The 57,671-nt window shown below is 32.9% G+C and carries 56 protein-coding genes and 1 pseudogene (2 of these 57 running past the window's edge); 43 read left to right on the top strand and 14 right to left on the bottom strand.

All coding sequences use genetic code 11. From position 1 onward, the window contains the following. From E0I61_RS13270 to E0I61_RS13085, 38 genes are all read left to right on the top strand, one after another. Nucleotides 1-129, top strand: partial view of a hypothetical protein gene (locus tag E0I61_RS13270; protein ID WP_205728759.1) — the end only. Its footprint begins 291 nt before the window's first position; the window shows 129 of its 420 coding nt (coding positions 292-420); its start codon lies off the left edge, out of view; it ends in the stop codon at nucleotides 127-129. Then, nucleotides 122-541 carry a hypothetical protein gene (locus E0I61_RS13265; RefSeq protein ID WP_132071982.1) on the top strand — a complete coding sequence of 140 codons (420 nt, stop codon included), beginning with the start codon at nucleotides 122-124 and terminating at the stop codon, nucleotides 539-541. The genes E0I61_RS13270 and E0I61_RS13265 overlap by 8 nt, the downstream gene beginning before the upstream one ends. A 584-nt stretch (nucleotides 542-1,125) precedes the next feature. Next, complete coding sequence (locus E0I61_RS13260) at nucleotides 1,126-1,788, top strand: DUF2461 domain-containing protein (RefSeq protein WP_132071980.1); 663 nt, start codon at nucleotides 1,126-1,128, stop codon at nucleotides 1,786-1,788. Between the two features lie 456 nt (nucleotides 1,789-2,244). Continuing rightward, nucleotides 2,245-2,400 carry a YqaE/Pmp3 family membrane protein gene (locus E0I61_RS16600; RefSeq protein WP_165930231.1) on the top strand — a complete coding sequence of 52 codons (156 nt, stop codon included), beginning with the start codon at nucleotides 2,245-2,247 and terminating at the stop codon, nucleotides 2,398-2,400. A gap of 331 nt (nucleotides 2,401-2,731) precedes the next feature. Beyond that, complete coding sequence (locus E0I61_RS13250) at nucleotides 2,732-3,241, top strand: hypothetical protein (RefSeq protein ID WP_131993544.1); 510 nt, start codon at nucleotides 2,732-2,734, stop codon at nucleotides 3,239-3,241. A 399-nt stretch (nucleotides 3,242-3,640) separates the two neighbouring features. Continuing rightward, on the top strand, nucleotides 3,641-4,033 hold the full coding sequence (locus E0I61_RS13245; protein WP_131993541.1) for a hypothetical protein: 393 nt from the start codon (nucleotides 3,641-3,643) through the stop codon (nucleotides 4,031-4,033). A gap of 1,059 nt (nucleotides 4,034-5,092) precedes the next feature. Then, nucleotides 5,093-5,962 (top strand): ABC transporter permease, encoded by an 870-nt coding sequence (locus E0I61_RS13240; protein ID WP_132071978.1) that lies wholly within the window; start codon nucleotides 5,093-5,095, stop codon nucleotides 5,960-5,962. Between the two features lie 84 nt (nucleotides 5,963-6,046). Continuing rightward, complete coding sequence (locus E0I61_RS13235) at nucleotides 6,047-7,321, top strand: ABC transporter ATP-binding protein (RefSeq protein ID WP_132071976.1); 1,275 nt, start codon at nucleotides 6,047-6,049, stop codon at nucleotides 7,319-7,321. A gap of 7 nt (nucleotides 7,322-7,328) precedes the next feature. Then, the gene (locus tag E0I61_RS13230) at nucleotides 7,329-8,294 is read left to right on the top strand and encodes an FkbM family methyltransferase (RefSeq protein ID WP_132071974.1); all 966 of its coding nucleotides are present in this window, start codon (nucleotides 7,329-7,331) and stop codon (nucleotides 8,292-8,294) included. 22 nt (nucleotides 8,295-8,316) lie between these two features. After that, the gene (locus E0I61_RS13225; RefSeq protein WP_132071972.1) at nucleotides 8,317-9,552 is read left to right on the top strand and encodes a glycosyltransferase family 4 protein; all 1,236 of its coding nucleotides are present in this window, start codon (nucleotides 8,317-8,319) and stop codon (nucleotides 9,550-9,552) included. Nucleotide 9,553: 1 nt separating this feature from the next. Continuing rightward, nucleotides 9,554-10,645, top strand: a complete 1,092-nt coding sequence (locus E0I61_RS13220; RefSeq protein WP_132071970.1) for a glycosyltransferase WbsX family protein — start codon at nucleotides 9,554-9,556, stop codon at nucleotides 10,643-10,645. Between the two features lie 109 nt (nucleotides 10,646-10,754). Then, a complete protein-coding gene (locus E0I61_RS13215; protein ID WP_132071968.1) occupies nucleotides 10,755-11,606 on the top strand; it encodes a glycosyltransferase in 852 nt (283 codons plus the stop codon). Next, nucleotides 11,600-12,505, top strand: coding sequence for a glycosyltransferase family A protein (locus E0I61_RS13210; RefSeq protein WP_132071966.1), 906 nt, complete (start codon nucleotides 11,600-11,602; stop codon nucleotides 12,503-12,505). The genes E0I61_RS13215 and E0I61_RS13210 overlap by 7 nt, the downstream gene beginning before the upstream one ends. After that, complete coding sequence (locus E0I61_RS13205) at nucleotides 12,498-13,448, top strand: glycosyltransferase family 2 protein (protein ID WP_132071964.1); 951 nt, start codon at nucleotides 12,498-12,500, stop codon at nucleotides 13,446-13,448. Before E0I61_RS13210 ends, E0I61_RS13205 begins: the two co-directional genes overlap by 8 nt. 33 nt (nucleotides 13,449-13,481) lie before the next feature. Then, nucleotides 13,482-14,504, top strand: a complete 1,023-nt coding sequence (locus E0I61_RS13200) for a glycosyltransferase family 2 protein (protein WP_132071962.1) — start codon at nucleotides 13,482-13,484, stop codon at nucleotides 14,502-14,504. A 70-nt stretch (nucleotides 14,505-14,574) separates the two neighbouring features. Beyond that, complete coding sequence (locus E0I61_RS13195) at nucleotides 14,575-15,324, top strand: class I SAM-dependent methyltransferase (RefSeq protein ID WP_165930230.1); 750 nt, start codon at nucleotides 14,575-14,577, stop codon at nucleotides 15,322-15,324. Beyond that, nucleotides 15,324-16,271 (top strand): glycosyltransferase family 2 protein, encoded by a 948-nt coding sequence (locus tag E0I61_RS13190; RefSeq protein WP_235832125.1) that lies wholly within the window; start codon nucleotides 15,324-15,326, stop codon nucleotides 16,269-16,271. Before E0I61_RS13195 ends, E0I61_RS13190 begins: the two co-directional genes overlap by 1 nt. Then, nucleotides 16,268-17,374 carry a non-hydrolyzing UDP-N-acetylglucosamine 2-epimerase gene (wecB, locus tag E0I61_RS13185; RefSeq protein ID WP_132071958.1) on the top strand — a complete coding sequence of 369 codons (1,107 nt, stop codon included), beginning with the start codon at nucleotides 16,268-16,270 and terminating at the stop codon, nucleotides 17,372-17,374. Before E0I61_RS13190 ends, wecB begins: the two co-directional genes overlap by 4 nt. Further along, nucleotides 17,375-18,619, top strand: a complete 1,245-nt coding sequence (locus E0I61_RS13180) for a glycosyltransferase family 1 protein (RefSeq protein ID WP_132071956.1) — start codon at nucleotides 17,375-17,377, stop codon at nucleotides 18,617-18,619. 188 nt (nucleotides 18,620-18,807) lie between these two features. Continuing rightward, entirely contained in the window at nucleotides 18,808-19,446 is a 639-nt protein-coding gene (locus tag E0I61_RS13175) for a methyltransferase domain-containing protein (protein WP_132071955.1), read from the top strand. A 106-nt stretch (nucleotides 19,447-19,552) separates the two neighbouring features. Next, the gene (locus E0I61_RS13170; RefSeq protein ID WP_132071953.1) at nucleotides 19,553-20,737 is read left to right on the top strand and encodes a glycosyltransferase family 4 protein; all 1,185 of its coding nucleotides are present in this window, start codon (nucleotides 19,553-19,555) and stop codon (nucleotides 20,735-20,737) included. A gap of 75 nt (nucleotides 20,738-20,812) precedes the next feature. Beyond that, on the top strand, nucleotides 20,813-21,967 hold the full coding sequence (locus E0I61_RS13165) for a glycosyltransferase (protein WP_132071951.1): 1,155 nt from the start codon (nucleotides 20,813-20,815) through the stop codon (nucleotides 21,965-21,967). A gap of 64 nt (nucleotides 21,968-22,031) precedes the next feature. Further along, the gene (locus E0I61_RS13160) at nucleotides 22,032-22,916 is read left to right on the top strand and encodes a glycosyltransferase family 2 protein (protein ID WP_132071949.1); all 885 of its coding nucleotides are present in this window, start codon (nucleotides 22,032-22,034) and stop codon (nucleotides 22,914-22,916) included. Nucleotides 22,917-22,944: 28 nt separating this feature from the next. Next, nucleotides 22,945-24,105, top strand: coding sequence for an acylneuraminate cytidylyltransferase (locus tag E0I61_RS13155; RefSeq protein ID WP_132071947.1), 1,161 nt, complete (start codon nucleotides 22,945-22,947; stop codon nucleotides 24,103-24,105). Continuing rightward, nucleotides 24,098-24,973, top strand: a complete 876-nt coding sequence (locus E0I61_RS13150) for an N-acetylneuraminate synthase family protein (RefSeq protein WP_132071945.1) — start codon at nucleotides 24,098-24,100, stop codon at nucleotides 24,971-24,973. The genes E0I61_RS13155 and E0I61_RS13150 overlap by 8 nt, the downstream gene beginning before the upstream one ends. Nucleotides 24,974-25,233: 260 nt before the next feature. Then, entirely contained in the window at nucleotides 25,234-26,631 is a 1,398-nt protein-coding gene (locus E0I61_RS13145; RefSeq protein WP_132071943.1) for a glycosyltransferase family protein, read from the top strand. 1 nt (nucleotide 26,632) lies between these two features. Beyond that, nucleotides 26,633-28,066 carry an MBOAT family O-acyltransferase gene (locus E0I61_RS13140; protein WP_132071941.1) on the top strand — a complete coding sequence of 478 codons (1,434 nt, stop codon included), beginning with the start codon at nucleotides 26,633-26,635 and terminating at the stop codon, nucleotides 28,064-28,066. Beyond that, complete coding sequence (locus E0I61_RS13135) at nucleotides 28,066-28,953, top strand: hypothetical protein (protein ID WP_132071939.1); 888 nt, start codon at nucleotides 28,066-28,068, stop codon at nucleotides 28,951-28,953. The genes E0I61_RS13140 and E0I61_RS13135 overlap by 1 nt, the downstream gene beginning before the upstream one ends. A 50-nt stretch (nucleotides 28,954-29,003) precedes the next feature. Then, entirely contained in the window at nucleotides 29,004-29,834 is an 831-nt protein-coding gene (locus E0I61_RS13130) for a hypothetical protein (RefSeq protein ID WP_317126178.1), read from the top strand. A 2-nt stretch (nucleotides 29,835-29,836) separates the two neighbouring features. Then, nucleotides 29,837-30,979, top strand: a complete 1,143-nt coding sequence (locus E0I61_RS13125) for a glycosyltransferase family 4 protein (protein ID WP_132071935.1) — start codon at nucleotides 29,837-29,839, stop codon at nucleotides 30,977-30,979. A 3-nt stretch (nucleotides 30,980-30,982) separates the two neighbouring features. Further along, a complete protein-coding gene (locus E0I61_RS13120) occupies nucleotides 30,983-32,524 on the top strand; it encodes a glycosyltransferase family 2 protein (RefSeq protein WP_132071933.1) in 1,542 nt (513 codons plus the stop codon). Beyond that, nucleotides 32,521-33,522, top strand: coding sequence for a glycosyltransferase family 2 protein (locus E0I61_RS13115; RefSeq protein WP_132071931.1), 1,002 nt, complete (start codon nucleotides 32,521-32,523; stop codon nucleotides 33,520-33,522). The genes E0I61_RS13120 and E0I61_RS13115 overlap by 4 nt, the downstream gene beginning before the upstream one ends. After that, the gene (locus E0I61_RS13110; protein WP_132071929.1) at nucleotides 33,519-34,325 is read left to right on the top strand and encodes a class I SAM-dependent methyltransferase; all 807 of its coding nucleotides are present in this window, start codon (nucleotides 33,519-33,521) and stop codon (nucleotides 34,323-34,325) included. The genes E0I61_RS13115 and E0I61_RS13110 overlap by 4 nt, the downstream gene beginning before the upstream one ends. Before the next feature lie 22 nt (nucleotides 34,326-34,347). Next, a complete protein-coding gene (locus tag E0I61_RS13105) occupies nucleotides 34,348-35,484 on the top strand; it encodes a glycosyltransferase family 4 protein (RefSeq protein WP_132071927.1) in 1,137 nt (378 codons plus the stop codon). Next, entirely contained in the window at nucleotides 35,485-36,480 is a 996-nt protein-coding gene (locus E0I61_RS13100; RefSeq protein WP_132071925.1) for a glucosamine inositolphosphorylceramide transferase family protein, read from the top strand. It abuts the gene before it with no gap. Then, on the top strand, nucleotides 36,477-37,556 hold the full coding sequence (locus E0I61_RS13095; RefSeq protein ID WP_132071923.1) for a glycosyltransferase: 1,080 nt from the start codon (nucleotides 36,477-36,479) through the stop codon (nucleotides 37,554-37,556). Before E0I61_RS13100 ends, E0I61_RS13095 begins: the two co-directional genes overlap by 4 nt. Further along, a complete protein-coding gene (locus E0I61_RS13090) occupies nucleotides 37,553-38,896 on the top strand; it encodes an O-antigen ligase family protein (protein WP_132071921.1) in 1,344 nt (447 codons plus the stop codon). Before E0I61_RS13095 ends, E0I61_RS13090 begins: the two co-directional genes overlap by 4 nt. Before the next feature lie 317 nt (nucleotides 38,897-39,213). Beyond that, nucleotides 39,214-40,608 (top strand): exopolysaccharide biosynthesis polyprenyl glycosylphosphotransferase, encoded by a 1,395-nt coding sequence (locus E0I61_RS13085; protein ID WP_132071919.1) that lies wholly within the window; start codon nucleotides 39,214-39,216, stop codon nucleotides 40,606-40,608. Nucleotides 40,609-40,673: 65 nt separating this feature from the next. On the opposite strand, the gene E0I61_RS13080 is transcribed toward E0I61_RS13085, so the two are convergent. Together E0I61_RS13080 and E0I61_RS13075 are read right to left on the bottom strand one after the other, a co-directional pair. Then, on the bottom strand, nucleotides 40,674-41,810 hold the full coding sequence (locus E0I61_RS13080) for a lipoprotein N-acyltransferase Lnb domain-containing protein (RefSeq protein ID WP_132071998.1): 1,137 nt from the start codon (nucleotides 41,808-41,810) through the stop codon (nucleotides 40,674-40,676). Between the two features lie 25 nt (nucleotides 41,811-41,835). Next, nucleotides 41,836-42,915 carry a putative type IX sorting system protein PorV2 gene (locus E0I61_RS13075; RefSeq protein WP_235832124.1) on the bottom strand — a complete coding sequence of 360 codons (1,080 nt, stop codon included), beginning with the start codon at nucleotides 42,913-42,915 and terminating at the stop codon, nucleotides 41,836-41,838. Nucleotides 42,916-43,098: 183 nt separating this feature from the next. Between E0I61_RS13075 and E0I61_RS13070 the strand changes: the two genes are divergently transcribed. Beyond that, nucleotides 43,099-43,815: a CDP-alcohol phosphatidyltransferase family protein gene (locus E0I61_RS13070; RefSeq protein WP_131993439.1), complete on the top strand. Its 717-nt coding sequence runs from the start codon at nucleotides 43,099-43,101 to the stop codon at nucleotides 43,813-43,815. 9 nt (nucleotides 43,816-43,824) lie between these two features. Next, the gene (locus E0I61_RS13065; RefSeq protein ID WP_132071917.1) at nucleotides 43,825-44,688 is read left to right on the top strand and encodes a glycoside hydrolase family 25 protein; all 864 of its coding nucleotides are present in this window, start codon (nucleotides 43,825-43,827) and stop codon (nucleotides 44,686-44,688) included. A gap of 81 nt (nucleotides 44,689-44,769) precedes the next feature. On the opposite strand, the pseudogene E0I61_RS13060 reads toward E0I61_RS13065, so the two are convergent. From E0I61_RS13060 to E0I61_RS13040, 5 genes and pseudogenes are all read right to left on the bottom strand, one after another. Beyond that, a pseudogene (locus E0I61_RS13060) lies at nucleotides 44,770-45,138 on the bottom strand (four helix bundle protein). 51 nt (nucleotides 45,139-45,189) lie between these two features. Further along, nucleotides 45,190-45,930, bottom strand: coding sequence for an LPS export ABC transporter ATP-binding protein (lptB, locus tag E0I61_RS13055; RefSeq protein ID WP_131993433.1), 741 nt, complete (start codon nucleotides 45,928-45,930; stop codon nucleotides 45,190-45,192). Between the two features lie 69 nt (nucleotides 45,931-45,999). Continuing rightward, the gene (locus E0I61_RS13050; RefSeq protein WP_131993430.1) at nucleotides 46,000-46,353 is read right to left on the bottom strand and encodes a carboxymuconolactone decarboxylase family protein; all 354 of its coding nucleotides are present in this window, start codon (nucleotides 46,351-46,353) and stop codon (nucleotides 46,000-46,002) included. Then, complete coding sequence (tatC, locus tag E0I61_RS13045) at nucleotides 46,346-47,161, bottom strand: twin-arginine translocase subunit TatC (protein WP_131993427.1); 816 nt, start codon at nucleotides 47,159-47,161, stop codon at nucleotides 46,346-46,348. The genes E0I61_RS13050 and tatC overlap by 8 nt, the downstream gene beginning before the upstream one ends. Beyond that, nucleotides 47,161-48,126, bottom strand: a complete 966-nt coding sequence (locus E0I61_RS13040; RefSeq protein ID WP_165930229.1) for a KpsF/GutQ family sugar-phosphate isomerase — start codon at nucleotides 48,124-48,126, stop codon at nucleotides 47,161-47,163. Before E0I61_RS13040 ends, tatC begins: the two co-directional genes overlap by 1 nt. An 85-nt stretch (nucleotides 48,127-48,211) precedes the next feature. Here E0I61_RS13040 and recQ point away from each other — a divergent pair, with 85 nt between their 5' ends. Continuing rightward, nucleotides 48,212-50,407, top strand: coding sequence for a DNA helicase RecQ (gene recQ / locus E0I61_RS13035; protein WP_131993424.1), 2,196 nt, complete (start codon nucleotides 48,212-48,214; stop codon nucleotides 50,405-50,407). A 75-nt stretch (nucleotides 50,408-50,482) separates the two neighbouring features. Here the strand turns inward: recQ and E0I61_RS13030 are convergent, their stop codons facing one another. Beyond that, nucleotides 50,483-50,722, bottom strand: a complete 240-nt coding sequence (locus E0I61_RS13030) for a hypothetical protein (protein WP_132071915.1) — start codon at nucleotides 50,720-50,722, stop codon at nucleotides 50,483-50,485. Between the two features lie 198 nt (nucleotides 50,723-50,920). Here E0I61_RS13030 and E0I61_RS13025 point away from each other — a divergent pair, with 198 nt between their 5' ends. After that, the gene (locus E0I61_RS13025) at nucleotides 50,921-52,483 is read left to right on the top strand and encodes an NAD(P)/FAD-dependent oxidoreductase (protein WP_132071913.1); all 1,563 of its coding nucleotides are present in this window, start codon (nucleotides 50,921-50,923) and stop codon (nucleotides 52,481-52,483) included. An 83-nt stretch (nucleotides 52,484-52,566) separates the two neighbouring features. On the opposite strand, the gene E0I61_RS13020 is transcribed toward E0I61_RS13025, so the two are convergent. From E0I61_RS13020 to E0I61_RS12995, 6 genes are all read right to left on the bottom strand, one after another. Beyond that, nucleotides 52,567-52,920, bottom strand: a complete 354-nt coding sequence (locus tag E0I61_RS13020; protein WP_165930228.1) for a cupin domain-containing protein — start codon at nucleotides 52,918-52,920, stop codon at nucleotides 52,567-52,569. A 687-nt stretch (nucleotides 52,921-53,607) separates the two neighbouring features. Further along, a complete protein-coding gene (locus E0I61_RS13015) occupies nucleotides 53,608-54,093 on the bottom strand; it encodes a nuclear transport factor 2 family protein (protein ID WP_165930227.1) in 486 nt (161 codons plus the stop codon). Between the two features lie 79 nt (nucleotides 54,094-54,172). Then, nucleotides 54,173-54,958, bottom strand: a complete 786-nt coding sequence (locus tag E0I61_RS13010) for a CHAD domain-containing protein (RefSeq protein ID WP_132071911.1) — start codon at nucleotides 54,956-54,958, stop codon at nucleotides 54,173-54,175. Between the two features lie 232 nt (nucleotides 54,959-55,190). Further along, complete coding sequence (gene msrA, locus E0I61_RS13005; protein ID WP_132071909.1) at nucleotides 55,191-55,817, bottom strand: peptide-methionine (S)-S-oxide reductase MsrA; 627 nt, start codon at nucleotides 55,815-55,817, stop codon at nucleotides 55,191-55,193. Between the two features lies 1 nt (nucleotide 55,818). Then, a complete protein-coding gene (msrB, locus tag E0I61_RS13000; RefSeq protein WP_131993403.1) occupies nucleotides 55,819-56,379 on the bottom strand; it encodes a peptide-methionine (R)-S-oxide reductase MsrB in 561 nt (186 codons plus the stop codon). A 358-nt stretch (nucleotides 56,380-56,737) separates the two neighbouring features. Continuing rightward, nucleotides 56,738-57,199 carry a GNAT family N-acetyltransferase gene (locus tag E0I61_RS12995; protein WP_132071907.1) on the bottom strand — a complete coding sequence of 154 codons (462 nt, stop codon included), beginning with the start codon at nucleotides 57,197-57,199 and terminating at the stop codon, nucleotides 56,738-56,740. A gap of 167 nt (nucleotides 57,200-57,366) precedes the next feature. Here E0I61_RS12995 and idi point away from each other — a divergent pair, with 167 nt between their 5' ends. Further along, a protein-coding gene (idi, locus tag E0I61_RS12990; protein WP_131993397.1) for an isopentenyl-diphosphate Delta-isomerase crosses the window boundary here: on the top strand, nucleotides 57,367-57,671 show its 5' portion. Its footprint extends 223 nt past the window's final position; 305 of the gene's 528 nt are visible here — the first part of the coding sequence; the start codon lies at nucleotides 57,367-57,369; its stop codon lies beyond the right edge, outside the window.

The following is a 57,671-nucleotide window of genomic DNA, read 5'->3' as shown; positions in this document are numbered from 1 at the left end:
ATTGTTTGGTTACTCTTAATTTTAATTTCAAATTCTTTTCCGGACAATTTCCTAAAACTAGGACAATGGATGTTGTTATTAACCATTAGCGGCCTTATTTATTATGGAACAAAAAAACAAAATGCTTAGACTTGCAGGATACATAAGCTTAATCATTGGATTTGGACATATAGTTAAACTTTTATGGGCTGACCAAATGTTTCAGGTAACTGGAATTAGTCCCGAAATGAAAGCGCTTTCTCTAATCCATTTTTCTTTGCCTTACGTATTGACAATTTTTGTTGCAGTATGCTTTTTCATATTCGGATTATATGGTCTTTCGGCAGATAATAAATGCAGAAAGCTACCTTTTCAGAAAATTGTAATTTATATGATTGCAGGTGTTTATATTTTTCATGGACTGGGCGAACTCTCTTTTAATTTTAACAAACTCAACACAAACTGGTTTCTTGAAACAAGTTATTCACTCATCGCAGTACTAATTGGATTATTATTTTTAATTGGCGGTCTGAACAAATGGAAATTTGCGACTGAAAAATAACAACCTCATAACAAGTGTTTTGCAAAATTGGGATAGATGTGCTAAATTTGAGTATTAGACTTCTAATTAACATTTGTGCATTCAAAGCCCAAAAACGTTGGTGGTCATTGTAACGAACAACATCACAAGAAATGAAACGAATAATTACATTTTTGACTTTGACATTTTTAACCTTGACTTCATGTAACGAATCTGGTGCTTGATTGCATCGAGTGCCTACTTAAATTTTCCCGCTGGAGCTCGTTTGTCAACGTTCTTTGGTGTTTGATTGCATCGAGTGCCTACTTAAATTGCTTGGTAAATCGTAGCATTTGTAACGCGGTTAATGACAAGAAATTGTATTTTGCACTTGGGCAGCTATTGGTGCTTTGCACTTGCCGCCCGCAGCTAATCGAAGGTTGCAGGAAAGAGTTTGAATTATAGTTTAAATCGCACATATTTACTTTCTAATTAATAAAATAAAGTTCGTTTGAAGGTTTTTAAACGAACTGATGTTATACGTAAGCTTAAAAAACAACCCGAAAAGACAATTAACATTTGAAACAAATGAGAAAAATATTAAAACTTTTGACCTGTATAGTATTATGAAAAGGGGATTGGAATTTCTTAAACAGATAAAAGAAAATAACAATCGGGAATGGTTTGCTATGCATAAGCCAGAATACGATACGATTGTGAAAGAAAACAAAATTTTTTTCGATCAGATTTATTCCGAACTTCAAAAACACGATAGTTTAAAAGGAATCCACGTTTTTAGAATTTACAAAGATGTTCGTTTTTCCAAAGATAAATCTCCTTATAAAACTAATTTAGGAGCTGGATATTCTCGTAGAAAACCAATGTTAAGAGGAGGTTATTATATTCATTTAGAGCAAAATAATAGTTTTGTTGGAGGAGGTTTTTGGGCTCCAAATAGTGAAGATTTACTTCGTATCCGTAAAGAATTCGAAATGGATACAACAGAAATCGAAAGGATTACTTCCGACAATACTTTCGTAAAATATTTCGGAGAACTAAAAGGAGAAGATGGAGTGAAAACTGCTCCGAAAGGCTTCGATAAAAATCATCCTGCAATTAATTTGATTAAGAAAAAGCAATTTGTAGTGATGAGAAAATTTACAGACAAGGAAGTTTTATCTGATGATTTTCAGAAAGAAACGATTGCAACATTTTTAGCAATGAGACCTTTTTTCGATTATATGAGTGAATTACTTACTACGGATTTAAATGGAAAACCTTTATTCTGAAAGGATGCAAATAAACCAAATGTAACAGTCCCCCAGCAGGCAGCATTAAGTAACACGGGCGCTAGCGCGATGCGTCCCACTCGTGTCACAAGCTGAGTATTTACAGTACTAAAAACAAAAAAGCAACCTCTTAACTGGGTTGCTTTTGTTGTTACGGGATATCTTTTAGGGTTTTTAGTTCTCAAAAATGGTATTTAAAACTGGTTTAACCTCTTAAAAACCTAAAGATTTAAACACAGCTATTGTAAGCCTAACGGATGACATTGAAATTGTTTTTTAAAACGATACATCACTTTCAGAAATAATAAAAATAGTACCGATATTGTACTCTTGAAAAAAGACATTAAAAACTTTATGGACCTACAGAGAAAGGACCTCCCAAATTATTAATAAGGATGGGTGAGGGTTCAAATCCTCCTACTTTTAGGAATAAATTAATAAATTAATAAATAAAATATGAGATACGTTTTAGCTTTTTTTCTGCCCTGGTTGTCCTTGTTGTTACAAGGTAAAATTGTATCGGGCATTTGTTGTTTAATTTTACAAATCACAATAATAGGCTGGATTCCTGCTTTGGGCTTTTACGGCTTTGAACAGAATGTATGCCGATAGAAGAACAACAAAAATTATCATGGAAATGAGAAGAGTGAATTGAACCGTAGCTCTTAGGGGTTCGACTCCCCACTGGAGCTCGTTTGTCAGTTCTTTGGTGCTTGATTGCATCGAGCGCCTACTTAAATTGCTTGGTAAATTGTAGCGTTTGTAACGCGGTTAACAACCGCTCATTGCTAATCAAACGTTCCCGGCAGAGTTTGAATTGTAGTTTAAATCCTGTATGTTTACTTTCTAATGCACTAAATTTAGATGCGTTTGAAGGTTTATCCCGAGGCTTCGGGAGAATTGACGTTAGTAATAAACTGCGACCGAAACTTAAAAAAAAATTATGGAAAAATACGTACGACAATTAATTACAATAGAATTTGATGACAAAAAAGAAATCTTCAGCGGTTTTCTGATTGATTGGACTGAAGATTGGATTTTGCTGAAAAATAATCCGGTCGATTTTATAATTGATGGCTACACTATCTTAAAAAACAAAAATGTGAAGGCCATTATTCAAGATAAGGATCATGAATTCACGGAAAGGGTAATTAAATTGAAAGGGTTAAAAACAAGCGCCGAAGAAATAATCCCTCTTAAGGATTTGTCTTCCATTATACATTTTTTAGCAAGTAAATACGAGATTTTTCAAATTGCAACAAAGTCAGATAAAGCAGTTTATCTTGGTAAACTCATAGAACTGAATGAGGAAGAATTACTAATAGATTTTTTGGGTACCGAAGGGGAGTTTGAGGGCGAAATGAGTTTTAAGCAAAACAAAATAAGAGTGATAGAATTTGATACTGATTATATCAATTCTTTGAAACTAATTGTTAACGAAGAAAAGTCATGAAGAGAGAAAACATTAATCCTAAAAAAAAGGAGGCCTTTTTAAAGGGCCTCCGATTGTAGATTCTGATTTACCATTTATCAACTCATACCGTTCAGTATGAAATGACTATTTGAATAAGCTTCTCTTTTCAGATGGTTTTACTCAAGTGATTAATCAAAACCACACTCAAAGATACAACTATATAAATAGTAAATAATTAGAAATAAACTCTTTAACTATTAATTAACCTGTTTTTTATTAGCTACAGTAAATTTCACTTCTTTAATTCAACCTTTGAATTGTAAATCATATTAAAATCTGTTTAATTTACTGATACAAAATATCTAACCCCAAATCAAACTCATTTACAATCAGAGAACTTGTAGAAAAGATGGAAGAATTATAATAAAAAATTTAACTATGAAAAGAATTTTATTACTTTTAATTTGTTTTACCGCTTTATCTTTTTCCCATAAAAATATTGAAGAATATAATTTCATTGGAAAATGGGAAGGTATCGACAAAGGTAAAACTGGATGTATTATTTTTGAAAAAGATGGAACTGCATCGATAAAAATTGGTGATGACATTTTAGGAGGTAAAGATTATTATATAAACGGAAAAAAAGCAACTATTACTTATGTTATCGATACTACAAGAAAACCGATCAATATTGATTTTATCATGCATTCAGAAGGTTATGAAGTACCTGGAAAATTATCATTTATTGCAGAAATAATTGATAATAATTCTTTTAAGATAGTAAGTGTTAAAGGAAATAATTCAATGCTATTAACAAGGATTCAAGAATAACTGCGCACAATAGCTAAATCGCAGCACGAACAATGAACTTGTGTTGAACGGAACTGGAGGTAGTTTTAAAAAGACTATTTTTTAGCTGTGGGATTTGAAAACTAGAATTATACTATGTAGGGATAGATGCTGAGAGGCATCTTTTTTTGTTTTTATAGCGATACGGAATACTTGTCAATACGGGATTAATAGTTGTCAAAAACGGAGGAATTGATTTCATGCTAAAGAATGACTTTCTGCACGTTCTCTATTTGACGTATGGAATGGTATATGATAATAGGAATAGTTGTGGCTTGGTTTTTAGGTCTTTACCTGAAAGGGAAGGTTTATGACCATTTGAGGAATAGGCATTATAATGATAGCTGGAAGAGTAGGAGGAAGGAGTAGGAAGTGATCAGTAATCAGTGGTCAGTGAAAAAGTGAGTAGTAATTAGAGAGTCGTGAAAAGTGAAAATGTCCTTCGGCAAGCTCAGGATGACAGTTAGAAGTGAGAAGTGAAAAGTGAGAAGAAAAAATCAAGTATCAGATTTCAATATCAAACGTTTAAAAGTTCAGGATTCGATTTTCGGGTTTTGGGTTGTGAGGAGTCGGTATAATTTTCGTTCTACCCCGACCCTAAAGGAGCTGAAATTTAGAGCTTATATTCTGTATGAGAGATTGATGGATTAAACCAAAAGTATATGGATAAGCTTTCATCTATTAATATTGTCGATAGATTGTTAATTATTGTTGTTGTTATTTATAAATGAATAGTATATTCGCTGAAAACTACTCTTATTAGCAAATAGGCTTTGCCTTCATACTGTTAGTTAGAGCAGCGAAGCGTGCCCGGAAGTTGTGTTTTTTTAGAGGTTATCATTCTATTCATTAATTGAAAAAAACATAATACCTCAAAATAAATACGATCCATTTTTTAAGAAAAACTAAGTACAAATTATTTATATTTGCTTCGTAATGATACTTTTAATTAATAAAATAGGACATCTCTCGTCTCTCGACTGCGCTCGAGATGACACGCTCGAGATAATAAAATTAACGTTACGATTTTAGCATAAACCAATGAACCAACCCGAACATACCAATACCACGTGGCTGTTTGAAATAACACCTAAAAATAAATTCTTCTCACTGAATCTTAAAGAAGTTTGGCAGTACCGTGATTTGCTGATGCTTTTTGTGAAAAGGGATGTGGTTACCGTATATAAGCAAACGGTTTTAGGGCCGCTGTGGTACTTAATTCAGCCTTTATTTACTTCAATTACCTTTACCATTATTTTTAATAATTTAGCAGGAATTGATACCGGAACGGTGCCTCCATTTTTGTTCAATTTGGCTGGAATTACCGTTTGGAATTATTTCACGTCATGTCTTACAGGGACCTCAAATACCTTTGGTGCCAATGCGGGAATTTTTGGGAAAGTCTATTTTCCCAGACTGATTGTGCCTATCTCCATAGTAATTTCTAATTTGATTAAATTTGGAATTCAATTTGTAATATTTATAGCATTTTATATTTTCTATTACCTAAAAGGAACTACAGTTGGACTAAATGGTTCTGTGGTATTCTTTCCTTTGTTAATTGTACTGATGGGCGTTTTAGGATTGGGATTGGGCATGTTGATCTCTTCCTTGGTTACTAAATACCGAGATTTCAGTAACCTAATTGGCTTTGGCGTGCAATTGCTGATGTATTTGTCTGCCGTGATGTATCCCATGGCATTAATCAAAGAAAAATTGCCTACTTACGGATGGTTGGTTCAATATAATCCTTTAGCCTATATAATAGAAACTGCGCGGTATATGTTGCTGAATGTAGGACACATTTCTATTTGGGGATTAGGCTATACGTTTTTGGTTACCGTAGGGGTCTTTTTTGTAGGTGTATTGATCTTTAATAAGACCGAGAAGAGTTTTATTGATACTGTTTAGATTTATTATTATTATTATTATTATTGAAATTGTCTATTACACGATTAGCCAAATAAACAATTACACGATTAACCTATTTCAACTTTGAAAAAAGACATTATATTAAAAGCCGAGAATATTTCCAAACAATACCGCTTGGGACAGGTAGGCACGGGCACGTTGAGTCACGACTTGAACCGATGGTGGCATCAGGTGCGAGGGAAGGAAGATCCGTATTTGAAAATTGGCGATACCAATGATAGAAGTACTAAAGGTGAGAGTGATTACGTTTGGGCATTACAAGATATTAATTTTGAAGTGGAACGTGGAGAAATTTTGGGGATTATAGGCAAAAACGGAGCTGGGAAATCTACATTACTTAAGATATTATCACGAGTTACGGCACCCACTACAGGAAGTATTAAGTTTGGTGGTCGTGTGGCTTCATTGCTTGAGGTAGGTACTGGATTTCATGGTGAAATGACAGGTCGTGAAAACATATTTCTTAATGGAGCTATTTTAGGAATGACCAAAAAAGAAATCGCCTCTAAGATTGACGAAATTATTGATTTCTCAGGCTGTGAACGGTATATTGATACGCCCGTAAAACGCTACTCCAGCGGGATGTATGTGCGTTTAGCTTTTGCAGTAGCCGCATTTCTCGAGCCTGATATTTTGATTGTAGATGAGGTATTGGCCGTGGGTGATGCAGAGTTCCAGAAGAAAGCGATTGGTAAAATGCAGGATATTTCTAGAACAGGAGGAAGAACCGTTTTGTTTGTGAGTCATAATATGGCGGCGGTAAAGAGTTTGTGTACTAGAGGGATTTTGCTAGAAAACGGTAAGATTAAAGATGTAAATAATATTAGTAGTATAATTTCCAACTATTTATTATTGAATTCGGATTCAAGTGCTGAATGGAAAAGAGAAATTAAAACTGAAAGTGATTTATTTTTTGATAGAATTTATGTTTCAAATTCACATTCACAAATTACAAATCAAATTGCATCAGGAGAAGATTTTACAATAAATATTTTTTTGAATGCCCTCACCAGTATTAGTAATTCTACAGTTTCAGTTAAGTTTGTAAATGCTGAGGGCATTGCAGTTTTCACAACTTCTGTACACGATTATGATAATGATTTTGAAGTCATTAAAAAAGGTAAATATGAATTAATTGCCAATATATCAAAAAATATTCTTTTGCCAGGAAGTTATAATTTAGTTATTGCTTGTTTCGTTTCAAGAACCAAACTTTTTGATATTTTAGAAGAAAAAATATCAATTAAAATTGAGGATTTGGGTGTTAAAAAAAGAGATTTAGACAGAGAAGGGTTTGTTGTGCCAAACTATAAATGGGATTTTTTAAAATTAGAATAACTTCCAAATGAAAATTAATATCTATCATAGCATAATTTATAATTTTTTATTAAAGACTTATAAGTTAAGAGATAAGCAAGGTTTTTTGGGGAAATGTTGGTTTTTGCTTTGGAATTATTCATCTAAATTTTTTTCTGGTGCTGTATCAACTACAATTCATGGGTATAGTGTTAAAGTTAATAATGGTAATTCATATGCTCTTTATGCAAGATTGTTTCCAAATTATAACAATCCATTATTACAACTTGTCGATTCGGTTTACGAGTTATATAATCGAGAACTCTCTATAATTGATATTGGTTCAGCTGTTGGTGATACTAATTTATTCTTGATAAAGAATTTACCTGGTAAAATTGAAAAATTTTACTGTGTAGAAGGTGATTTTGAGTTTTTTAAATATTTAAAAGAAAATAAAAAATACTTCCCTGAAAGTTACTTGTTTAATGTGATGCTAAGTGAATCTGACAATAACAAAATCGGTAGTTTGGTAAAAACTCATTTAGGAACAGCAAGTGCTATTGGAGAAGAAAAAGTTAAAGCAATAAGTTTAGATACACTTTTGTTTGATAAATTAAAAGGAGGAGTTGATATAATAAAAATAGATGTTGATGGTTTGGATGGAAGAATTTTGAAAGGTTCTGAAAAAATATTGCAATTTCATAAACCTTTTATTATTTTCGAATGGCATCCAATTATGATAAAAAAAACTCAAAATGATTTTCATGAACATTTTGAAATACTTACTAAATTAGGGTATGATAGATTCTTATGGTTTAATAAGTATGGAGATTTTAGTCATTTTAGTTCAAATGAGAGTTATTCAAATCGTGAAGAGTTGATTGAATTATGTTTAAGAAATTTACATGATTATGATTGGCATTATGATATAATTGCCATACACTCTGGATCAGAGATCGATATTTTGAAAATTGCAGAGTTAAAAAAAGCAAAATCAAAATTATCAAGTTTTTAGTTTATAATTTATAATATTTGATATGAACGTATTGTTTGATGCTACTTGGATTGGAACTCATTTGAAGCAAAATGCTATGCATGGAGGTTTGAGAGTAATTTATGAACTAATTAAAGGACTTGAAAACTCTAGTGAAGTTGATTTATTTTACTCATCAAACAAACATGATCTAGCCATAATTAATAACTTGATTTCATTTATTGAAGAAAATAATTATTCTAATTCCCTAAATAAAATTGCAAATAATCAGAATGAAATATTTAAGTTAATCCATTCTTTAAATGCAAAAATTGATTCTTATTTAGTAAGAAATTGGGATATCCATTGTTCATTATCACTAAATCATTTTGATAAGCATAAGCTGAAAATGATGGATATTTATCATTCTCCAATAGAAGCTATACCAAATGAGATTAAAAAATATAAAAATATTAAAAGAGTTTTTACGTCTCATGATATAATGCCATTTGTTAGACCAGATTTGGCACCTAAAAGTTTCGCAGAGATTTTAAAACCGGCTTATGATTCAATCGATAGAGAAACTAATATTATATGTGTGTCTGAATTTACTAAATCTGAATTATTAAATTATAGAAAAGACTTAAATGAAAATCAAATAGAAGTTGTTTATTTAGGTGCTAATAAAAATGTATTTTTTCCAAATCTTTCCAAATTAGATTTCTTATTAATATCTCAGAAATATGATTTTAAGTTCGAAAAATATTTATTATGCTTAAATAGGAACCAAAAGTATAAAAATACAGAGCATATTATTGAAGCATATATTAAAGTAGTAAATTATAATAAAACTTCAGATTTAGGATTAGTTTTAATTGGGACATTTGAAAATATTGAGGCAAAAAAGATATTTATAGATAAATATAGCGTATATAAAAACATTCATTTTATAGAGTATGTTCCTGATGTTGAGTTGTCAGTTTTTTATTCAAATGCTTTAAGTTTTGTGTATATGTCACTTTATGAAGGTTTTGGGTTGCCTATAATTGAAGCAATGCAATGTGGGACTCCAGTAATTTCATCAAATCAAGCCTCTTTACCAGAAGTTGTTCAAAATTATGGTATTTGTATAGATCCATTTGATGTAGAATTATTAAGCGATCAAATGTATACAGTTATGAATGACTCCGAATTATCAAAAAAATTAGCGGTTAAATCCCTTGAAAGAGCTACCTTTTTTTCTTGGGAGAAGAATTTGGAAGAAACTGTTCAGGTTTACAAAAAAATAATAAATAATTAAAATGTCTAATAAAATAAAGCCCATAGCTATTTATCTCCCTCAATTTCATCCCATTCCAGAAAATGATTCTTGGTGGGGAAAGGGTTTTACAGAATGGACCAATGTTACAAAAGCCCAACCAAGATTTGAAGGGCATTATCAACCTCATTTACCAGCTGATTTAGGGTTTTACGATTTGAGATTAGAGGAAGCAAGACTTGCTCAGGAAGCAATGGCCAAAGAATATGGTATTTATGGTTTTTGTTATTATCATTATTGGTTTAATGGGAAAAGAATTTTGCACGAACCTTTGGATAGAAAGCTTCAAAATCCTAAGGAAGATTTTCCATTCATGATGTGTTGGGCTAATGAGAACTGGACTAGGACTTGGGATGGCTCAGATAATGCGATATTATTAAAACAGGATTATAGTGAATCAGATGATTATGAACACATTCAGTTTTTATGTGATATTTTTAAGGATAAAAGATATATAAGAGTTGATGGAAAACCTTTTTTTGTGTTTTATAGAGTAAACTTGTTTCCAGATATTAAAAAAACATTAGAATTATTTAGAAAAGAAGCTAAAAGACTAGGAATAGGAGAACTTTATTTGGCATGTATGGAAAGTTATGGCGAGGCTGTAGACTCCTCTTCAATGGGTATGGATGCTACTATAGAATTTCCTCCTCATAGCAGATTTGGTTATGACAATATTAGAAAAAAACCTTCTCTTTTTTCGTATTTGAAGTGTAAATTAACAGGAGAAATCCCTATTGAATATATTCATCATGTAGTAGATTATAGAGAATTTGCCGAAAATTTTCTTTCACAATCACAACCGCCTTATAAATGTTATCCTTCTATTACTCCTATGTGGGATAACACTGCGCGTAAAAAAGACCGGGGATTAATTTTGACTGATAGTACACCTGAAATCTATGAGTGGTGGCTTATTGAAACACTAAAAAAATATAAACCATTTTCAGAAGAAGAAAATTTTATTTTTATAAACGCATGGAATGAATGGGCAGAAGGAAACCATCTAGAGCCTTGTAGAAAATGGAAGCATAGTTACCTAGAAGTAACTAAAAGGGTTTTAGATAGGTTTTAGATATTCTAATAAATATTAAATTAGTAACTAAATATTTTGATGTAATGAGATGCAGAAAAAGTTTTTTTCAAAATCATAATATTTGTTTTTTTATGATTAAAAAAATTAAATGGTTTCAATAATAATTTGTTCACGAGAAAACACAATTTCACAAGAGCTTTCAGTTAATATTGCTGAAACAATTGGCTGTGCTTACGAATTGATTGTTATTGATAATTCTCAAAATCAATATTCTATTTTTGAAGCTTATAATTTAGGGATTGAAAAAAGCTCAGGTGAATTTTTATGTTTTATCCACGACGATATTTTTATACATACTAATGATTGGGGTACTATTATAAATCATATTTTTAGTGAGAATCAAGATATTGGATTGATAGGAGTGGCTGGAGCAAAAATTAAAACAAAAATACCTTCGGCTTGGTGGGATTGTGCGGAAAATCAAAAAGTCATTCATATCATCCAGCATTTTCCTAATCGGGAAAAGAAAAAATGGAATTTTGGATTTGAAAATGAGCAAAATACTGAAGTAGTTGCCATTGATGGGGTTTTCATGACGATGCGTAATGATAAATGTATTTATTTTAATACTAAAATGAAGGGATTCCATAATTATGATTTAAATATTTCAATGGAGTATAAGAAGCAGGAATATAAAATAATAGTCACAAATGAAATCTTGTTAGAGCATTTTTCATTAGGAACCGTAAACGAAGCATGGGTTCGTTCTACTTATGAAATTCATAAGATATATAGAAAGCTGTTACCTTTAGGCAAACGTGAAAAACCGATTAGTAAAAAAGTAGAAGTAGCCAACGCAAAACGGTTTATAGAGGAAAGCCTTAAATACAGTTTAAACAAAATAGCGATTTCTGTTTGGATGCAACTTTTTTATTTGAATCCAATATCAAAATATCATTATAGGTTTTGGAAAAGAATACTGAAAAAGAAGTTATGTTAGCAATAATTATCCCTTATTTCAAACTCACTTTCTTTGAAGCAACCTTACGGTCTTTAGAAGTTCAAACAGATAAAAGATTTAAAGTATATATTGTTAATGATGCGAGTCCAGAAGACCCTACTGGTTTGTTAGAAAAGTATAAAGGAAAATTTGATTTTGTCTATCATAGATTTGAAGACAATCTGGGAGGAATATCTTTAGTACAACAATGGGAACGATGTATTGCGATAACGGGAGATGAAGAATGGATTATGATTTTGGGAGATGATGATGTATTGGGAGAAACGGTAGTTGCTTCGTGGTATGAAAATTATGAGATATTTAATGAAAAATCAAATGTAGTCCGTTTTGCCTCTAAAGTAATTACTGAAGAAACAGGTGCGGTTTCGCATACTTATATGCATCCTGTTTGGGAAGCAGCGACGGATTCCTTTTACAGGAAATTGGAATATTTAACAAGAAGTTCCTTGTCAGAATATGTTTTTTCAAAAGCCTCGTATTTAAAATATGGTTTCTATAATTATCCTTCAGGTTGGTACAGCGATGATAAAGCTTGGATAGATTTTGCAGGAAATAAACCAATTTTTTCAATCAATGAAAGTGTTGTGTCTATAAGAAACTCATTTTTAAATATTTCTAGCAGAAAAGATAATTTAGAGGTGAAAAATAAAGCAGAAATGGTTTTTTATAGATTTATGATTTTAAATAAATTGAATTTTTATAAAAAGGAACAGCGATTAAAGTTGATTAGAAAATATGAAGATTCAATTAAAAAATCAAAAAATTTAACGATAAGAGAATGGTTGCTGCTTACCTATTTTTATTTAAAATTTTTTGATCTTTATTCTTTTAAAAAATTTATTAAAAGACTGGTAAAAAATTTATTACGATATGAATAATCCATTACTATCTATTATTATACCAGTTTATAATAGGGCGGATCTTATTGAAGAAACATTAGAAAGTATTTTATGTCAAACCTATACTAATTGGGAATGTATCCTTGTTGATGATTGGAGTACCGATGATTCGTTAAACGTAATGCAGAAGTATCAAAAAAAAGATGCTCGTTTTAAAGCTTTTTTGAGACCAATAGAATTAAATAAAGGAGCAAATTCATCTCGTAATTATGGTTTTTTACAAGCTAAGGGTTCTTATATAAAATGGTTTGATAGCGATGATATTATGTTACCAAACCATTTGGAAACTGCCTGTAGAATTATTATTTTAAATAGATTAGATTTCGTCATTACGGATCTTATTAATTTTAAGCATGAAGACGGAGCTATTTTAGATAAACCGTATAATTTTGACAGGAATAAAGCAGTTATTTCAGCTGAAAATTTTGCTTTATATAGAATAGGATGGACTACGGTTGATTTTTTAGGTACCAGAGAAATAGTAGAAAAAATAAAATTTAATGAATATATCGTTGATGGAGATGAATATAACTTTTTTATAAAACTTTTACACCAACCCTGTAACGGAATGTTTATAAATGAGTTATTAACACTGAGACGGATTCATTCAGGTTGCATAACAATTCAAAACGAACAAAATAAGACCGGTTATTTATCTATTAAGGCAGTAATAAAATTTCAAACGGCCAATGATTTGGTTGTTTTTAATGACTATAATCTCATCCGTTGGTTTTTGTCAGGTTATATGCATTTAGCATTTTCACTAGCTAATGAAAAAGAGTTCATCCCTTTTTGTAAACCTGCTTTTAAATTAATTTGTAAGTATTATTCTTTTTTAAAAGGATGTGCTTTTATTCTAGCCTTAGGCTCCGTAAAATGGTTTGGTAAAGGATATAGGATTTTAAAATATGCGCGAAAATGAGTTTATGCAATCAATCTATTTAAGATTTAATTGATGGAAAACAATAAATTTATATCAATAATTCTTCCTGTTTATAACGGGGAGAAATATCTTGCAGACTCAATTGAAAGTTGTCTTAATCAGACATATAGGAATTTAGAACTAATAATAGTTAATGATTGTTCCACCGATAATACATTTGATATTGCTAATCGATATGCTGCTGCTGATGATAGAATTAGAATTATAAATAATAAAGAAAATAAAAAACTTCCAGCTAGCTTAAATATTGGACACAAGGAATGTAAGGGTGATTTTATTACTTGGACAAGTCATGATAATTTATATGAATTAAATGCACTTGAAGTATTACTAAACGAAATTTTAAAAGAAAATACTGATATAGTTTATAGTGATTTTGTTTTAATTGATGGACGAGGAGATAAATTGAGAGAAGTTCAGCTTCCTGGAATTGAAAATATAATTTTCGGTAATTTTATAGGTACTTGTTTTTTATATAGAAAAGAAGTTTATCAAAGAAATAATGGGTATAATGATTTTTTTTTTTTAGTTGAAGATTATGATTTTTGGTTGCGATCAGTTTTACATAGTTCTTATAGCCATGTAAAAAAAACATTATATTACTATAGAAAGCATAGTGAAAGTTTGACCAACCAAATTATTACAAATGATAATGAAAATAAACTTTGGAAGGAAAATATAAATAAGATGTACGTTAATTTTTGTAAAATAATAATGGTCACTGATTATGATAAAGTTTCGGAGTTACTTTCAAATAATTTGACTCATCAAAAAATAGATTTAGAATGGATTATAAATAATCATTTTGAAATTCAAAATTTCAAGATGAAATTAAAGCAAAATCAAAATTTTGGAAAGAACGTATTAATAGAAAAAGTCTTTTTGGAAATGATAATTAAAGTTATGATTTCAGACCATAATCATAAAAATAATTTTTTAAGACTAGTATTTATTGTAAAAAAATATGCTTCTTCTTTGGATAAAAAAAATATTAAAACTTTAATTAAATATTCTTTTTTTAATTTTAAGTATTAGTAATATTATATGTGATGTCAATTATTTATTTTAGAAGTTGAAAATAAGTAACAATTAATAAATGGGTGAAATGAATAAAAAAATAAAAAAAAGTATTAAAAATATTTTAAGTTTTTCACCATATTTGGTATATCAAACTTTAAAAAAGATCAATAAACAAGATAGATGTATTAAAGATCAAAAAAAACTCATTGACAATTATATAAGAAATAATGATGTAAAAAAAATGCAAATTGGTTGTGGTTCAAATTATCTGGAAGGTTGGTTGAATACAGATCTAAATTATAATGATAAAGTTACTTTTCTTGATGCAGGAACAAAGTTTCCTATTGAATCAGAAACTTTTGATTATGTATATTCGGAACATCTTTTTGAACATTTAGAGGTCGAGGAACAACTCAATATGTTAGAAGAAAGTTTTCGAGTCCTAAAAAAAGGAGGCGTAATGCGAATAGCCACACCCTCTTTAGAATTTTTATTTAAATTATATGCTAATCCAAACACACAAGAAAATAAACATTATGTTAATTGGGCGGTAGAAAATATTCCAAATTTGAGAATAGTGAATAATTCAATTGTAGATATTGAGGAACAATATTGCTATGTAATAAATAATTTTTTTAAAGCATGGGGGCATCAAATGATACATAATTATACAAGTATAGAAAAATTAGCATTACAATGTGGTTATTCACAAGTTATAAATTGTAATGTAGGAGAAAGTAATTATGAAATGTTGAGAAATATAGAAAAGCATGGTGCAATTATACCTGAAGAGATAAATTTAATTGAAACCATGGTTGTTGAAATAGTAAAATAATGAATTTTATCATTCCTAAAGTAACTATTATAATGGCCACCTACAATAGAGCTCGTTTTATTGTAGAAACTCTTGAATCTGTACAAAACCAGTCTTTTTTGGATTGGGAATGTTTGATTATTGATGATGGTGGTACTGATAACACTTTTGAAGTTGTTGCTCCAGTTTTAGAACAAGACAAACGTTTTCAGTTCTTAAAACGTCCTGATATTTATTTAAAAGGTTTGCCGGGTTGTCGTAATTACGGATTGGATTTGGCCAAAGGAGAGTATATTATTTTTTTCGATGATGATGATATCGTTCATCCTCAAAATTTAGAGCTTTGTGTTTTAGAATTGACTAAAAATGATACATCATTTTGCAGGTATATTCGAAATGTTTTTTTTGATGATTTTGATTTTGATTTTGATTATTTAGAAGTTTATGCATCTTTTTATATAGACCTAAAAGATATAGAAAGGATATTAAAAAATGAACTTCCTTTTAATTCTTGTGCTGTGATGTGGAAAAAAGAGTGTTTTGCAAACCTTCGGTTTGTGGAACATTTGATGTATGCCGAGGAATGGGAATTGTATTCCAGAATAATATCCTCAGGAATTAGAGGAATATCTATAGACAAATGTTTGTTTTTTGGACGAAAACATCCTGATTCTAATACGGGGGAATTTTATAGAAATGATCCAATCAGGAGAGCATCATATGCAAAAGCTATTCTATTAGTAGTAGGAAACCTGAAGGAAAAACAATTACTTTCGTATTCTCTAAAGCGTTATTTTGTTCAAATGTCCTTGGGTTTCAAAGAATTTAATTTATTTAATCAAATTTTAGATATTCTTGAATTGCCTACATTTGAAAAATTAAAATGGCAGATTTTCTATGGGACATTGCCTTTACGTTTATTGGCTTTTGGAAAATGGAAGAAAATTAAAAAATTGTATAAAAAATGAAAATTCTATTCTGTTTTGGCACACGACCGGAAGCCATCAAAATGGCACCACTGTATCACGAACTCCAGAAAAGCAATTTTGAGGTAAAAGTTTGTGTGACAGCACAACATCGTGAAATGCTGGATCAGGTTTTGGATTTTTTTGGAATAGTTCCAGATTATGATCTGGATTTAATGCAACCCAATCAGACCTTAAACCGTCTAAGTGCTTCTATTTTATTTAACATGGATGAGGTACTTAAGGATGCACAACCCGATTTGGTATTGGTACATGGAGATACGTCGACTTCCAGCATGGTAGCTTTGGCAACTTTTCATTTAGGCATAAAAGTAGGACATGTAGAAGCAGGGCTGCGTACTTACAATAAACAGGCTCCTTTTCCGGAAGAAATCAACAGGCAAATCACCAGTAGAATAGTTGATTTTCATTTTACCCCTACCCAAGCCGCTACCCAAAATTTATTGAATGAAGGGATTCGCCCAAAATATATTGTCGAAACTGGCAACACGATAATTGATGCTTTATTATGGACGATTGACAAGATAGGAGATGTTAATTATGTTCACCCAGAAATTGAGCGATTAAAAAAATGTATTTCCCTCAATAAAAAAATTGTATTGGTAACAGGACATCGCAGAGAGAATTTTGGTGAAGGTTTTGAAAACCTTTGCGAAGCATTGTTGAGTGTTTCAGAAAGAGACGATGTTGTTATTATATATCCTGTGCATTTAAATCCCAATGTTAAAGAGACTGTATATGGGAAATTGGCAAATACATCAAATATTTATCTTATACCGCCGGTTTCTTATCCTGCCTTTGTTTGGCTGATGCAACAATCATTTTTGATTGTAACGGATTCTGGTGGCATTCAGGAAGAAGCGCCATCTATAGGGAAACCTGTTTTAGTTACTAGAACTGTTTCGGAAAGACCAGAAGGAGTGAAAGTAGGATTTTCAACTTTGGTAGGCACAGATACACAAAAAATAGTAGATAGTATTCATTCGATATTAGATAATTTTACAAGCTTTGATGGATTGAAAAATCCTTATGGTGCGGGTGATGCTTCGCAAAAGATTGTAACTTTTTTATTAAACAAAGACTAAATGAGAATACTTGTAGTGGTTGATTCCATAAATATTGAAGACAGTAGTGGTTCTAAAGCCAATGTGGCGTTGATTAGAAACCTGAAAAAAGCCGGGTTTGAACTATTAGTGTACCATTATTCAAGAAAAAAAATCAATCTTGACGGGATTGCATGTGTCTCCATAAAAGAAATCAAGTTTTCTTTCTTGTATTTTTTAAGTAGGACCCAGAGGGAAATTTCAAAAATAACCAAAATCAATAGTAACCCAAAAATCGAATCCCTTTTCGGATTTTCTTTTACTTTTTTTAATGATGTGAAAAGTATCAAAAAAGGCTTGATGAATATTCAAAATTTCCAGCCGGATTGGGTGCTTACGTTAAGTATAGCCTCAAGTTTCAGACCACATAAAGCACTTTTGGGATTGCCTCAATGGCATTCTAAGTGGCTGGCTTATGTGCATGATCCGTATCCGATGCACAGTTATCCAAGGCCATATGATTGGGTAGAGCCGGGACATCAATTCAAAAGAGATTTTTTTTGGCAAATTACTGAGAAATCAAAATATGTTTTATACCCAAGTAAGATTTTGTCCGAATGGATGGGAGGGTATTATTATAATCAATACGGGAAGGAAATAATTATTCCTCATCAAATTTTCAATGAAAATAAGGATATTGACTCTATTTTAGTACCGACTTTTTTCAATCCCAATGATTTCAATATTTTGCATGCGGGGAGTATGATGGATGCCCGTAATCCAATAACACTCGTTGTTGCTTTTGAACTTTTTTTAGCTCAAAATCCAGATGCTAAAAGTCATGCTAAACTGCTGTTTATTGGAAATAAATCTTCTTTTGACACGTTTATTAGAGATAAACAAAAAACTCTCTCTCAGGTTTTTCGGAGTGATGACTACTTACCCTTTCAAGAGGTAATGGCAATGCAGGAAGCAGCAGCGGTCAATGTCATTTTGGAAGCTATCGGACCCATAAGCCCATTTTTGCCAGGAAAATTCCCGCATTGTATTCAGACCCAGAAACCAATTCTTTTGTTAGGACCTTATTACAGTGAGTCTAAAAGGCTGTTAGGGGAAGAATATCCCTATTGGAGTGAAGTAAATGATATTGAAAAAATCCAGTCGCATATTAATAAATTATATCAGAGCTGGTTAGAAAATAAAAATCTAATAATGAATAGACCCGATTTGATGTATTACCTTTCTCCAAAATATTTAAGAAAAACTTTAATAGAATTGAAACCTTAATGGATTTAATCGATAGTGAAGTAAGACAAAGAATAAAATTTATTATTTTAATTAACTCTGTTATGAATCAAGTCACTCTTTTTTAAATAAAAGATTTGTTTTTATAATAATGAAGTACAAATAATGGAATTCCAAAGAAACAAGTAAAAAAAGATAAAAGATAAAATATAAAATAGAATATGTTAAATATGAAAATTAAAAATTTAATCAACTTTTTTAGATCAAAATGGCAGTCAGATTATTTAAAACATGGTCAATTTTGGATTCAAAATATTGAAACCAATTCTATCGCAAACCGATTTGATTTTTTTGAACAAATTACCCAAAATAAAAAAGTATTACATTTTGGATGTACCGATTGGCCTATTTTTAATCCTTCTTATAATTTACATATAAAGCTTTCTAAAAGTGCCGAAGAAATACATGGTTTTGATATTGATGAAGAAGGTATTAATAATTTAAAAAAATATGTGAATCAAAAATATTTTACAGATTTCAATCAGATTAGGGACGAAAAATATGATATTTGTTTAGTTCCGGAAACAATTGAACATGTGGATAATGTAAAATCTTTTTTAATAGGTTTGTCAAGCGTAAATGCGGATGTTTTTTTTATTACTGCACCAAATTGTTTTTCTAAAGAGCATATTAAACGTAATTTTTATGGAAATAATTATTTTATAGAGGTTGTTCACCCAGATCATAATTGCTGGTACAGCCCATATACTTTAAAAAATCAAATTGAAAAATATTCGAATTTAAAGGTCTTAAAAATATATTTGTTGGAAGGAGATAAAATGGTCTGTTGTGAAGCTGTTAAAAAATAAAATCATTATAATAAGTTTAATGAATAGAATAAAGTTAATCTTGAAATTAATTAAAATAGAGAGGTTATATGGAAAATTACTGTCAATGTTATACTAAATCAAAGGAATGGTAAAATCAAAAATTAAAAATTTAGTCTATTTTTTATACGCTCTTTTTTATTTTGTGTTTTTTATTTTGTTTGATTTGAAAAAGATCAAGAAGGCTGATATTATCTTTTTTTTTCCATATTACCATACTGGCGGTGCAGAACGGGTACATTTGAATATAGTTAAAGCGCTTTGTAATAAAAATATTTGCGTAATTTTTACTAATAATTCTGCTACTAAAAATTTTCGCACTCAATTTTATGAACATTCAAATTGCATCGAAATCAATAAAATTCTGAATAAAAAAAATATATTTATAAATGCAATACTTAAAAAAATATTAGTTAGATCAATAAATAAAGCAGAAAGTGTTGAAACTATTTTTGGTTGTAACACACATTATTTTTATGAAATATTATCTAAAATTAATACCTCGATTACTAGAATAGATTTATTTCATGCATTTAGCCATTCAGATAGCCGTGAAACAGAAGTTGTAGAAAGCGTGTGCTATATAGATAAAAGAATTGTTATAAATAATAGTACAAAAAAAGACTTACTTAAAATTTATAATAAGTATCATGTAAGTTCACGTTTTTTTAATAACGTTTATATCATTCAAAACGGCATTGACATTATTAGTCAACGCTTTGCAATCAAAGATTTTCAAAAAATTAAACTTGCTTTTGTCGGAAGATGGTCTGAAGAAAAACGCCCTGAAATTTTTATAGAAATTGCTAAGCAGATAATTTCAAGACATGATTCTATTGAATTTATTATGGTGGGTACCGGAATGAAAAGTAATATCGGTAATATTAATGATGCTGGAGTTAATTTTTTAGGTGAAATAACTAATTATAATGAATTAGAAGAAGTTTATAATCAATTAACTTTTATATTGATAACTTCAGAATATGAAGGTTTTCCGATGGTAATTATGGAAGCGATGGCTAAAGGAGTGATTCCTATTACTACCAATGTGGGTGGAATAAGCGAGCATATAATAAATAATCAGAACGGCATATTAGTTAGTGATGGTGATAAAGAAAAAATTGTATCAGACTTTATAAATTCTATTGAGAAGCTGTTACTAAGTAAAGAACAAATGAATGTGTTGTCTAAAAATGCATATCAGTATGCCCATTTAAATTTCCAAATTAAGAATTTTAATGATAGCTACTTCAAATTATTATTTAAGGAATAATGTTTAGAATATATTGTAATTCTCTTTGATGAATTATATTTTTTTATTTAATACATAATTAATCGCTATATAGTTATGAAGATTTTACTGGTTTCCATGCCTTGTTTACACTTTTTTAGATGGGCAGAACAACTTCGAGATGCTGGATACGAAGTATATTGGTTTGATATTACAGATGGAGGGAAAAAAGTAGATAGATTGCATTGGGTAAAGCAAATAGTGGGTTGGAAATTTAGATGGGACTATCCGGGCAGGGTCTTCGTAAAAATAAACTTTCCTAAGCTATATCGTTTTATTCAAGGAATCAATGAGCGAAACACCGTAAAGATATTTGAACAAAAATTATTGGAAATACAACCAGATATAGTTCATAGTTTTGAGTTGCAAATTTCTTGTATTCCCATATTGCCGATTATGCTTAAATATAAAAATGTAAAATGGATTTATTCTTCATGGGGGAGTGATGTATATTATTTTGAAAAACTTAATATTGAAGAGAATACGTTTAGACAAATTATGCAACGTATTGATTTTCTAATTTCTGATTGTAATAGAGATTATGAAATAGCCAAAAAAATGGGGTTCAAAAATCAATTTTTAGGAGTTTTTCCGGGTAATGGAGGGATAGATTTTCCAATAGAACCATCACAATTGATAGAACCTAAAAATCGTGATACAATAGTGATTAAGGCTTATAATGAAGGAGTGGGGCGAGGAATCGAAATATTAAAATCATTCGACAGTAAATTGATTAACTTGTTAATGAAATTCAATATTGTCCTTTTTGGAGCAAATCAGGAAATTTTTGATTTTATTGAAAAGAATGCGCAACTAAAAAAATTGAATTTAACTATTTATTCAAAAGATAAGCATATACCCAATGATATATTATTGCGAATAATGAATAAAGGGTATTTATATATAGCAAATAGTTTGTCTGATGGATTGCCTAATGCTCTTCTGGAGGCTATGGGGATGGGATGTTTTCCAATCCAGTCTAATCCGGGAAATGTAATGACTGAAATTATTCAACACGGAGAGAATGGTTTTTTGATTAATGATTGCTTAGATAATACTGAAATAAATCATTGGATAACTTTAGCATTAATTGACAAGGGTCTAATTGAAAAAGGTTTTCATAACTCTGTAGAAAGGATTAGAATAAGATGCAACAGAGAAACGTTAAAAAATAATATCGTCAAGATTTATCAAGAAGTATTTGAAAATTAATAATGTACAGTTAAAGTATTAAAGTTTATGAAATAATTAAAATCAATAAAAGTCAAATAGTTTTATGCAAGTATCAATTTTAATCGTTACCAAAAACAGAATGGAAGAACTGGAACAGACGTTAATTGTTCTAGAAAACATTATAGATAAAACTATTCATGAAGTATTAGTTTTTGATGATGGAAGTTCGGATAACACTTTAGAATTATTAAATAAATTTGATTGGGTAAAATGGGAAAATTCAAAGATTAGTTTAGGTGCTTCTGTGGCAAGGAATATGCTTTACAGAAAAGCATTAGGAGATATATTTATTGGATTGGATGATGATGCCCACCCATTAACCGAAAATTTTATCTCGAAAGTTGAATTTATTTTCAATAGAAATCCTAATATAGGGATAATAGCATTTCAAGAAGTAAAAGGTGTTTATTCTTCTAATGAAGAGGCTCTAAAAAGTGCCAATTTAAATCAAGAGGAGTACTTTTGCAATGAATTTATAGGTTGTGGTTTTGCTATACGAAAAGAGGTGTATTCGGAAACAAATGGTTTTCCGGTTTGGATGGATATTTATGGAGAGGAATCTTGTTTGGCTCTTGAAGTTGTTAATTTAGGATACGATATTCTTTATTCGGATGGAATAATGGTTAATCATCGTATCGATAGAGAGAAACGGTTTGAACAGGGTCGAAATTATTTTAGATTTGAAAGACAGTTGAGAAATATGATAAATTATTATATTGTTTATTATCCGAATCCGGTTTTAAAAATAGTAAAATTGCTAAATCATAATTTTTTTAAATATGCAATTAAAGATAAACAGTACTTAGTCTTGTTTTTTAAAGCATCGTTTACTGCCTTAAAAAAATATAAAAACACATTGGGATATCGAAAACCAGTAAGTAAAAAAACAATTCGTAAAATACAAAAATTAAAAAATATTAAATATTAATCCAGTAGGATAACAAGAATAATATAAAATGAAAAAAATTGCCATAATCCCTCTTCGTAAAGATTCAAAAGGAATTCCGGGGAAAAATAAAAAGAAAATGGTGGGGCGTCCCTTATTTTCATGGGTACTTACAGAAGCTCTGTTTTCTAATTTGGATGCCGTTTATGTTTTTACTAACGATACTGAAATTATTAGTTATGTAGAACGAGAATACCATTGGACCAAGAAGGTATTTGCTTTGTTGCGTAGCGAAGAAAATGCGAATGATACTGCTTCAACCGAGAGTACGATGCTAGAGTTTTCAGAGAAAATCAATCATGATTATGATATTTTGTGCCTGCTGCAGGCTACTTCGGCTTTAACATTGGCAACGGATATTAATAATGGATTGGCGAAAATCAGCAAAGAAAATTATGATGCTTCCCTAAGTGTGGTAAAAACACATCGTTTTACCTGGAATAGTGATGGGACTCCACAAAATTATGATGTGTTCAACAGACCCAGAAGACAAGATTTTGAAGGGTTGTTGATAGAAAACGGAGCCGTTTATTGCACTACAAAAGACAGCTTTCTTAAATCTAAAAATAGGGTAAGCGGAAACATTGGCTTGGTGGAAATGCCAGAAGAAACCATGATGGAAATAGACAGCCTTTCCGATTGGCATATTGTAGAAAATATTTTGATAGAACGCCAAAAGAGAACGAAATCGAATCAAAGAATTCAATATTTAGTGCTGGACGTAGATGGCGTTTTTACAGATGGAGGAATCTATTACAATGAAGAAGGAGAGTTTGCCAAAAAGTTTGACATGCGAGACGGCATGGGATTGGAGATTTTAAGACAAAATAATGTTGAAGTAGTGGTGCTGACTTCAGAAAATTCTAAACTGGTGGCGCAACGCATGAAAAAACTTCAAATTCAAGATGCATTTTTAGGAGTTAAGGATAAATATGCTTTTTTAAAACACTTTCTTGTGACTAAAAATAGTAGTTTTGGTGCCGTTGCCTATGTAGGGGACGATGTCAATGATTTGGCTAATATTTGTAGTTCAGGCTGGTCTTTTGCTCCAGCAAATGCAACCTCCATAGTAAAATTAAATGCTGATTTTGTGCTTGGTGCTGCTTCCGGAGCAGGAGCGATTAGAGAAGTTTGTGAAACGATATTAAAGTATAATAAAAGATATGATTGAGTTTAAAAAGCCGTATGTAATTGCCGAGATAGGCTGTAATCACAAAGGAAATCTGGCAATAGCAAAAGAACTGATAAAGATTGCTAAGATATTTTGTAATGTAGATGCAGTTAAGTTCCAAAAAAGAAATAATAAAGAATTATTGACCGAAGCGCAATACAATGCGCCACATCCAAACACCAATAACTCTTATGGGGATACGTATGGTGCGCATAGAGAGTTTTTAGAATTTGATGTGAATCAACATCAAGAATTAAAAGATTATTGTGAGGAAATAGATATAGTTTATGCTACATCAGTTTGGGATACTACTTCCGCAAAAGAAATAGCTTCACTTCATCCGGAATTTATTAAAATACCATCAGCTTGTAACAATAATTATGAAATGTTAGGCTGGTTGTGCGCTAATTATAAAGGAGAAATTCATATTTCGACAGGGATGACCACTAAAGACGAAACAACTGATTTAGTAGCTTTTTTTGTGTCCAAAGGCAGAAATAAAGATTTAGTATTATACAATTGTACCTCTGGTTATCCGGTTCCCTTTGAAGATGTGTGTTTGTTAGATATTAATTTGTTGAAACAAAAATATGGTGATACCGTGAAACATATTGGGTTTTCCGGACATCATTTAGGCATAGCGGTTGATGTGGCTGCTTACACTTTGGGAGCCAATATCATCGAAAGACATTATACCATAGACAGGACTTGGAAAGGTACGGATCATGCTGCATCGCTAGAGCCTATGGGTTTGCGAAAATTAGCACGGGACTTAAACGCTGTTCATAGTGCTTTGTCCTTTAAATCAATGGATATTTTGCCTATTGAGCAAGTACAAAGAGATAAACTGAAGAATAGGAAAGGGTAAGTCCTAGTGTGTTTTGTCATTGCTTCGCTAGTTCGGGCATAGCCCTCGTGTCCGATGCAGGAGGAATCACATAGAGTGAATCATCGGGAACGGCTGGGGTTTATTTTAACAAATTGAAGTTTCTAATACCTAAAACTCCTTTTTTTTTCTCAAATTTGCCCTACGATGTTACAGGAATAACATAATGTAAATTGATGAGAAATGATTGTGGGTTTTAATATTCGAAATCATAATTGCTACAATAGACTGATACTGAATTTATGAGTAAAAAAATATTTGTTTTTTTTCCCGATGGAGTGGGTTTGCGTAATTTTGCTTTTACACAATTTAAAGCATTAGGGGAGCAAAAAGGACACCAAATTGTATATTGGAATAATACTGTTTTTTCTCTAAAAGCAGCACTGGGTTATGATGAGGTTAAAATTGAAAATCAGAAAATCCATCGCTTAACCCCAATCTATTCCCGAATTAGAAAACACATCGAACTTAATGTTTCTCAAAAGAAGTTTAACGACAACGTGTATCTTACCTATAAATTCCCTTTTAGCTATAACGGAATAAAAAATACGTTGATAACGCTTTATACCAAGTTGTTAATAGGGTTGAATACTTCTGAAAAAGGGATTGTCCGCATCCGAAAACGAATTAATAGTTTAGAACGGTCGACTGAAAAGTATCAGTATTGTAAGGCACAGTTACAAGAACACCAACCGGATTTGGTGTTTTGTACCACACAACGTGCCACGCAATCCATAAGTGCTTTATTGGCTGCCAAAGATTTAGGAATTCCTACCGTGGCCTTTGTATATTCCTGGGATAATGTACCTAAAGCCATGCAAGTAGTTGAAACGGATTATTATTTTGTTTGGAGTGATTTAATGAAATCCGAAGTTTTAAAGTACTACCCATTTGTTAATGACTCTCAAGTTATCGTAACGGGAACTCCCCAATTTGAACCGCATTATGATAAAAGTTTATTAGAAAAGCGAGAAGATTTTTTTGCGCAGTATGGTTTAGATACCACTAAGAAATACATTTGCTATTCCGGCGATGATGAAACTACTTCGCCTTTGGATCACTATTATTTAGAAGATTTGGCTCATGCGGTACGAAGTTTAAATGCAAAAGGTAAAAATCTGGGGATTATTTACAGAAAATGTCCCGTTGATACTACAACCAGATATGATACGGTTCTTGAAGCCAATACAGATATTATTGCTGTTTTAGATCCTATCTGGAAACGTCTGGGGGAACAGTGGACTGAAATTTTGCCTACCAAAGAAGATTTGGCCATGTTGCACAATGTTTGTGCCCATTCTGAATTTGTAACCAATGTGTGTTCCTCTACTGTCTTTGATTTTCTGGCACACAATAAATCCTGTATTTATTTCAATTATGAGCAACCTCAATTAAAAAAAGGCATTCGGGATATAGGACAAAATTATAAATACGTTCATTTTAGAAGTATGCCAAGTCAAAATGCAGCTGTGTTTTGTACGGATAAAAAAGATTTAGAACATTTGGTAAATCAAATCCTAGAAGGAAAATTATCGAATGTTCCAGACGGTAAAAAATGGTATGAAATCGTGGCTGGGGCAAATCCAACTGAAGCCTCAGAAAAAATTTGGAATGCTATCGATAATTGTATAAAAAAATAATATGTTTTTCAATTCCCTATCTTTCGCTCTTTTTCTACCCGCAGTATTTCTGTTGTATTGGTTTGTTTTTAATAAAACCAAAAGCACTCAAAACCTGATCTTGATTCTCGCCAGTTATTATTTCTATTCCTGTTGGGATTGGCGTTTTTTATTTTTATTGGTTTTCTCCACTTTTTTGGATTATTATACCGGTATTCGAATTGAAAAAGCAAAGACTGAAACCGCCCGAAAATTTTGGTTTTGGTTGAGTATTGCCGTTAATCTGGGTTTCTTAGGAATTTTTAAATACTATAATTTTTTTGCTGCCTCTTTTTCGGAATTAGTAAATGGGTTTGGATTGCAAACCAGTCCCTTATTATTGAACGTGATTTTGCCGGTTGGGATATCCTTCTATACCTTTCATGGCTTGTCCTATGTGATTGACATTTATTTAAAAAGAATCAAAGCTGAGTACAATTTTATAGATTATTCCTTATTTGTCAGTTATTTTCCACTTCTGGTGGCAGGTCCTATCGAAAGAGCCACGCATTTATTACCGCAAGTAAAAGTAAAACGCAGTTTTGATTTTGAAAAAGCCAAGGAAGGGATTTATCAAATCATTTGGGGATTAGTCAAGAAAGTAGTTATTGCCGATACTTGTGCGACCTATGCCAATGCTATTTTTGATAATTATGAATCCATGAATTCCCTATCCTTGTTATTGGGTACTGTTTATTTTGCCTTTCAAATCTATGGAGACTTTTCAGGCTACTCGGATATGGCATTGGGAATGTCCAAATTATTTGGATTGGACTTGTTGCGGAATTTTAATTATCCTTATTTCTCCAGAGATATAGCCGAGTTCTGGCGTCGTTGGCATATTTCGCTGTCGACTTGGTTTCGGGATTATTTATATATTCCTTTAGGAGGAAGCAGTGGTGGAATGGCGATGAAAATTCGGAATACTTTTGTGATTTTTTTGGTCAGTGGTTTTTGGCATGGCGCCAATTGGACATTTATAGCCTGGGGATTTATTAATGCACTGTATTTTTTACCGTTGTTGCTTCTCAAAAAAAACAGGTCTAATATGGAAACGGTTTCTTTGTATTGGAATTGGAGTTCCTTGAAAGTGATTTTAAGCATGATTAGTACGTTTGCATTAACCTGTTTGGCCTGGATATTTTTCAGAGCAAAATCGATAGGTGAAGCTTTTGATTATATTGGACGTATTTTTACCAATCAAAGTTTTTTACCACAGTATTTGGAAAATGAACGCTACAGTTACGAAATCATACTTTTGATTATTGCTTTCATTCTCGTTGAATGGAATAGCAGAACTCAAACCGAGCCCATTTCAGGAAGATACAGTTGGGTAAAAGTGACATTGTGTATAATGGCTATTATTGCTCTGGGAACATATTCCGATTATAAAGAATTCATCTATTTTCAGTTTTAATGAAAAAGTTTATCAAACATATGATGTTAATTTTTTTCGGGCTTATAGTAATTCTACTTTTTCTAGATTTTTCGTTTACAACAGTTTATGAAAATTCAGAACCAAGGACAAAATTTCAATATTTGCGAAGTTTAAAAAACAAGAAAGTTGATTACATTTTTTTGGGATCTTCACGAGTGGAAAACAGTATTGTTTCAAAATTAATAAGAGATAAAACGGGTAAAAGTGCAATTAATTTAGGTTTTCAAGCTTCTAAAATGAGTGATATATACACTGTTTTAAAACTCATTAAAAAGTATAATATAAAAACAGATAAAATACTTATTCAAGTAGATTATATTTTTAATATTGAAGATGGCTGTTCTAATATTCTTCAATATGAATTGATGCCTTTTATTAGAGAAAATGAAGTAACACAAGAATATTTTAATAGATGCCTTATCAATAAAAAGGAAATTCTATATACTCCGTTTTACAGATATTTACATTATGAACCTAAAATAGGTTTCAGGGAATTTTTTTTAAATTTGATTAATAAAAAAACTAGTATTGTCAAAAATAATGGATTTGTTCCTTTGCAAGGAAATTCATTTGAACACAATAATTCATTACCAAGTCAAATAATTAGCAAGAACAAATATTTTGACGGGATAAAAACATTTGCTGAAATTAATAAAATGCCTGTAATTTTTTTTTGCGTTCCTTTTTGTAAACATACGAAAAACTTAATTTTTATTAAAAAATTAAAGCAAAAGATTCCAGAATTATATGATTTTTCAGGGGTAATAAATAATGATAAGATGTTTAAGAATTGTTCACATTTAAATCAAAACGGGGCAAATGATTTTACTAAATACTTAATTGAGAAAATGTTAATCGATAAATAATAATGAAATATTTTTTCTTATTTTTTCTTAGGATTCTAATAATAACACTTTTGTTGTTAGTTGTATTAGATTTGGTTTATACAAAGGTCTATTTAAAATCTTCCAATCGAGGGAAAATTGACTATGTTTACAACTCCCAAGCGCAACAGTATGACGTGGTGGTTTTAGGTTCTTCCAGAGCAAATAACCATTTTGTTGCGCCACTATTTGAAGAGAAAGGACTGAAAACCTTTAATTACGGCATGAGCGGCGGACATTTGTTTGAAGCTTCTTTATTGTTGAAATTAATGGTAGAGCGCCAGTATACAATAAAAAATGTGATTCTCGAAGCCGATCTGAATTTGTCTAATGAGCAAATGGCCGATGGAATTGCTTCAAAGTTTTTACCATATATTCATAATTCAAAAACAATTGAAAAACATTTTTCAAGTCAAAAAGATTTTAATCAATTATTTTACATTCCTTTTTACAGGTATGTGGATTTTGAGACTCGTATTGGGTTTAGGGAGATGTTTTTTAATTGCATTCATAAAAGAACCGTTCATTTAGATAATCTAGGGTATTATCCTTTAGGTAAAAATCCTAATGCAAATATGAAAAATGACCTAACGAATCTAAAACCGTTACACAATAAATATTACGAGGAAATTAAGCAAATTTGCAAAGCGAATAATATTAATTTGATTGTCGTTATGACACCGATGTGCACCAATACTAAAGGATTGGATTATTTTGAAAAAGTCCGCCAATTCTATCCAGAAATTCATAATTATGAAAATGCGGTTGAAGGAGATCAGTATTTTTCGTCCTGCGGCCATATGAATGATAGGGGAGCCCGGAAGTTTACCGCTATAATAATAAAAGATTTTTTTAATAAATAAAGATGAAAATAGCCTTCCTAACTCCTGAATACCCACACCCAAAAACCGGAATCTCCGGAGGTATTGGCACGAGTATCAAAAACCTGGCTACAGGACTTTTAACAGAAGGCTGTTCGGTTCGGGTTTTGGTGTATGGTCAGAGAGAAGAGGGTGTTTTTGATGATGATGGTATTTGTATCCAACAAATACGGAATGTGAAACTCAAAGGATTATCGTGGTATCTTACCCGAAAAAAACTTCAGAAAATAATTAATAGATTACATCAGCAAAAAGAAATTGATTTGGTTGAAGCGCCGGATTGGACTGGAATTACCTCTTTTATTTCTCCAAAAAAATGCCCTATCGTTATTCGATTGAACGGTTCGGATACTTATTTTTGTCATTTAGATCAGCGTCCAGTAAAGTGGAACAATAAATTCCATGAAAAACGAGCGCTGCAAAAAGCTGACGCATTGCTTTCTGTAAGTCAGTTTACGGCTGATAAAACGAATGAAGTGTTTGGTTTAGATAAGAAATTCACAGTAATTCCGAATTCAATTGATTTGAGCTTGTTTAGTCAAAACATCGATGACAATAATAATGGCGTTATTTTATATTTTGGAAGTTTAATCCGCAAAAAAGGATTGTTAGAATTGCCCTTCATTTTTAATGAGGTGATCAATAAATATCCTAAAGCAAAGCTTGTTCTAGTGGGAAGGGATGTTCCTGATATTATCTCAGGAAATTCATCCACTTGGCAGATGATGCTGGGACTGTTTACAGAGCAAGCACTGATCAATGTGGATTATTTAGGAGCTGTGCCCTATCAAGAGATAAAAAAGCACATCAACGAAGCAACTGTTTGTGTATTTCCGACATTTGCTGAAGCCTTACCTGTTTCATGGATAGAAGCTATGGCAATGCAAAAACCAATTATAGCTTCTAATATTGGTTGGGCCACTGAAGTGATAGATGACGGTATCAATGGTTTTTTAGTGCGTCCAACCCATCATTTGGAATATGCCAATAAAATTATTCAGCTACTGGAAAATGTCAAATTGCAAAAAGAATTTGGTGTTAAAGCGAGAAAAAAGGTAACCGAAAAATTTAGTATAGCAATCGTTGCGCAAGAAAGTTTGTTATTTTATAACTCTTTAATAGGATAAGTTTTGATTATTGTTTGTCATATAAATACTAAAATCACAACGGTGACGGCCTTAGATAATCAAAAAATTGAATTTGATTATCATGGGACTATTGCAGGTGGTTTACAGCAGATAGCAAAACAATTTCCAGAAAAAAAAATACTTTGGTGTCATTCAGCTGTTAAAGAACGTTTGAATTTTGAGGCGATAAAAACGCTGTTTCACCATGATAAAATGATGTTGTCTTTTTCCTCTCCACAACATAATTTTTTTGATACTAAAATAGGCTATGTTGAGGGGTCTTTATTCATTAATGTTAATAAAAAGGTATCCTATCCCACTTGGCAAATGAGCAGTGTTGCAGGCGTTATTCATGCCTCTGTTTTAAATGCACTAAAGGATAAAATAGTTTGCACTGCTGATTTTGATTATTATTTGTGTTCTATAGCAAAAATAGGAATGCCTTTAGGTTTGTTTTGTTATTCTGAACCAGGACTCTTAAAGTCAGGAGAATTAAAACGCATGCCCAAAGCTGGTATTTATACTCTTTTCCGATTTGTTAAGCAGCACTATAAGACCCGATGGGTATTTCTATTGGTGTTGAATTTGGTTTTATATGAAAGGAAATTTCATGTACTACCTTTACTATTTTCACTTTTTTATAAGAATAGGAAAAACAATACTCTAAATATAGATTCTATACTTGTTCAGTCGTCAAGAAAAACAATTGATACAGCTACTGTTGATGTCATTATTCCGACTATTGGCAGAAGCGACTATTTTTATGATGTATTGAAAGATTTGTCGCGACAAACGCATCTGCCTAACAAAATTATTATTGTAGAACAAAATCCAGAAGAGTTTAGTAAAAGTGAATTAGACTATATTTATGAAGAAAAGTGGCCTTTTAAAATAGATCATTTTTTTATACACAAGGCGGGTGCTTGTAACGCCCGAAATCTTGCTTTACATCAAACTGAAAGTGAATGGGTATTTTTGGCTGATGATGATATAAGAATTTCCGAATTATTTATCCAGAAGACTTTTGAAAGTATACATAAATTTGGTGTAAAATCAGTCTCGATTAGTTGTTTGCAAAAAAGGGAAAAACAAGTTTTTAAAAACATTTTTCAATGGCGAAGTTTTGGTTCCGGATGTAGTTTTGTTGCTACCCAAATTTTAAATAATTGTAATTTTAATATGGGTTATGAATTTGGATTTGGTGAAGACTCCGATTTTGGAATGCAAATACGAAATCAAGGCCATGATGTGTTGTACTTACCTGAGCCTGAAATTATTCATTTGAAGGCTCCAATTGGAGGTTTTCGAACAAAACCAGTATTGTTATGGCAACAGGACAGTATTCAACCCAAGCCATCACCAACAGTCATGTTATACATCATTTCACATAATTCTAAAGAACAGCTTAGGGGGTATAAAACCACTTTGTTTTTTAAATATTATAAGTACCAAAAAATAAAAAATCCATACCGTTATTTTAAAATGTTTCAAAAACAATGGGATCAAAGTATATTTTGGGCTAATCAATTAAAAAAGGTATCATGAAATTTTCGCTGATAATTTGTACGTATATGCGTCCAAAACCCTTGATCCAATTGTTGCAATCAGTTCAGGAACAGACTGTATATCCTAATGAGATTTTAATCATAGATAGCTCTACAAATGAGGAAACGGAAATTATTTTAAAAGAAAATCGGTTTGAAGATTTAAACTATTTTTTGGTTTCATCCCAACACCGTGGGCTGACCAAACAACGGAATTATGGAATAGAGCGGGTGGAAGAAGAGATGGAAATCGTTTGTTTTCTGGATGATGATACTGTCTTAGAAAATGATTATTTTGAGCAACTCTTACAAACCTATCAAATTTATCCCGAAGCTTTGGGAGTTGGAGGTTATATCATAAATGAGTCAGAATGCGAGTTTGTAGGGGAGGATTATTCTCCTAAAATAGATGAGTATTATTATGACGGCTGGAAGCGAAAGGATGGCAGTCGATTTGTTCTACGAAAGAAATTAGGATTGGACAGTAATTGTCCTCCGGGATTTTCTTCCTTGTTTTCGCATGGCCGAAGTGTTGGTTTTTTGCCACCCAGCGGTAAAATATATGAAGTCGAAATGCTAATGGGAGGGGTCTCTTCTTTTAGGAAAAAAATTTTTGAAAGCACACGGTTTTCTACTTATTTTGAGGGGTATGGGTTGTATGAAGATGCGGATTTTACGTTGCGAGTTGCTAAAGAAGGAAAGTTGTATTTGAATACTGCGGCCCAATTAAATCATTTTCATGATGCCTCAGGGAGGCCTAATCCATATCAATATGGTAAAATGGTGGTGCGTAATGGCTGGTATGTGTGGCGGACTAAGAATTCGAGACCTTTATTAAATGCCAAACTTAAATGGCATTCTATCACTATATTGTTGGCAATAATCAGATTTAGCAATACATTTACTGTTAGTAATAAAAAGGAAGCCTTTATTGAGGCTGTAGGTAGAACAGTAGGGTGGTGGAGTCTTCTGTTAAATAAACCAAATGTATTAAAATGAAAATAACAGAGTCTATTTTAGAAACCAATAAAAAACAAAAGGAATTTTATAACAATATTAGACAAAATTTCTCGACCAAAATTTGGGCAAATTTTAGAAATGGACTTCTAAACCAAATTAGAAAAAGTATAGGTATTCAGGATCAAGCCTATCTCTTGCATAAAGAATGGTTTGGCGATTTATCTCATAAAAAAGTGCTCGATCTCGGTTGTTATTCAGGAAATTACTGGTCATTGTATCTTGCCGAAAACTCGAAAGACTATCTGGGTATTGATTTGAGCGATGTTGCCATTGCAAAATTGAACGAAAGGTTGAAACCTTTTCCTAATGCTAAAGCCGAGGCGGTTGATTTTCTTTCTTCTGATTTTGCTGACAAAGATTATGATTTGATTTATGCTTATGGTGTCTTACACCATTTTGAAAATACCGATATTCTAATTGACAAATTGAATGATAAGTTGGCTCTGAAAGGTGAGATAATAAGTTATGATCCTCTTGAAACTAGTTTGCCTATAAAAATCATTAGAACCCTTTATCGCCCCTTTCAATCAGATGCGGCCTGGGAATGGCCGTTTACCAAGAAAACATTTTATCAATTTCAAAAAGCTTTTGTAATTAAAGAGAGGCGTGGGCTTCTTGGTAAATCAAAATGGGTTGCTTTTTTGGATATTTTACCTATTTCAGCAAACAAGAAAAAGATAATTGGACAAAAATGGCATCAACACGATTGGGATGAATCATTGGCTTCTGATAGCGTGATGTTTAGTTGCATGCATTTAACGATGTTGATGCAGAAGAGATAATAGTTAAACTTAATATCAAAAGATGACTTTTGCAATCATAACTCATGTACCTCATATCATTGAGCGTAATAACTATTTTGCTTATGCTCCCTATGTCAGCGAAATGAATGTTTGGACAAAGTATGTGGAGGAATTGATACTGGTGGCTCCAATAGTAATGTCAGAGACAACTCTTGTAGATAAAGCTTATCAACATCAAAATATTAAATTTATAGCTATTGAGCGCTTTGATGTTTTGAGTTTAAAAGGTGTTTTTAGTGCCGTTTTAAAAATACCAAGAATAAGCTGGAAGATTTTTAAAGCGATGAAAAATGCTGATCATATCCATTTGCGCTGCCCAGGAAACATAGGATTGTTAGGATGTTTTATTCAAGTGCTTTTTCCTAATACTCCGAAAACTGCTAAATATGCCGGTAATTGGGATCCGAGATCTAAGCAGCCTTTGACGTATAAACTGCAACAATGGATTTTGAGTAATACGCTGTTGACCCGAAATATGCAGGTATTGGTTTATGGCCATTGGAAAAATTCCAGTACAAACATACGGTCTTTTTTTACAGCGACTTATACCGAGTTGGAGAAATTACCTATTTCTAAAAAAGAGGTGAAAGGACGTATTGATTTTGTTTTTGTGGGCACTTTGGTAAAAGGCAAGCATCCGTTGTATGCGATTCAGTTAGTGGAGCTTTTGTCTAAAAACGGATACGATGTGCGCCTTAGTTTATATGGGGAAGGAATAGAACGCACTGCATTAGAACAGTATATTATAGCCAATCAATTAGAAGCGGTAATTGAATTACAAGGGAATCAATCCAAGGATACCGTTCAAAAAGCTTATCAAAATAGTCATTTTGTGGTCTTGCCTTCCGATAGTGAAGGCTGGCCAAAAGCGATTGCTGAGGGAATGTTTTGGGGCTGTGTTCCATTGGCAACACCGGTATCCTGCGTGCCTTTTATGCTCGATCAAGGAAAAAGAGGTGTTTTGCTAGCAATGGATTTGGAAAAAGATGTTAGAAAGACAGAAACGCTTTTAAATAATAAAACCGATTTTAATGCTAAGAGTGAAAACGCTTCGAATTGGTCCAGGAACTATACTTTGGATGTTTTTGAACGAGAAATTCTGGGTTTATTGAAACAAGATTCAAAATTCAAGAATTAAATGAAAAAGCAATACCTATTTTGGGTTCTTCTTTTTGTGGTTGCATTGCTTGCTATAATCAACTATAGAACTCCTTTTTTTCAACAAGACGGAGGGGGGTGGTCTATAGGTTATGGCGAATCAGCTGGTTATCCAGATAAGATTGCCGTGGATAAAAACTCCATTTATTCGATCGAAACGTTGAAAGCTCAAAATGACAGTACGGTGTTTCTTGCTGATCCCTTTTTTGTCAAAGAAAAAGACACTTTTTACCTGTTTTTTGAACATAAAAAAAACAAACCCAATGCGGATGTTGGTTTATTGACCTCAACAGACGGAAAAAAGTATCAGTATCGGGGAACTGTTTTAACCCAAAAATTTCATTTGTCTTATCCTCAAGTTTTTAAATATAAGAATGATTTTTATATGGTACCAGAGTCCAAACAGGCAAATATGGTGTTGTTGTATAAAGCATATCATTTTCCTTTTGACTGGAGGATTTGTGATACTTTGATTGCCAATGTTGCGCTCGTGGATCCTTCCATCTATTTGTCGGACTCTTTGAATATTTTAGTTGCCACCGATTATAATAAAAATATGTACCTCTACCAAGCGGACTCCCTGTTTGGGAAATGGAAATTACATGAAAAACCAATTGCTTTAATAGGAACTGAGGCACGAGCGGGTGGCCGTTTTTTTGCGGATAAAAAAGGATTGGTTTTACCAGTACAAAATTGTACCAAAGGCTACGGGTATGGGTTATCTTTATATCGTTTTTCTTTTCATGACGGAAGTTATGATGTGAAAAGAGAAAGCCCTTTTTATTTAATGGCAAATAAAAATATAGCAGCATTTAATGCGGGAATGCATCAGTTGGATATGCAACGTTTAGACGCTACCCATTATTACTATGTTTATGATGGGAATCGATTAATAAGCAACTCTAAACATCTAAATATTAGGGGACCGCTGAAATGGAGTTATTTGGATTTAAAAAATTGGATACTAAAAAAATGAGGATACTTCAACTAATAGATAGTTTAGAAGCGGGTGGTGCCGAACGCATGGCGGTCAATTATGCGAATGCATTGGCTAAACAAATTGAGTTTTCCGGATTAGTGGTTGGTCGTAAAGAAGGACCTCTTGTGAATCAGATTGATGATGGTGTTTCGTATTTGTTTTTGAATAGAAATAGGGTCATTGATTTTAAAGCTCTTTTTAAGTTGAGAAACTATGTAGTAATACATAAAATTGCAGTTATTCATACACATAGTACTTCTTTTTTTCTTGCCTTTCTTCTAAAGCTACTTTGCCCTTCGATTAAAATAATTTGGCACGACCACTATGGGGATAGTGAGTTTTTAAATAAAAGGCCCTTACTGGCTTTACGACTGATTACTCCTTTTTTTAGTGGGATTATTGCGGTCAATCAGAACCTAAAAGTTTGGGCAAATGAAAATTTGCATTTTGAGAACTCTATTTATTTGCCCAATTTTCCATCGGAAGAAAAAAATGGTACAGACCATACTGTATTGAAAGGGACTAGTGGAAAAAGGATTGTGTCCTTGGCCAATCTAAGGGTACAAAAAGATCATTTTTTATTGTTGGAAGTAGCTAAGAAATTAAAAGTATCTCATGCCGATTGGACCTTTCATTTAGTAGGAAAAGATTTTGATGATGCCTATTCCAAACAAATTAAGTCTTCTATAGTTGAAAATGACCTTGAAAAAAATGTGTTTCTTTACGGTACGAAACAAGATATAAAAAACATTCTCGACCAGTCAACAATCGCAATACTGACTTCTCAATCGGAGGGCCTGCCCGTGGCGCTTTTGGAGTATGGTTTGCATAAAAAACCTATAATAGTAACCGCTGTGGGGGAAATGCCTTTGGTAATTCAAAACGGAATCAACGGATTTCTTGTAGATGTCCAAAAAGAGGAGTTGTTTTACAAAGCAATAATTGAATTAATAGAGAAAGAGATACTTAGGGATGTTTTTGGTGAAACATTATATAAAACTATTTTTGAAAATTTTTCAAAAAAAAGGATTATAAAACAGTATCTAAATTGGTTAGAAAACAGTCAAAAATGAAAAAAGAGGAACAAACATATCTGTATTTAATTCTTTTTCATGTAGCCATAGGTATTATGGTGTATGTATTTCCTTTTACAGCAAAATTGTATGGTTATTCTATCTTTATACTAGGAATTTATTTTGTTATAAAAACCCAAAATAAAAATCACCAAGCCTTAATGGTGGCAGCTTATATAACAGGGAGCGAGGTGTTGCTGAGAATGACAGGCGGTAATATATCATATGAATTTTCCAAATACGGGGTGATGATTTTTGTTTTTATTGGAATGTATTATAAAGGATTGTCCAAAGGGGCAACGCCTTATTGGTTTTTTTTATTATTATTAGTGCCCAGCATCGTCCTTTCTACTTTTGTCTTGGATTTTGATAACAATATCAGAAAGACCATCGTCTTTTATATTTCTGGGCCGGTCTGTTTGGCATTAGCGTCTTTGTATACGTACAGGCGAAAAATAGCTTTGGAACATATGAATAGTATTTTATTGAGCATAGGATTACCAATAATTAGCTGTATGGTTTATTTAACCTTCTATACCCCAAACATAAGGGATGTGGTGACAAGCACCCAATCCAATTTTGAAACTTCAGGTGGCTATGGACCGAATCAGGTGGCTACGTTTCTGGGGTTGGGCATGTTTATTTTTTTTTCGAGGATTATATTAGAGTCTCCAACTAAATTTATGTTAATAACCAATTTAATAATCGCATTTAATATTAGCTATCGTGGCATGCTTACGTTTTCAAGGGGAGGAATGATCACCGGTTTTATGATGGTAGTTTTGTTGTTGTTGTTCCTGTATTTCAAATCCAATTATAGAGGAAAAGTAAAACTCAATTATATTATTGTATTTGTGACTTTAGCCATGATGGCGACCTGGGGATATACTTCGTTTCAAACCGGCGGGCTTATTGATAAACGCTATGCCAATCAAGATGCTAAGGGAAGGGTAAGGGAAAGCCAATTGACCGGTAGAGAAGATATAGCGCGTAATGAGATCGATATTTTTTTTGAGAATCCTATTTTTGGAGCTGGTGTAGGAAAAGGAGTGGAAATTAGGGAGCTAAAAACAGGAATTCAAGTACAATCTCATGATGAGATCACCCGAATGCTTGCGGAACATGGTACCTTGGGTATCTTGGGCTTGCTGATTTTGTTTTTTACACCGCTGGTATTGTATCTGGAGAACAAGTTCAATATGTTTTTGTTGTGTTTTGTTGCTTTTTGGTTTTTAACCATCAATCATGCCGCTATGCGTACCGCTGCGCCAGCCTTTGTGTACTCTCTGTCTTTGCTTAATGTGCAGTTGGGTTTTGCTAAAAGAAAGAAAGAGGATTAATTTGTTATTCTTTATTTTTATTAATGAAGTATGTTCCTAATCTATTTGAGTGTATTTTAGTATTTGAAAAAACACTGCCAATGACGTTTTACTATATAGGGCTTCGATCCTTCGATAAAAACTCAGGACAGGCTCTGCTCAGCCTGACATTTTGAATGTTATTTTGTATTGCTTTTTTTGTTTCATTATATTAATTAGATCTGAGGTGGTCACAGATTAATACGTTAAAAAGAAAATTTTGTTAAAAAAATTAACATATCTTAAATTTACTTCGACTCAAAAGCATTAAATTGCACCCCTAAACGTAAATGCCACTCATGTTTTCAGTAGACAAGATTCATTTTGAAATATCAGAACGAAAGATGATTCTTCGCATTTTTGATGTGTTTTTTGTTTTGGGTTCTTTGTTTTTTGTTGGAAAAATATTTGATTTTGACTATTTTACTATATCAACCAATAATTTATATTGGATGATTATCTTGGGAGTTTATGTCAATCTTTTCGGAACTATTTTCGAAATGTATAATCTTCAGGTTGCCAGCAATCAATTTCAAGTGCTAAAGAGTACGATTCTGACCGTTTCGACGACCGTTTTGGTGTATTTATTAACGCCGTTTTATTCTCCGGTATTACCCTCTAAAAGAATTCAGATTCTATTGTTTTATCTAGTTGTGTTTTTGGCTTTGTTTTTATGGCGGATGTTTTACGTTACGTTTTTAGCCTCTAATCGGTTTCTTCAAAATGCAGTTTTAATATGTGATAAAGAACAAGTAGAAGAGTTGATTTCCGGATTAGAGCATATAGATCCCCATTATAAAATAATTGCGTTTGTCAATGCCGATGCTGCCGAAGATGCAATAGCCGAATATCCTTATGTTAAAAATATAAAAAGGGAAGAGCTGTTCTCTTTTGTAAAAGAAAATTCTATATCCGAAATTGTGATTGCTTCTCAAAAAACAGATGGAATTACTGCCGAGTTGTATCAGCAGCTGCTTCGTTTACTGGAGTCTGGGAGTATAATTAGAGAGTATACACAAGTGTATGAAAGTAAAACGGAGCGTATTCCGGTACATTATATGTCCAGAGATTTTTACCGATTTTTTCCTTTTAGCAGAATCAATCACAATAAATTGTATCTATTAAGTGTCAGAATTTTCGAAATTGGTATTTCGATACTTGGATTATTCATTGGTCTGGTATTAATCCCATTGCTGCTAATAGGAAATGCAATAGGAAACCGAGGAAAGTTATTTTATACCCAAGAGCGTGTTGGCAAAGATGGTGTGGTCTTTGAAATTTTAAAATTCAGGACTATGGTCAGCAATGCTGAGTCTAACGGAGCTGTTTTTACCGCTACAAATGATTCGCGTGTAACAGTTTTCGGTAAATTTTTAAGAAAAACAAGAATTGATGAGTTTCCCCAATTTATAAATATTTTAAAAGGCGATATGGCCGTTATTGGTCCTCGTCCGGAACGCCCTTTTTTCGTAAAAGAAATTGCTGAAATAATGCCTTTCTACGAAACAAGACATATTATAAAACCGGGCCTTACGGGTTGGGCACAAGTAAATTATGCTTATGGAGCGACAATTGATGAAAGTTTGATAAAACTGCAATATGATTTGTATTATATCAAACACAGAAGTGTTTTTCTGGATTTGAGTATTGCTTTTAAAACAATTACCACCGTTTTGTTTTATAGGGGGCAATAGTTATTATCATCAATCTATTATTATTATTATTATTATCAATATTAATATTTCAAAAAATATATATTTTAAATGATAATTGGAATGCGTTTTTTATTTTGAATTGCCAATCTGACCAAAATAATTCCGCTTGTAATTACCAATGGCAGTACCAATACCAAATGAATTTTGTTGATTATAAAAAAGAAATAGATTCCTAACGACAGGATATTAAATAACGCCAGATTGTAAATTCCTTTTTTGTTTTTTGTCCAATAAAAATAAAGCAGCCCTAATAAGGTTGGATTAAACAGTACAATATTATAGTTGTATCCTAATTCCAGATGTGACGAATAAAAGCCGACAAACGTAAAGAACATGCCTATTACTGCCATTATGGTGAGGTAAAATAAATCGATGCTTTTCTTTCTCAAAAAGATAATAAAGCAAAGAAACAATATATACGTGTAGGGATTATTCCACCAAGAGGTGGGAACTTCTTTTTCGAATTCTATGATAGTTTTGTTTTCCTGCGCTAGAGGTTGATTCTGAAAAGAAACTTTCTTCAGGCTTTTTTGTAATTCAAAAGGTAAAAATATTTGTGTCCCCAAACCATCTACTTTTTTACCAAAAATGATACTGGTTCCTAATTTTTCGTAAAAGTGATTGTCAAAATACGGATAAAGGATGGTTCTGTAGGTGATATCGGTATCGGTGTTTTTTACAATTGCAGTGGTGTCTACTGTTTTATTAATGATATCAACAACCATCGATGTACAGTTTTTATCAATAAATTTATACGTATAATGACTATCGCCCGAGGCCAAAGAAGTGTTGAGGTTGTCAAATAGTTTTTGTTTCAACGTAAAAGGAATATTCAATTCCTGCTCATAAACGGATCTTTTTTCATACTGGTATTGATTGATGAAATCAGGATAGGAGTGCGCTACGGCAAAATATTGTAAGTCCCCTTTTATGAATTTCAGGACGAAATCTGGTGTATTAAAATCAAAAGCACCATAATTGTATACCACATCAATTGCGTTGACTGTATCGCGTACCCGAATTGCAGTATGTCCAAAAAGAGAATAGGATTCGTTACCCGTTCCGCAAGTAAGTACACTGACTTGTGTGTTTTTTGATAATTTGATGCTTTGACTAAAGCTATATAGGGATGAGAATAGTAGTGTGAAAAGAACTATTTTTTTTAAAGAAGCTATATTCATTTGCTGTGGCATTGCTGTTTTTAAATTAATTTCTAAACATCCCCAAATCTACTTTAACCGAAAAAATGTTGGAATACAAAGCGGTACTTTGATCGCCCAAATCAGTTAGTGCATAATCAATCTGGATGCCTTTGTATTTAAAACCCAATCCGATATTAGGCTGAAAGCCCACTTTTTCGGAGTTGTCTAATTGTTGTACATTTTGAAAATTACCCACTCCGGCACGTACAAATACCAAATCAGTATAGCCAAATTCTAATCCCATAGCGGGATCGATACTGACAAAATCTGTCGAGATAAGGTCATTCGTTTTGGCAAATCGCATATTCATATTGGCAGCAGCCAAAATACTGTAATCGTATCGTATGATGATTTTTTTAGCGATTCCCAGTTGTGCTTTTGGAGCCGTAATCTCAGTACTCTCCGGTAATTCTTGATTTTCTCCGGGTATGGCGTTGGCAATTTTCTTGTATTCTTCTTCATCAATATTCCACACATTGTAGGTTGTGGTTATATCTCGAAGCATTAGCCCAAATTGCCAGTTGTTCTTTTCGAACTGCAATCCGACATCAAAACCAAAACCCCAAGAATTGGCAAATTTGCCAATAATTCGTCGGATAACTTTGGCGTTTACGCCATATTGAAACCCGCGAACAGGAAGTTTTCGAGCATAAGAAAAAGTGAAACCATAATCAGCAGTCGAAAAAAGACTGATTCTGTTGTAATCAATATTACCTTGGCTGTCGATTAATTCCGTAGTATTTAAAATGTCATCCACACCAAAACGGATTAATGAAATTCCCCAAGCACTCCTGTCATCTATAGGGCTTGCGTAGGCCAAGTAATCGTATTGGGCAATATTGGCGAAATAATTTGCATGCATTACTGATACCTGATGATCCTCCAGATGAATCAGTCCTGCTGGGTTCCAATACCCGGAATTCACATCACCGGTAGCAGCTACAACAGTATTTGACATGCCCAATGCAGCCGCATCCACGCCGATATTCATAAACTCATTCGAGTATTTTCTAACAGCCTGACTGTAGTTTAGAGTACTAACCAAAACCGTTGCTAATAGGAAGCTTTTTTTCAATGGGGTCATTTTTACAAACGAAAAGTCTGTTTAATTTTTATCAAAAATATAATTTTTTACTGAGCTTATTTCTTCCTTTGAGTAAATATATGCAAACAAGAAACCGCTATTGAAAAAACTCTATTAAAAACGTACTTCTCCTTGACTTATTATGCTAAATTTGCCAACTGTGGTTCACTAAATTTTACAACTATGATTATTAAAAAGCATATCCCCAATATCATTACTTTATTAAATCTTTTTTGCGGTTGTATCGCTTTGGTTTTTGCTTTTAACCAAGATTTTGAAATGGCATTTTATTTTGTTTGCTTAGGTATATTCTTAGATTTTTTTGATGGTTTTTTTGCCCGCTTATTCAAAGTTTCGAGTCCGCTTGGATTGCAGTTGGATTCTTTGGCAGACATGGTTACCAGCGGTGTTGTGCCGGGTTTAGTGATGTTTCAAATGATGATCGATCATTCATCAATTGCGCCAGTTGGTCATTTACAACTGTTTCCTTATTTAGGATTTTTGATTGCCTTAGGTTCTTGTTACCGATTGGCAAATTTTAATATTGATACCCGTCAAACAGATTCTTTTATTGGTTTGCCAACGCCTGCCAATGCACTGTTTATTTTAAGTCTTCCCTTGGTTTTAAAATACACCGATTCTTTATTTATTGTCGAAATTTTGACGAATCAATGGGTTTTATTGGTAATAGCGTTATTAAGCGCTTACATCTTGAACGCTGAAATTCCTTTGTTCTCCTTAAAAATAAAAAAGTTCAATTTCAAGGATAATGTACTTCAAATTGTGTTTTTGATTTGTTCTCTTTTGTTGTTGATTTTCCTCCAGTATTTAGGAATTCCTTTAGTCATTCTCTTTTATGTTTTGCTGTCCGTGGTGCATAATAAAATGCTGAAAAAGTAGTTTTTTTGAATGAAAAGAAAAACGGTCAGAAGAAAAACTACGGTAGTCCGTAAACCTAAAAAGAAAGCAACTGTTTTCTCCGGAAAGGTTTTGCGCTATTCTATTGTTGCTATTTTTGTTGTACTGATAATTGCTGTTGGTTATTATTATCGAGATGGTTTAGCGTATTATTTTAGTTTTAAATCGGATAAGATTCTAAGAGAAGAAACAGAAGCCAAGCGCATTTCTGATGTTCGCAATTATCAGGTTTTAGAAAAACACGAAGGAAAAAGCATTGGTCTTGACGTTTCGGAATACCAAGGAAAAATCCGATGGACTTATGTAGATACTTTAGAAAAGAAATATCCCTTAGATTTTGTGTTTATTCGTGCTACTGTTGGAAAAGACAGAAAAGACCGTCAGTTTAATAGGAATTGGCTTGGCGCCAAAGAAAATAAAATGATTCGCGGGGCCTATCATTACTATCGTCCTAACGAAAATTCAATTGAGCAAGCCGAATTTTTTATTAAAACAGTAACGCTTCAAAAAGGAGATTTACCCCCGGTTTTGGATATTGAAAAACTTCCTAAAAATCAGTCGATTGAAAATCTTAAATTAGGTTTGAAAAGATGGTTAAATGCTGTGGAATCCCATTACGGTGTAAAACCTATTATCTATACCGGCGAGCGGTATTATGACGATTTTTTGAAAGAAGAATTCAGCGATTATCTTTTTTGGATTGCCAATTATAATTTTTACAGGGAGGAAATTGCCGAAGATTGGTTATTCTGGCAATTCACCGAAAAAGCATCAGTTCCGGGGATAAAAGGGAATGTAGATGTTAATATTTATAATGGAGATTTGCAACAGTTGCGGTACATTACAGTGGAGTAGTTTTTTAGTATTCAGTGTTCAGTGAACAGTAATTTAGTGAACAGTGATTAGAGGTTTGGAAATAGATTTAATCGATATTTTTTAAATGGTTACTCCGAACTTTTGAGGATTTAAAATCATGTAATTGATTAGTTTTCCAACTTCATTGCTTTCATTTAATAATTCGTTGTAAATACTTTCGCTTATATAGTTGCATTTAAGTGAAAATTCCATCCAAACTTAAGTTTCTGAGTTTTCAGCATCGGAATCAGTTAATTTACTATGAAAATGTTTAGGATAAACTCTTTTTCTATATGCTTCCGCGATATTAGCGGGTACGCTTCTAGAAGAACGCCTAATTTGATCCGTCAAAGAATACATTTCTTCTTTTGGGAACGATTTTGTTATTTCAAAGATTTTCATGGCTAATGAAAATGATTTCTGATGCACTAATAAGTCTTGGAATTTCATATCGTCTGTTTTTTTAGAACTGATCACTGCTACTGATCACTGACCACTTTTTTAAAACTCTAATTTCTTCTTTCTCAACTCAAAATTTTGTCCAAGATAGACGCGACGTACCATCTCATCTTCTACTAATTCTTCCGGAATTCCCGCTTTTAGGATTCCACCTTCAAACATAAGATAGGTTTTATCCGTAATAGCCAAGGTTTCCTGTACGTTGTGATCCGTAATAAGAATTCCTATGTTTTTATTTTTTAACTGCGCCACAATTCTCTGAATGTCTTCAACGGCAACAGGATCGACACCGGCAAATGGTTCGTCCAATAAAATAAATTTTGGATCGGTAGCCAAACATCTTGCAATTTCGGTACGACGGCGTTCTCCACCCGAAAGTAAATCGCCACGATTGGTACGAATGTGTTCTAAGCTGAATTCTTCGATTAAACTTTCCATTTTAGCTTCTTGTTCAGCTTTGGTAAGTTTTGTCAATTGCAATACGCTTAATATGTTGTCTTCGATGCTTAATTTTCTAAAAACGGATGCTTCCTGCGCTAAATAACCAATTCCCTGCTGTGCTCTTTTGTACATAGGATAATCGGTAATATTCAAATCGTCCAGAAATATATTGCCTGAATTCGGTTTAACTAATCCCACAATCATATAAAAAGAAGTTGTTTTTCCAGCACCGTTTGGTCCCAAAAGCCCTACGATTTCGCCTTGATTCACTTCTACCGAAATGCCTTTTACAACACTACGACCTTTATAGGTTTTGATTAAATTTTCGGCTCTTAATTTCATTTTTTTAGTTTGATTGTTTAACCGTTCAAATAAACGGATAAAGAATTAAAGGATTTTGCTTCTTAACAATTATTTCACAGCGGTTTGTTCCAGTGCTTCCCAGAATTCATAGGCTCTACGTAAATGAGGAACGACAATAGTTCCGCCAACAAGTGTTGCGATTCCCATAGTTTCCATCATTTCCTCTTTGGTAACACCTTCTTTAAAGCTGGTTTCCAAATGGTATTTTACACAATCGTCACAACGTAAAACTGCCGAAGCTACTAATCCCAGTAATTCTTTGGTTTTTACATCCAGCGCTCCCGCTGCATAGGCATTGGTATCCAGATTAAAAATTCGCTTTACAATTTTATTATTGTCTGCCAATAATTTTTCGTTCATTTTAGAACGGTATTCGTTGAATTCTTGAATGATATCAGCCATTTTGTTCTTTTTTATTTTTTACTACTATTTTTGAAATTAAGATACTTGCTTCATAAATTAACAACATCGGAATCGTTACAATTATTTGACTTACCACATCAGGCGGAGTAACTATTGCGGCAACTATCAGAATGATAATTACGGCATATTTCCAGTATTTTCTTAAGAAAACTGGAGTTACTAATCCTAATTTTGTTAAGAAATAGATGATAATGGGCAATTCAAAAAACAATCCACAAGCGATAACACTCGTCTTTACTAATCCAATATACGAATCAATACTAAATTGGTTTTTTACGACATCACTGATGGTAAACGAGGCAAAAAAGTTGACTGACATGGGTACAATTACAAAGTAGCCAAACAATACGCCCAAGAAGAAAAGCAAGGAAGACGAAAAAATAAAAAGTTTGGCATGCTTTTTTTCTGTATCATACAATGCAGGACTGATAAATTTCCAGACTTCCCATAAAATAAAAGGAAACCCTAAGATAAATCCGGCTGTTATACACGTCCAAATCAAAACGTTAATTTGACCCTCCATATTCGTATTTTGAATGATGAAAGGCATTTCGGTTACGCAAATACTCTCAGCAAAACCCAAAGTGTGAGACAAATCACAAAAAAAACGGTAGGTAATAAAATTAGCATCTGTGGGGCCAAAAATGATAACATCAAAAATATAATCACTTATGAAAAAAGTGACGGTAGCCAAAATTAATATTGCAATTGTGCTTCGAACTAATAACCATCTTAATTCTTCAAGATGATCTAAAAACGACATTTCGTTTAGGTTTTTTTTTGCCATTATACTATTCCTTCTTTTAAAATATCGTGTAAATGTAATACCCCTTTGTATTCACCATTATCCACAACTACTAATTGTGTGATGGAGAAGTCTTCTAAGGTGTTCAAGGCATCTACAACCATAGCGGTAGATGATACTAATTTTGGATTTTTTGTCATAATATCTTTAGCGGTCAAATCAGCGAAAGAATCTCTGTCGTTTAACATTCTTCGAATATCACCATCGGTAATAATACCGATAACTTTATCCTGATCGACAACCGCGGTTACGCCAAGACGCTTCTCCGAGATTTCGAAAATCACCTTTTTTATCGATGCATCTGGAGCAACCATAGGTTTCAAGGTGTGTTCCAACATGTCTTTCACACGCAACAATAATTTTTTGCCCAATGCACCGCCGGGATGGTAAACAGCAAAATCTTCGGCTTTGAAATCACGCATTTCCATAAGGCAAACAGCTATAGCATCGCCCATCACCAATTGTGCGGTTGTGCTGTTTGTTGGAGCAAGATTATTAGGACAAGCTTCAGCATCTACTGTGGTGTTCAAAACAAAATCAGAACCTTTAGCAAGAAATGAGGTCGTATTTCCGGTTATTGCAATCAAAGTATTGCCAAATCGTTTTAAGAGTGGCACTAAAACTTTTATTTCAGGACTGTTGCCGCTTTTTGAAATGCAAATGACAATATCTTCATTTTGAACCATCCCTAAATCACCGTGAATAGCCTCTGAGGCATGGAGAAACAGCGATGGTGTTCCCGTAGAATTAAAGGAAGCTACCATTTTCTGGGCAATAATTGCACTTTTTCCTATCCCTGTAACCACAAGTCTCCCTTTGGAATTATAGATATTTTGTGTTGCTTCAATGAAGTTTTCATCAAGAAAATCAGTTAGTTTGGCAATTGATTGGCTTTCCGATAAAATAGTTTTTTTGGCACTAGCCAATATATTTTCTTTAGATATCAAAACAGAATAATTAAAATTTGTATGTGTAAAAGAAATTTGTACCTTTAGGTGTTGCAAATTTATACAAAATACCACATAATAAAGAATGAATTCAAACGAAATTGACATACACAAAGAATTAAAAAAATATTTTGGCTTCAGCCAATTTAAGGGGTTGCAGGAACAAGTCATAAAAAGTATCCTAAACCAAGAGAATACATTTGTGATAATGCCCACAGGAGGAGGAAAATCACTTTGTTATCAATTACCTGCTTTGATTCAAGAGGGAACTGCTATCGTAGTTTCGCCCCTTATTGCTTTAATGAAAAATCAAGTGGATGCCATCAGAAGTTTGTCTTCTGAAAATGGTGTTGCCCATGTTTTAAACTCCTCTCTTACTAAAACGGAAATTGCTCAGGTAAAAAAAGATATTACTTCAGGATTGACAAAGTTGCTGTATGTAGCACCAGAGTCTTTGACAAAGGAAGAATATGTAAACTTTTTGAAAAATGTTACCATATCTTTTGTGGCTATCGATGAAGCGCATTGTATTTCGGAGTGGGGTCATGATTTTAGACCGGAATATAGGAATTTGAAACACATCATCAAGCAATTGGGTGATGTTGCTATTATAGGTTTGACCGCTACGGCTACGCCAAAAGTACAGGAAGATATTCTGAAAAACTTAGATATGTCTGATGCAACTACTTTCAAAGCATCATTCAACAGGCCTAATCTGTATTACGAAGTACGGACTAAAACTAAAAATATAGAATCGGATATTATTCGTTTCATAAAACAACATAAAGGGAAATCAGGAATCATTTATTGTTTAAGCCGCAAAAAAGTAGAGGCTATAGCCGAAGTTTTGCAGGTTAATGGAATAAGTGCCGTGCCTTATCATGCGGGATTAGATGCTAAAACACGTGCCAAACACCAGGATATGTTCCTTATGGAAGATGTAGATGTGGTGGTGGCAACCATTGCTTTTGGGATGGGAATTGACAAACCGGATGTGCGTTTTGTGATTCACCATGATATTCCAAAATCATTAGAAAGTTACTATCAGGAAACGGGTCGTGCCGGTCGTGATGGAGGTGAAGGACACTGTTTAGCCTATTACTCTTACAAAGATGTCGAGAAATTAGAAAAATTCATGTCGGGAAAACCCGTTGCTGAACAAGAAATCGGATTTGCTTTGTTGCAGGAAGTTGTGGCTTACGCTGAAACTTCGATGTCCAGAAGGAGATTCCTGCTTCATTATTTTGGAGAAGAATTTGACGATGTTAATGGTGAAGGCGCTGATATGGATGACAATATTCGAAATCCAAAAACAAAAGTCGAAGCCATAGATCAAGTGGTGCAACTACTGGAAGTGGTTCGCGATACGAAGCATTTATACAAATCAAAAGAAGTTGTTTTTACATTGATTGGCCGTGTCAATGCTGTCATTAAAGCACATAGAACAGATACACAGTCTTTTTTTGGATGTGGTTCAGATCATGATGAAAAATACTGGATGGCCTTATTACGACAAGTTCTTGTTGCTGGATTTTTATCGAAAGATATTGAAACCTATGGCATTGTAAAAATCACCAAGAAGGGGTTGGATTTTATTAAAAACCGAGAATCCTTTATGATGTCTGAAGATCATGAATACAACGAATCTGAGGACGAAGCCATTGTAACCGCTTCCAAATCTACTGGAACTGCCGATGAATTATTGATGGGTATGTTGCGTGATTTGCGTAAAAAAGTGGCTAAGAAATTAGGCGTTCCTCCATTTGTGGTTTTTCAAGATCCATCATTGGAAGACATGGCTTTGAAATATCCTGTTTCCCAAGAAGAATTGAATAATATTCATGGGGTTGGGGAAGGAAAAGCTAAAAAATACGGTGCGGCATTCTTAGAATTAATCAGCCGATATGTAGAAGATAACGATATCATCCGTCCGGAAGATTTAGTAGTGAAATCTACGGGAGTAAACTCTGTAAATAAACTGTATATTATCCAAAATATCGACAGGAAATTATCCCTTGATGATATTGCTTCCGCCAAAGGAATCAACATGGATGCTCTGATTAAAGAAATGGAGCAAATTGTGTATTCAGGAACTAAACTGAATATAAAATATTGGATTGATGATATGCTTGACGATGATCAGCAGGAAGAAATTCACGATTATTTTATGGAATCAGAATCGGATAATATTGAAAACGCACTCAAAGAATTTGATGGGGATTATGATATTGATGAATTGCGCTTGATGCGAATTAAATTCATCAGCGAGGTTGCTAACTAGTCATAAAGTCGAAGGTCATAAAGTCATAAAGTTTTAGAAGGTTTGGTGTTTTTTGGACATTTCGACTTTATGACTTTAGACTATATATAACTCTCCACGATGCGGTTTCAAAGCATCTCGAACCTGAATCATGTTTTCATCCGTAACTACCATAAATGCGATGGCTTGCATTTCGCCATGAATTTCAAACCCGGTTATATTCAACGGTAATTTTTCAATAGCGATGTATTCTTTCAAATGGATTTCATGGTGTTCTGCTGTTTTTGCAGCAGCCGGACCGCGGAAATCCCATATTAGTTTTATTTGTCTAGACATTTTTTATGAGGTACAAAGGTTCATAGAGTTAAAGCACCAAAGTTACAAAGTCTAATTCGAAAATAAACCAATTTGTAAATTTGAAAAGGGATTTTCCATTCAATAACAAGAAGTCAGTACAAAATACTACTTTTGTACCTGGGTTATTTTAGACATTTTTAAAAGTCAAATAATCTAAAAATCGAATAACCTAAAAAAATGCCTCAAGAACTCTTATTACAAGTATCTCCAGAAATTGCAGCAAACGATTTGTTGTTGAAAAATTATTTATCGAAACAAATTAAGGTTTCTGTAAATGAAATTCAGCATGTTTCTATTTTAAAAAGATCTGTAGATGCACGTCAAAAAGCTATAAAAATCAATCTTAAGGTTGTGATTTATTTTAAAGGAGAACCTTTTCAAGAGCAAAAAATTCAACTTCCAGATTATGGTAATGTGGCTACAGCCCAAGAAGTAATCGTTGTTGGCGCAGGACCAGCCGGACTTTTTGCTGCTTTGCAATTGATAGAATTGGGTTTGAAGCCCATAGTTATTGAGCGCGGAAAAGACGTTAGAGGCAGAAGAAGAGATTTGAAAGCCATCAATGTAGATCATCTTGTGAATGAAGATTCCAATTATTGTTTTGGCGAAGGCGGAGCAGGAACCTATTCGGACGGGAAGTTATACACACGTTCTAAAAAAAGAGGTGATGTAACGCGAGTTTTGGAATTATTTGTCGCTTTTGGAGCTTCAGCCGATATTCTGATTGAGGCGCATCCACATATTGGAACCAATAAATTGCCTCAAATTATTCAGGACATCCGGGAAAAAATCATCGAATGTGGCGGACAAGTTTTGTTTGAAACCCGATTGACTGATATTTTAATAAAAAATAATGAAGTGCAAGGTATCGTTACTCAAAAAGGGGACACGATTCTTGCTAATAAGCTTATTTTGGCCACCGGGCATTCGGCTCGTGATATTTTCGAATTATTGGATAGGAAAAAGATTTTTATCGAGGCCAAACCTTTTGCCTTGGGCGTAAGGGCAGAACATCCACAATCTTTGATTGACAGTATTCAATACAGTTGTGATTATCGTGGGGATTATTTACCTCCGGCTCCATATTCTATTGTGAAGCAAGTAGGAGGAAGGGGAATGTATTCCTTTTGTATGTGTCCTGGCGGCGTGATTGCGCCTTGTGCCACTAGCCCCGGTGAAGTGGTAACGAATGGTTGGTCACCCTCCAAAAGGGATCAGGCTACTGCCAATTCAGGAATTGTAATCGAACTGCAACTGGAAGATTTTAAACCTTTTGCTAAATTTGGTGCTTTGGCTGGAATGGAATTCCAAAAAAGTATCGAGCAACGCGCCTGGCATTTGGCAGGCGAAAGTCAAAAAGTTCCTGCACAACGGATGATTGATTTTACGCAAAACAGAGTTTCTTCGGACATTCCGAAAACGTCTTATGTTCCCGGAACAACTTCAGTAGAAATGGGACAGGTTTTTCCTGGATTTTTAACGCAAATATTAAGAGAAGGCTTCACTGAATTCGGAAAATCCATGCGTGGTTATTTGACAAATGAAGCGATACTTCATGCGCCAGAATCCAGAACTTCTTCGCCTGTGCGTATTCCCAGAGATCCTTTGACTTACGAGCACGTTCAAATAAAAGGCTTGTATCCTTGTGGAGAAGGCGCGGGTTATGCCGGAGGAATTATATCTGCCGCTATTGATGGTGAGAAATGCGCGTTGATGATAAAAGAATGTATAGGAAATTAATTTTTTCAGCGATACAGTCGTCTTTTAAAGAAAGCAGCCTTATTTAGGCTGCTTCTGTAGTATTATTTTAAAATAGGATTGGATTATTTTTTCTTGGCAGGTTTTATTTCTGTCACAACAATCTTGAATGTGGTAGTTCCTGTGTTTTTTGCCATGTGCGTTACGGGTGGGAAATACAGTACGTCTCCTGCTTTGATATTGGATTCGGTTGCCGGCATGCCTTTTTCTGTGATCTGAATTTTACCACCGGTCAAAGCATACACGGTGTGATGAGGATGGCTATGCCATGGCATAGTTGCGCCTGGGACAAATTCAGCTGACATGACCCTCACTTTATCATTGTCGAGGAGGATTTTTTTATACACTTTCGGACCCGCTTTCATAGGATCTTGTGCATAGACACTTGAGCTCAATAGTAGGAATAGTCCAATGAGCAACGACATCGAAATCATTTTAATTGCTTTCATTTTATTTCATTTTTATTGATTAGACATAAGATGGACAAGGTTTTATTATCCATTTAAAAAAATATTTCAGTTTCATTCCTAATGTATATTGACTTCTACCAACTTACATTTTTAATTAGTATTAAGAAATTTGGTGACACTTGTAACTAATGCTTTTTTAATTTATTAGCAAGTTCTATGCGGTTTCATAGATACAGTTCAATTAAAAAGGAAATATCAATTCTTTGGACGGTGCAAACTTTTGCATAGCAATTTATTTGAACTATCGAAGCGCAATAAATGGCTTTTGGGGAACCACTAATTTACAAAAAAAATAGGTAGAATATTAAATAGAGGGTCTTTTTTTCGAGTTTAAATAGCTGACAATTAGCTATTTACTTGAGTTTTGAATTGATGGAGTAAAAATCCATTTCTAAAATTTAAAAAACTGATTTTGTATATGAATCAAAGCTAGGTAAGATGTTTTTATTTTGTTCCTGTTGAAGTAGGAATAGCTTCGGTTTGATTGCATTTCAGATTGTAAAATTCTGTTATTTCTTCAATATTATTTTTTGTATATGTTTTGTTTTGAAATACAAACAAAGAAAATAAATGGATGAAATAAAATCTTTGATATTATAAAAAGTAAAACAAAACTTACTATTTATATCTTTATATTTAATGGTCGTAACTGATTACTCTAGATATTTTCCATTGATTGTCTTTTTTCTTCCAAATCATAAGAAATTTAAATGTTCCAATTTCTTCTTTTCCGTTTTCCATATGTCGAAATTCGTGTACGCCAATTTCAATTGCTCCATAGTCTTTAATAGGATGGACTTCCAGAGTTTCTTTGATTAGTTTTCGGGTTAGTTTGTTTTCGTTTTTAAACATATTCGAAAAATTGGTAAAAACGGTTTCATAGCTAAGTAATCCTCCATTGTCTTGAAACCATTCTAAATCTTCGGTAAATAAAGATTTGAATTTTTCGAAATCTTTCTTGTTGAACGCTTCAAACATAATCTCATCCATTTGTTCGATTTCCTTATATAATTCAGCGGAGGCTGGTGCTACTTTTTTTTCTTGTGCAGTTGCAGTATTAAAAAAAACTAAAGCAAGAATTAGATTTAATAAGTAATGAAATTTGAATGTGTTTTGTTTCATAATGTTCAAAATATTTTGGTGGAGTACATGATTTCTGCAATCCTTTACCATGGTCTTTATCTTTATTTTGTTCAAATATTTATAAAAGAGTCTGATAGGGTAAAGTTGCATTTATTTTGTTGAATAATACTTCTCTTTTTGAAGTTAATATTGCTTTAGTTATTTGAAGTTGTTTCGTTTCGCTTGGAGTCGTTTTATTCGAATTAATTCCTTTTTTCAAATGATTGATGACAACCTCATAATCATGCCATTTCCCAAGTAAATCAGATAAAATATTTTTGTCTGGCAATGATTGGTTTTGTGATTCACAATTCATGATTTTTTCATTGTATTGGTATGTTTTTAATCGTTTGCGAAAAGTGTGCATTTGTGTTTTTTTAAAGTTGGTTTTGCATATTAATTTTTTAATAGCTCTTCTCCTTTCATCCATATAGAGAATCCTCTTTTTTTTACTTGTTTTAGCTAGCATGGGAATAATTTTACGATACTTTTTTTTTAATTTTCGAACGAAGCTTTTATTAACAATAGAGAAGAAACGTAGCAGTTCTTTGGTTTCGAGTTTTTGTAAACGATTTCTGTATGCTTTTACCAAATGGGAATTGGGTTGTTCTGCAAGCAAGCATTCTTCTATTTGAAGTTCTCTTACTTTTCCTGCTTGTTTAAAAATAAGTCTAAAAGGTTTGTAAATTCTTTTATGTTTAAATTTTTTGGAACAATAGTTTAGCAAATCAAATAAAGCGTTCATTTTCTTGATTTCTACTCGAAGGGTATGAAAAGTTTCCGGAGTAAAGGATTTTGGAGATTTTTCTAAAATAAGATTTACGGCACTTTTTCGTATTTTAAAATATGTTCTAAGTGCTTTCATCTTTTATAAAATAGTTATTTTAGAATAAAAAAAGGATGATGATTTAAAAAATCTATCAAAAAAACATTCCGCGAAAATGATGTTCGTTGTACAAAGTGTACTTTTTAAATGGGTAAAAAGAAGTATAAATATATGAATTTTAGAGTAGTAAATCTACTTATTGCATTGCGTTTTTCATGTGGATATAAAAAAAAACGCCTTGTTTGTTGTGGCAAGGCGATAGCTTAATAATTTATTTTTTCGTTTTCAATCGGCTTTTAAAAAGCTTTTCGAATTTTTCCATTTTGGGTTGAATTACCATTTGACAATAGGGTTGACTTTTATTGTTTGCATAGTAATTCTGATGGTAGTCTTCGGCTTTATAAAATTTAACCAACGGTTCCAATGTTGTAACTATTGGACTGTCATAAATCCTAGCTTTTTTCATTGCAGTGATAATCGTTTGCGCTGATTTTTTTTGTGCTTCATTTTTATAAAAAATAGCGGAACGATATTGTGTTCCTACATCGGCACCTTGTCGGTTTAGTGTAGTTGGGTCATGGACTGTAAAGAAAACTTTAAAAATCTCATCCAGATTTGTTGCGTTTTTGTCGTAGGTAATCTGAACTACTTCGGCATAACCGGATCTTCCGGTAGAAACATCCTCATAAGTAGGATTAGCGATTTTTCCGCCTGCGTATCCTGATACTGCCGATTTTACTCCAATTAGATTCTCATAAACGGCCTCAACGCACCAGTAACAACCGCCGGCCAATGTAATGGTTTCAAAATTGGATTGTTTTTTAGTTTTATCAGTTGTGCTGTTTTGTCCAAACATGCCCAATGAAGCCAATAGTGCAATTAAAAATATATTTTTCATCTTATTTAGTGTCAGGGATAAAGTCAAGTGCGATAGAATTCATACAGTATCTTTTTCCGGTTGGTGCAGGGCCATCATCAAAAAGATGCCCTAAATGACCGTTGCATCTTCCGCAAAGGGCTTCAATTCTTTCCATTCCAAGAGAATTGTCGGTTTTGTAAATAACACTGTTTTTGTTGTCTTGTTCGAAAAAGCTTGGCCAGCCACAGTTGCTTGAAAATTTGGCGCCAGAACGAAATAGTTTGTTGCCACAAGCTGCACAATAATAGGTTCCTTTTTCATCCGTGTCCCAATACTTTCCTGTAAAAGGTCTCTCCGTGTCAGCATTACGGGTTACTTCATAAACGTCTTCGGGTAAAACCTTTTTCCATTCGGCATTACTAACATTAAGTTTTGTCGTGTCTGTATTTGAGTAATACGGATTTCCGGGTTTGTTGATGGAATTTTTCATTGTGATAGATTTTTTTGCACTGTCTTTTTTGTTTGTAGTTTGACCACAGGCAGTGAACATGAATAAAGGAAGCAAAAATAATACGTTTAAAAAACGGGTTGTTGTTTTCATGATTTTCTTTTTTATAGTACAAATGTAAAGTGCTTTTGAATCAAAAAATGTCACCTACTTTGCAAATGAATAGTTATTTAAGAACGTTTTAACTATTGTTATTTACGGGTAAAAGACATATCTGGATTTAGAATTAACAAAACCTTATTATTATAAAATAGGTCTATCCGCAATCGTAACCAATACCAGCAATAATTTTGCCACAGATTTCACAGATTTTTGTTTGTGTAAATTGGTATAATCTGTGTTTCACTTCATCAATGCGTCTGGAACTCTGCCTCGAGGTGGTTTGTTCTGTGGAAATCTTTTAAATCTGTGGCAGAAAAATAAAGTTTATCTACAAAGCGGACCGTCATATTTATAGAATCATTCGCATGTTGACGAGGTGTTTTTCGAACCCTGCTTTCTCATATGCCTTAATTGCCGAAGTATTGTCATTGTATACGTCCAGTCGAAGTTCAAATACATCCTGCAGGTTGCACCAATCTTTGAGCGCTTCAATAATTTTAGCGTTTACTCCTTTTCCTCTGTGATTTGGATCGGTGTACATGAATCCTAAATAAGCATAGTTCAGATGATTCAAATAAGGCTTAGCGGTCTCTATTCGCGCATATCCTGAGCCTATAAGCTGCGAATCAATTTCGGCTACCAATACTTCAATATGTGGTGTTGAAATCATTTTCTCTATATCATAATAATGTATTTTTGTTGCTTTTAAAGTAGGGTCAAAAGTGCGTTCGGCAGTAATAATTCCCTGTTCGAATTCAAGGAGTTTTTCTAAATCGTTACGATCTGCTTTTCGGATGGTTATCGTGTGCATGGTGCTTTTTATAATTTGTTATAAAAATACAAAAGAATCTTTGAAAGTATGATGTCACTTTTATTTGGACTGCCCTGAAAAAATTCCGCTTCAACAAATCGAAACAGAACGTTAAAGCCCCCGACCCTAATTATCTTTTTTGTATTTTTGACCTGTAATAGTTTTATATGTTAGAAGAGAACGTAATATTAGTTAATGAAAATGATGAGCAAATAGGATTGATGCCTAAGCTAGAAGCACATGAAAAAGCGGTTTTGCACCGTGCTTTTTCAGTTTTTGTTTTAAACAGTCAAAATGAAATCATGTTGCAGCAGCGAGCACATCAAAAATACCATTCTCCTTTGCTTTGGACCAATACCTGCTGCAGCCATCAGCGGGAAGGAGAAACAAATATTCAAGCAGGAAGCCGAAGGTTGTTTGAAGAAATGGGTTTTAAAACAGAACTCAAAGAGCTTTTCCATTTTATATATAA

It is taken from the genome of Flavobacterium ranwuense, assembly GCF_004349315.1.
In the GTDB taxonomy this organism is placed as follows: domain Bacteria; phylum Bacteroidota; class Bacteroidia; order Flavobacteriales; family Flavobacteriaceae; genus Flavobacterium; species Flavobacterium ranwuense.
Note: the sequence above shows the minus strand (reverse complement) of the source record. Positions and strands in the feature narration are given on the sequence as shown.

Bases quoted from the DNA above. Each gene is read 5' to 3' on its own strand.
- E0I61_RS13240 (WP_132071978.1), top strand. From the start codon at position 5,093: ATGAACCAACCCGAACATACCAATACCACGTGGCTGTTTGAAATAACA.
- E0I61_RS13115 (WP_132071931.1), top strand. From the start codon at position 32,521: ATGAAATTTTCGCTGATAATTTGTACGTATATGCGTCCAAAACCCTTG.
- E0I61_RS13015 (WP_165930227.1), bottom strand. From the start codon at position 54,093: ATGAAACAAAACACATTCAAATTTCATTACTTATTAAATCTAATTCTT.
- E0I61_RS16600 (WP_165930231.1), top strand. From the start codon at position 2,245: ATGAGATACGTTTTAGCTTTTTTTCTGCCCTGGTTGTCCTTGTTGTTA.
- E0I61_RS13190 (WP_235832125.1), top strand. From the start codon at position 15,324: ATGAATTTTATCATTCCTAAAGTAACTATTATAATGGCCACCTACAAT.
- E0I61_RS13070 (WP_131993439.1), top strand. From the start codon at position 43,099: ATGATTATTAAAAAGCATATCCCCAATATCATTACTTTATTAAATCTT.
- E0I61_RS13160 (WP_132071949.1), top strand. From the start codon at position 22,032: ATGCAAGTATCAATTTTAATCGTTACCAAAAACAGAATGGAAGAACTG.
- E0I61_RS13110 (WP_132071929.1), top strand. From the start codon at position 33,519: ATGAAAATAACAGAGTCTATTTTAGAAACCAATAAAAAACAAAAGGAA.
- E0I61_RS13260 (WP_132071980.1), top strand. From the start codon at position 1,126: ATGAAAAGGGGATTGGAATTTCTTAAACAGATAAAAGAAAATAACAAT.
- E0I61_RS13010 (WP_132071911.1), bottom strand. From the start codon at position 54,958: ATGAAAGCACTTAGAACATATTTTAAAATACGAAAAAGTGCCGTAAAT.
- E0I61_RS13250 (WP_131993544.1), top strand. From the start codon at position 2,732: ATGGAAAAATACGTACGACAATTAATTACAATAGAATTTGATGACAAA.
- E0I61_RS13080 (WP_132071998.1), bottom strand. From the start codon at position 41,810: ATGAATATAGCTTCTTTAAAAAAAATAGTTCTTTTCACACTACTATTC.
- E0I61_RS13085 (WP_132071919.1), top strand. From the start codon at position 39,214: ATGTTTTCAGTAGACAAGATTCATTTTGAAATATCAGAACGAAAGATG.
- wecB (WP_132071958.1), top strand. From the start codon at position 16,268: ATGAAAATTCTATTCTGTTTTGGCACACGACCGGAAGCCATCAAAATG.
- E0I61_RS13025 (WP_132071913.1), top strand. From the start codon at position 50,921: ATGCCTCAAGAACTCTTATTACAAGTATCTCCAGAAATTGCAGCAAAC.
- E0I61_RS13225 (WP_132071972.1), top strand. From the start codon at position 8,317: ATGAACGTATTGTTTGATGCTACTTGGATTGGAACTCATTTGAAGCAA.
- E0I61_RS13205 (WP_132071964.1), top strand. From the start codon at position 12,498: ATGAATAATCCATTACTATCTATTATTATACCAGTTTATAATAGGGCG.
- E0I61_RS13075 (WP_235832124.1), bottom strand. From the start codon at position 42,915: ATGACCCCATTGAAAAAAAGCTTCCTATTAGCAACGGTTTTGGTTAGT.
- E0I61_RS13030 (WP_132071915.1), bottom strand. From the start codon at position 50,722: ATGTCTAGACAAATAAAACTAATATGGGATTTCCGCGGTCCGGCTGCT.
- E0I61_RS13265 (WP_132071982.1), top strand. From the start codon at position 122: ATGCTTAGACTTGCAGGATACATAAGCTTAATCATTGGATTTGGACAT.
- lptB (WP_131993433.1), bottom strand. From the start codon at position 45,930: ATGAAATTAAGAGCCGAAAATTTAATCAAAACCTATAAAGGTCGTAGT.
- E0I61_RS13230 (WP_132071974.1), top strand. From the start codon at position 7,329: ATGAAAATTAATATCTATCATAGCATAATTTATAATTTTTTATTAAAG.
- E0I61_RS13155 (WP_132071947.1), top strand. From the start codon at position 22,945: ATGAAAAAAATTGCCATAATCCCTCTTCGTAAAGATTCAAAAGGAATT.
- msrB (WP_131993403.1), bottom strand. From the start codon at position 56,379: ATGAAAACAACAACCCGTTTTTTAAACGTATTATTTTTGCTTCCTTTA.
- E0I61_RS13135 (WP_132071939.1), top strand. From the start codon at position 28,066: ATGAAAAAGTTTATCAAACATATGATGTTAATTTTTTTCGGGCTTATA.
- E0I61_RS13050 (WP_131993430.1), bottom strand. From the start codon at position 46,353: ATGGCTGATATCATTCAAGAATTCAACGAATACCGTTCTAAAATGAAC.
- E0I61_RS13150 (WP_132071945.1), top strand. From the start codon at position 24,098: ATGATTGAGTTTAAAAAGCCGTATGTAATTGCCGAGATAGGCTGTAAT.
- E0I61_RS13090 (WP_132071921.1), top strand. From the start codon at position 37,553: ATGAAAAAAGAGGAACAAACATATCTGTATTTAATTCTTTTTCATGTA.
- E0I61_RS13105 (WP_132071927.1), top strand. From the start codon at position 34,348: ATGACTTTTGCAATCATAACTCATGTACCTCATATCATTGAGCGTAAT.
- E0I61_RS13200 (WP_132071962.1), top strand. From the start codon at position 13,482: ATGGAAAACAATAAATTTATATCAATAATTCTTCCTGTTTATAACGGG.
- E0I61_RS13145 (WP_132071943.1), top strand. From the start codon at position 25,234: ATGAGTAAAAAAATATTTGTTTTTTTTCCCGATGGAGTGGGTTTGCGT.
- E0I61_RS13125 (WP_132071935.1), top strand. From the start codon at position 29,837: ATGAAAATAGCCTTCCTAACTCCTGAATACCCACACCCAAAAACCGGA.
- E0I61_RS13215 (WP_132071968.1), top strand. From the start codon at position 10,755: ATGGTTTCAATAATAATTTGTTCACGAGAAAACACAATTTCACAAGAG.
- E0I61_RS13140 (WP_132071941.1), top strand. From the start codon at position 26,633: ATGTTTTTCAATTCCCTATCTTTCGCTCTTTTTCTACCCGCAGTATTT.
- E0I61_RS13170 (WP_132071953.1), top strand. From the start codon at position 19,553: ATGGTAAAATCAAAAATTAAAAATTTAGTCTATTTTTTATACGCTCTT.
- E0I61_RS13175 (WP_132071955.1), top strand. From the start codon at position 18,808: ATGAAAATTAAAAATTTAATCAACTTTTTTAGATCAAAATGGCAGTCA.
- E0I61_RS12995 (WP_132071907.1), bottom strand. From the start codon at position 57,199: ATGCACACGATAACCATCCGAAAAGCAGATCGTAACGATTTAGAAAAA.
- E0I61_RS13180 (WP_132071956.1), top strand. From the start codon at position 17,375: ATGAGAATACTTGTAGTGGTTGATTCCATAAATATTGAAGACAGTAGT.
- E0I61_RS13195 (WP_165930230.1), top strand. From the start codon at position 14,575: ATGAATAAAAAAATAAAAAAAAGTATTAAAAATATTTTAAGTTTTTCA.
- E0I61_RS13165 (WP_132071951.1), top strand. From the start codon at position 20,813: ATGAAGATTTTACTGGTTTCCATGCCTTGTTTACACTTTTTTAGATGG.
- E0I61_RS13220 (WP_132071970.1), top strand. From the start codon at position 9,554: ATGTCTAATAAAATAAAGCCCATAGCTATTTATCTCCCTCAATTTCAT.
- E0I61_RS13065 (WP_132071917.1), top strand. From the start codon at position 43,825: ATGAAAAGAAAAACGGTCAGAAGAAAAACTACGGTAGTCCGTAAACCT.
- E0I61_RS13210 (WP_132071966.1), top strand. From the start codon at position 11,600: ATGTTAGCAATAATTATCCCTTATTTCAAACTCACTTTCTTTGAAGCA.
- E0I61_RS13095 (WP_132071923.1), top strand. From the start codon at position 36,477: ATGAGGATACTTCAACTAATAGATAGTTTAGAAGCGGGTGGTGCCGAA.
- recQ (WP_131993424.1), top strand. From the start codon at position 48,212: ATGAATTCAAACGAAATTGACATACACAAAGAATTAAAAAAATATTTT.
- E0I61_RS13100 (WP_132071925.1), top strand. From the start codon at position 35,485: ATGAAAAAGCAATACCTATTTTGGGTTCTTCTTTTTGTGGTTGCATTG.
- E0I61_RS13245 (WP_131993541.1), top strand. From the start codon at position 3,641: ATGAAAAGAATTTTATTACTTTTAATTTGTTTTACCGCTTTATCTTTT.
- tatC (WP_131993427.1), bottom strand. From the start codon at position 47,161: ATGGCAAAAAAAAACCTAAACGAAATGTCGTTTTTAGATCATCTTGAA.
- msrA (WP_132071909.1), bottom strand. From the start codon at position 55,817: ATGAAAAATATATTTTTAATTGCACTATTGGCTTCATTGGGCATGTTT.